This is a genomic window from Pelagibacterium mangrovi (genome assembly GCF_036662815.1).
GTDB classification, from domain to species: Bacteria; Pseudomonadota; Alphaproteobacteria; order Rhizobiales; family Devosiaceae; genus Pelagibacterium; species Pelagibacterium mangrovi.
Genome location: NZ_JBAFXA010000008.1, coordinates 170,515 through 227,421 on the forward strand (window position 1 = coordinate 170,515; position 56,907 = coordinate 227,421).

Here is a 56,907-nt window from a genome sequence, read left to right on the forward strand (position 1 = left end):
TTCGTGGCCTCCAAGAATGGCCTTGCCGCCTCGCCGAATGCCGCCGCCTATTGCACCGCCAAGGCCGCCGAAATCCACCTCGCCCGGTGTCTTGCGCTGGAAGGCGCTGCCGAACAGATCCGCGTCAATGTGGTCAACCCCGACGCCGTGCTGCGGGGCTCGAAAATCTGGACCGGAGAGTGGAAAGAGCAGCGCGCCGCCGCCTACAAGATGAGCACCGACGATCTGGAGGAACACTACCGCCAGCGCTCCATGCTCAAGCGCTCGGTGTTCCCCGAGGATATCGCCGAAGCCATCTATTTCCTCGCGTCCGACATGTCGGCAAAATCCACCGGCAACATCATCAACGTCGACGCCGGCAACGCGCAGAGTTTCACGCGGTAAGGGCGGTGCACTTGGCCAACTCAGCGCACCCCTCATCCCCGACCCTTCGCCCTCAAGGGGAGAAGGGGCTCTTTTCGCAGGGCTTGAGCTCTTGCCCAAGCGCTGCCCAGGCTACCCTTCTCCCTCAAGGGGAGAAGGTGGGCTTTCGCTTGAAAAGCGAAAGGTCGGATGAGGGGTGCGCTGAGCTTGCGACGAACGACAAGCGCGGTAAAAATTGGGAGGAAAACACATGACCGAGACCAAAATCGCATCTGATGTCATCGCGTCGGCAAACGAGACGGCCAGCACCGCCCTCGATGCCGACTATGCCGCCCTCGGCGACCACCTCTCCCGCCGCAACATCGACATCGAAAAAATCACCCAAAAGGTCTCCGCCTATGGCGTCGCAATTCCCTCATGGGGCGTGGGCACCGGCGGCACCCGCTTTGCCCGTTTCCCCGGACGTGGCGAACCGCGCAACATTTTCGACAAGCTCGAAGATTGCGCAATCATCCACCAATTGACCGGCGCCACGCCCACTGTCTCTCTTCATATCCCCTGGGACAAGGCCGACCCCAAGGACCTCAAATCCACAGCCGATGCCCTGGGTCTCGGCTTTGACGCCATCAACTCCAACACCTTCTCGGACGCCCCCGGCCAGCCCCTGAGCTATAAATACGGCTCGCTCTCCCACACCGATACCGGCACCCGCCGCCAGGCGGTCGAGCACAACATCGAGTGCATCGAAATCGGCAAGGCGCTGGGCTCCAAGGCCCTGACTGTCTGGATCGGCGATGGCTCGAACTTCCCCGGCCAGACCAATTTCACCGCCCAGTTCGATCGTTATCTCGATGCCATGAAGGACGTAGTCAAAGCCCTGCCGTCCGATTGGCGCATCTTTTCCGAACACAAGATGTATGAGCCCGCCTTTTATTCGACGGTGGTGCAGGATTGGGGCACCAATTTCCTCATCGCCAGCGAACTCGGCCCACAGGCCTTCTGCCTCGTTGATCTCGGCCACCACGCCCCCAATGCCAATATCGAGATGATCGTCGCCCGGCTTATCCACTTCAAAAAGCTCGGCGGCTTCCACTTCAACGATTCCAAATATGGCGATGACGATCTCGACACCGGCTCGATCGATCCCTACCGCCTGTTTCTGGTTTTCAACGAGCTGGTCGATGCCGAACAGCGCGGCGCCGAAGGCTTTGATCCTGCTCACATGCTCGACCAGAGCCACAACGTCACCGACCCCATCGAGAGCCTGATGCAATCCGCCATGGAGGTGCAGCGCGCCTACGCCCAGGCGCTGTTGGTCGATCGCGACACCCTCGCCGGCTATCAGCAGGAAAACGACGCGCTGATGGCCAGCCAGACCTTGAAGGCCGCCTTCCGCACCGACGTCGAACCCATCCTCGCCATGGCCCGCCGCCGCAAGGGCGCAGCGGTCGACCCCATCGCCGCCTACCGGCAATCGGGCTATCGCGACAAGGTCGCAGCCGAGCGCCCCGCCGCCGCCGGCGGCTCGGGTGGAATCGTCTGACCATGCCCGAACGCATCGCCTTCCGCATGGCGCTTAACCCCGGTCAGGCCGAGGAATACCGCCGCCGTCACGATGACATCTGGCCCGAACTCGCCGCCCTCCTGCGCGAGGCCGGCGTTTCGGACTATTCCATCTGGCTCGACCCCGAAACCCACCACCTTTTCGCCACCCTCGTCCACGCCGATACCCACACCATGGATCGCCTGCCGAACACCGAAATCATGGCCCGCTGGTGGGCCATGATGGGTGACATCATGGAAACCAATCCGGACAATTCCCCGGTGGAGGTGAAACTGGAGAAGGTGTTTCAACTCGATTGAAGCACCGGCAGCCTTGCGGCGCCTCTACCCCTCGGCAATCGCCGTCAAAAACGCCGCTCCATACCGCTCCAGCTTGGCATCGCCCACACCCGGCAGCGCCCGCATGGCGTCCATTGTTGCGGGTTTTTCCACCGCCATGGCCCGCAGCGTCGTATCCTGAAACACCACATAGGGCGGCACGCCCTGCGCGCTGGCGATCTCCCGGCGCTTGCGCCGCAGCCGCTCGAACACCGCTTCGGCCTCCGGCGAAAGCCCCTCGCCACCCCGCAGCGCCTTGTTGGTGTCGCTCTTCTTGCGCTCGGGATCGCGCCGCAGCGTCACGGCCCGCTCGCCTCGAAACACCTCGCGCGCGCCCTGATCGAGATAGAGCGCCCCATGCGCCTCATGGTTCACATGCACCAGCCCCATGGCCGTCAACTGCCGCACCACAGAGCGCCATGTCTTGACCGAAATGTCCTGCCCGACGCCGAACACGGGCAAATGCTGATGGGAGAACTTCTCAGCCTTTTCGGTCGCCTTGCCCATCACCACGTCGATCACATGCGCGGCCCCGAACCGCTGCCCGGTGCGATAGATCGCCGACATCACCTTGTTGGCCGCGTCCGTGCCGTCCCAGGTATCCACCGGGTTGATGCAGGTGTCGCAGTTCCCGCACCCGCCCGCATGCGCCTCGCCGAAATGTTTGAGCACCGCCTGCCGCCGGCACCCCGCCGTCTCGCAAACGCCTAAAAGTGCGTTGAGCTTGGCGTTCTCCAGCCGCTTGATTTCCTCGGGCGCATTGCCCTCGGCGATCATCCGCCGCCTCTGGCTCACATCGGAGAGCCCATAGCTCATCCAGGCTTCCGAAGGCTGCCCGTCGCGTCCCGCGCGCCCGGTCTCCTGATAATAGGCCTCGATCGAGGCCGGCAGATCGAGATGGGCCACATAGCGCACATCGGGCTTATCGATCCCCATCCCGAACGCCACCGTCGCCACCAGACACACGGCGTCATCCTTCAAGAACGCATCCTGGTTGCGCGCCCGCACGCCCGCCTCAAGCCCCGCGTGATAGGGCAGGGCCGGTATCCCCTTTTCGTTCAGAAACTCGGCCACCGCTTCCACCTTGGCGCGCGACAGGCAATAAACGATCCCGCTCGCGCCCTTGTGCCGACCGAGAAAATCGATCAACTGTGCCCGCGCATTGGTGCGCTCGACGATGGTGTAGCCGATATTGGGCCGATCGAAGCTCGATATGAACGTCTGCGCCTCTTCCAGCCCCAGCCGCTCGATCAGGTCGGCCCGCGTCGTGGGGTCCGCCGTCGCCGTCAGCGCTATACGCGGCACATGGGGAAACAGCTCCCGCAGTTTGGCGAGTTCGCGATATTCGGGCCGGAAATCATGGCCCCATTGGCTCACGCAATGGGCCTCGTCTATGGCGAACAGCGCAATGGGAACGCTCGCCAGAAGGTCGAGGAAACCCGGCGCCGAAAACCGTTCGGGCGCCACATAGAGAAGGTCGAGTTCCCCGGCGCGCAACGCGGCCCGCACCTCTCGCGCCTCATCCCCCGAAAGCGAGGAATTGAGCGCCGCCGCCTTCACCCCGGCCTGTTTGAGCGCTTCCACCTGATCGCGCATCAGGGCGATCAGCGGCGAAACCACGACGCCAATACCGTGCCGCGCGATCGATGGGATCTGATAGCAAAGCGATTTTCCCGCCCCGGTCGGAAACAGCACGACGGCGTCTCCACCCCCGATGACGTGTTCGATAACCGCGCTCTGCTGCCCGCGAAACGCGTCCAGCCCGAAGACCGAGCGCAGAATGTTGAGGCCGTCGGCCAGTGACGGGGCAGGGGCCGAAGCGTTGGCGAAAAGCGACATAAGCCAATGAAGGTTGGAAGGCGAAACGATTCGCCGCCCATTTGAGCGTTATCGCCCTCTCCACGCAACCCGCATCCGGCGAAGAGGGTATGGATTCCATCGGGAGTGTTATGGTTTAAAACGCTATGGGACGTCGCGGGGAGAGGCAAGGGAAGCCGGCCCGGCGATGTTCGAATCGTCCTATCCTATGTGTGCATTGTCCATTGGCGAATGGACACGCCATCGGCACTTTCGAAACAAAGCCAGTCCACCGCCATGGCGTGCGGTCGGCAGGGCAGGGGGAGGGAAATTTTGTTCCAGGATCACTCGCTTCTGGGGCGGAGCGTGTACGGTTTGGCCAAGGTTATGGCCTGGCTGGGTGGCGCGATGCTCGTCGCGGTCGTTGCCATGGTGACGATCAGCATCGTCGGTCGCTCGCTGCTCTGGGCCGGCCTGCGCCCCATCACGGGCGATTACGAGCTGGCCTCGGCGGGCGTCGCCTTCGCCGTCTTTGCCTTTTTGCCCTGGGCCCATCTCGAACGCGGCCACGCCATCGTGACGCTTTTGACCGACAGGTTCGGCGCCCGCGTCAACGCCTGGATTCTGGTCATCACCGACACGATGATGCTGGTCGTCGCCGCCTTCATCGCCTGGCGGCTCTGGTTCGGCATGCTCGATAAATTCGCCTATCGAGAAACCACGCTGCTTTTGCGCATGCCGCTCGGCTGGGCCTATGCTGCGGGCTTCGTGGGCACCGCCGCCTTCGTGATCATCGCCGTTTACGTCCTTGGCCGCTCCGTCACCAACGCGCTGACTGGCCGCAGCGAGCCCAAGCATGTCGGAGGCGAAATATGAGCAACGTCGCGCTGGGGCTGCTTTCATTCCCCGTCATGCTGGTGCTCATCTTTCTGCGGGTGCCCATCGGCATTGCCATGCTCGGTGTGGGGGTATTCGGCTCGTTCATAATCACGGGCAGCTTCAATCCCATTCTCGCCCAGTTCAAGAACCTCACCTATTCCACCTTCGCCTCTCATTCCCTTTCGGTCGTGCCCCTGTTCCTGCTCATGGGTGCGTTCGCCGGCCTTTCGGGCATGTCCGCAAAACTTTTCGAGGCCGCCGCCTCCTGGCTGGGACACCGCAAGGGCGGCGTCGCCATGGCTGCCATCGGGGCAAGCGCCGGGTTCGGCGCCATTTGCGGCTCCTCGCTCGCCACCGCCGCCACCATGGGGCAGGTCGCGTTGCCCGAACTCAAAAAGCACGGCTATTCGGGTGGTTTGTCCACGGCCACCATCGCGGCGGGCGGCACGCTGGGCATCCTCATCCCGCCCTCGGTTATCCTCGTCATCTTTGCCGTCCAGACCGAACAGAACATCGCCGATCTGTTCATGGCCGCTTTCGTGCCGGGCCTTCTCGCCGCGCTGGGGTATATGATCGTCATCGCGCTTTACGTGCGCGCAGCGCCCGGCTCGGGCGGCCAGCTCCCCCGCGTGCCTTATAAGGACCGCTTCGTCCAGCTCGCCGGCATCTGGCCGGTCCTCGCCGTCTTTATCGCGGTGATCGGCGGCATCTATACGGGCATCTTCACCCCCACCGAGGCCGCCGCCATCGGCGCCGCCGGCACGGGCATCATCGCGCTGGCCACCCGCTCGCTGAACGGCAAGGGGCTGTCCGAGGTTTTCCTTTCCACGGCCGCATCCACGGCGATGATCTTCTTCATCGTGCTCGGTGCCGCCGCCCTCAATGGTTTTCTGGCGCTGTCCCAGCTTCCCCAGGTCGCCGCCGGCTGGGTGTCCGACCAAGGCTTCAACCCCTTCGTGGTGCTGGCCATCGTGCTGCTGTTCTATCTTGTTCTGGGCTGCTTCATGGATTCGCTTTCCATGATCCTTCTCACCGTCCCCATCATCTACCCCATGATGATGGTTCTCGATTTCGGGCTGTCTCCGGACGAATTCGCCGTCTGGTTCGGCATCCTTGTACTCATCGTGGTCGAAGTCGGCCTCATCACGCCGCCGGTGGGGATGAATTTGTTCATCATCAACGCCATGGCGCGCGATGTTTCCCTGTCGCAGACCTATCGCGCCGTGTTGCCGTTCGTCGCCAGCGACATCGCGCGCACCGTCATTCTCGTGATCTTTCCGCCCATAACCCTGGCCCTTGTCTGGCTGTTCAGTTGATCGGAAAGTCCACGAAAAATCCGGCGCCACGCGCGCCGAACAAAGGGAGAGAAAAATGAAACTGAAATCCAGTCTGCTGGGCGCGGTCGCCGCGCTCTCGGTCGCCGGCGCGGGCGTTGCCCAGGAGGTTACGCTCCGCCTGCACCAGTTCCTGCCGGCCCAGGCCACCATTCCGGCCAATGCCATCGCCCCTTGGGCCGAAAAGGTCGAGGCCGAATCCGATGGCCGCATCGCCATCGAGCTTTACCCCGCCATGCAGTTGGGCGGCGCGCCCGATAGCCTCTTTTCCCAGGCCCAGGACGGCGTGGTCGATATCGTCTGGACCGTTCTGGGTTACACGCCCGGCCGCTTCCCCATGTCCGAAGTGTTCGAGCTGCCGTTCCTCATCACCAATGGCGAGGATTCCTCGGCCGCCTTCTACAATTACGTCATGGAAAATTCGGCCGACGAATTCGCCAGCGTGCACGTCATCGCGCTCCACACCCACGGCCCCGGCCTGTTCCATTCCAAAGAGCCGATCACCTCGCTCGAGGACCTTCAGGGCATGAAGGTGCGCGGCGGTTCGCGCATCATTTCCAACATGCTTGCCCAGCTCGGCGCCGAGCCGATCGGCATGCCTGTCCCTGAAACCACCGAGGCGCTTTCCCGCGGCGTGATCGATGGCACGACCGTTCCCTGGGAGGTTACCCCCTCGCTGCGTCTCTCAGAACTGGTCACCAATCACACCGGCTTTTCCGGCGAACAGGGGCTCTATTCCCAGACCTTCGGTTTCGTCATGAACCGGGGTACCTACGAAAGCCTGCCTGACGACCTTCGGGCTGTGATCGACGCCAACTCCGGTCTCGAAACCTCGATGATGTTCGGCCGCGCCATGGATGATGGCGACCTTGTGGGCCTCCAGATCGCCGAGGAGGCGGGCAACAACATCGTCACCCTCGACGAGGCGGAAACCGCCCGCTGGAAGGAAGCCGCCCAGGCCACCATCGACCAGTGGTTCGCCGACATGGACGCCATCGGCATCGACGGTCAGGCCCTCTACGCCTCCGCTCAGGAACACATGGCGCAAGCGTCTCAATAAGCCGATTTGCGGAAAGGCACCCGACCCGGGTGCCTTTCCGCACGCCTGCCCCTCTTCTATTTCCCCGCCAGCGCCTTCTCCCGTATTCCGCTCAGCGTATCGTTGATCGTCAGCGCCTCCGGATCGACGATCACATGCAGGATCGCCGGCTTTCCCGACGCCCGCGCCCGCTCGAAGGCCGCCGCGAAATCCTCGGTCCTCTCGATCCGCTCCCCATGCCCGCCGAACGCTCTTGCATAGGCGGCGAAATCGGGATTGTTGAGCCCGGTTCCCACCACGCGGCCGGGGTAGTGCCGCTCCTGATGCATGCGGATCGTCCCGTACATGGAATTGTCGATGACGATCACCATAATCGGCAGCGCGTACTGCACGGCGGTTGCAAATTCCTGCCCGTTCATGAGGAAACATCCGTCCCCCGCAAACGCCACCACCGGGCGCTTGGGGTCGATCCGCGCCACCCCCACCGCCGCCGGCACGCCATAGCCCATCGAACCCGATGTCGGCGCCGCCTGCGTGCCATAGCGAGTGAAGCGGTAGAACCGGTGCAGCCATGTCGCGTAATTACCCGCGCCATTGGTCAAAACCGTCTCCGGCGGCAAGGCCTCGCGCAGGAAGGTCATCACCTGCCCCATATCCACGCCCTTGCTCGGACGCGGCCTGGGTGTCGTCCAGGCTTCGAAACTCTCGCGCAACGGCCCAATCACCGCCGCCCGGTCCACCCCGCGCTCCACCCGCTCAGCCAGCGCCGCAACAAAGCTTCTGGGCGATGCCGCAATCCCGATCTCTGCCCTGTAAACCTTCCCGATCTCCTCGGGATCGGGGTGGACATGGATAAGCCGCGTTCCCGGATCGGGAATGCCGAGCAGCGTATAGCTCTGGCTGGCGATTTCCGACAACCGCCCGCCCAGCAGCAGGACCAGATCGGCCGATTTCGCGTAATCAATCAGCGCCGGATTGGGTCCCAGCCCCAGATCGCCGACGAAATGGGGATGGTTGGCGTCAAACAGCATCTGCCGCCGGAACGAGACTGCGACGGGCAGTCCTTGCTTGGCGGCAATCGCCTCGAACCGCCCCACGGCTTCTGCATCCCACCGCGTTCCCCCCAGGATCGCCAGCGGTCGTTCGGCTTCGGCAAGCGCCGCCACCACCGCAGCGATATCCTCCTCGCGCGGCGCCGCTTCGGCCACCCGATAGGGCAGGGCGTCGGCCACCTCTGCCGTTTCGGTCAGCATGTCCTCGGGCAGCGCCACGACCACTGGTCCCGGCCGTCCGCTCGCCGCCACCGTAAAGGCCCGCGCCACGAGCTCGGGTATGCGCCCGGGGTCCTCGATTTCGACCACCCATTTGGCCATCGTCCCGAACACGGCCCGATAATCGAGCTCCTGAAACGCCTCGCGCTCGCGCATCCCGCGTCCCACCTGTCCCACGAACATCACGAGAGGCGTCGAATCCTGGCGCGCGATATGGATGGCGGGCGCCGCATTGGTCGCGCCCGGACCGCGGGTGACGAAACACACTCCCGGCTTGCCCGTGAGCTTACCCACCGCATCGGCCATCATCGCCGCCCCGCCTTCCTGTCGGCAGACGGTCACCGCAATGGGCGAATCGTAAAGCGCGTCCAGCGCCGCAAGAAAGCTCTCCCCCGGCACGCAAAACACGGTCTCGACTCCGTGGATCTGCAATTGGTCGATGAGTATCCGTCCCCCGCTGCGCGATGGCGTCGCCTTCATTCCGTTCCGCCCCTCCAACTCTTCATTGTCCGACCCTGCCAGCGCGCCATCGCCAAGTCCAGCGGGCGCCTATTTCTCTAAAACGGGTGCTCGGCGTATGATGCACATCATTGGGAAGAAAAAGACGAATGGGAGGTGTGCGTTGAAACGATTGCTGATTACCGGTGCTTCGGGCGGTCTGGGCCAGATCGCCCGAAGGCGCCTCATCCACCTCGCCTCGATCCTGCGCCTTGCCGACCTCGCCGATATGGGCCGCGCCGATCTCAACGAGGAGATCGTTGCCTGCGACCTGGCCGACCGCGATGCCGTCATGGATCTGGTCGAGGGCTGCGACGGCATCCTGCATCTGGGCGGGGTCGCGAAAGAACAGAATTTTTCGAGCATTCTGTCGGCCAATATCGTCGGCCTGCAAAATCTCTACGAAGCCGCCCGCGCCCACGGCTCGCCGCGCATCTTTTTTGCCAGTTCCAACCATGTCGTGGGCTTTTACGGCCAGAACGAGCCCGTCGATTTCAATTCCCCGCCACGTCCGGACAGCCTTTACGCCGTTTCCAAATGTTTCGGCGAAGCGTTGGCGCGGTTCTATTACGACAAATTCGGCCAGGAGACGGCCATCGTCCGCATCGGCTCGTGCTTTCCCGAACCCACCGATTATCGCATGCTCGCCACCTGGCTGAGCTATGACGATTTCGTGCGTCTGGTCGAACGCGTTTTCGACGTGCCGGTGCTCGGCTGTCCCACCGTGTGGGGCATTTCGGACAATTCGCGCGCCTGGTGGTCCAACGAGACGGTGAGCTATCTCGGCTGGCACCCCAGGGACAGCGCCGATACCTATGAGCAGCGCGTCAGGGCCGCCGGCAAATGGCCGTCTTCCGATCACCCGACCGCCACTCGCCAGGGCGGCAATCACACCACCGAACCGGTCTATCCCGGTTAGAGCGCTTCCAGCAAAAGTGGATGCCACTTTTGCGGTTCGGAAGCGCGACAAAACAAGGACTTAGAGCATTTCGACGTTTCCGCTGAACGTTGAAATGCTCTAGACTACGACCGCCGGTTCCGCCTTGCCGCGCCCGACGCCCGCGATGGCGAACACCATCCCCGATTCCGGTTGGGCGGCAAGCGCTTGATCGTCCATTCCCTCGCGCGCCGTGGTACAATAGAGGGTGGAAAAATCCGCGCCCCCGAACGCCGGACAGGACGTGTGCGGAGCGTCGATCTCCATGGCCTTGAGAAAATCGCCGCGCGGATCGTAAACCGCTACGCGGCCGGCGCCCCATTGGGCAATCCACAGGTTCCCCGCCGCATCGGTGACCGCTCCGTCCGGGTTGAGGCCGTCCGGGCTCAGGTCGAGATGGATTTCCGCCTCTGCCACGGGCGCGCCGGTTTCGGCGTCCAGCCGCACGCGCTTGACGATGCCCCGATCGGTATCGGAAAAATACCCAACGCTCCGGTCGGGCGAAAAGCAGATGCCATTGGGAATGGTGATGCCCGAAAAGAGCTTTTCGACGGTGCCGCGATAAAAGCGATAGATCGCCCCCGCGTCGGGCTCGGCCTTCTTGCCCATCGCCGAAATCCAGAACCCGCCCCAGGGGTCGGCCCGCCCGTCATTGGTGCGCCGCCCCTCGCCGATATCGAGCGGCGCGACCCCCTCGTGCTCCCCGCTCGCCACGTTAAATTTCAAAAGCGCCGTTTCGCTGGCCACCAGCAGATGGTCGCGGTCGATCCATCCCGCCGCCGAAACGATCTCCCCGAACGTCCAGACCTCTTCGGCCTCTCCACGCCGCGTGAGCAGCTTGCGGTTGAGCACGTCGAACCAAAACAATTGTTCCAGCTCCGGGTGCCAGAGCGGCCCTTCGCCCAGAAAGCAGGGGCGGGCGTCGAAGACTTTCGCGTCCATTCACATCACCTCGTCATAGGCGGCAACGATGCGGCGGGCGCGCTCGCCCACCTCCCGCGCCGTCAACCCCGGCGTATAGAGCGCGGTTCCGATCCCGAACCCGTCAACACCCGCCTGCCTCCAGTCAGCGAAATTGTCGGGGCCTGCGCCGCCCACCGCGTAAACGGGAATGTTCGCCGGCAGCACGGCCTTGAGCGCCGCGATCCCGCCCGGTCCCATCACCGAGGCGGGGAAAATCTTGAGCCCGTCCGCGCCGGTCTTGAGGGCGGCAAAGCATTCGGTTGCGGTAAAAACACCGGGAAACGAAGCGAGCCCCGCCACCTTGGTCGCTTCGATCACCGCCGCATCGCAATTGGGCGAAACGACAAGCTTTCCGCCCGCTTCGGCTACGGCATCAACCTCGTCGGGCGTCAGCACCGTCCCGGCTCCGATCAGCGCCTCGCGCCCGAACGCCTGCGCCATCGCCCCTATGCTTTCAAGCGGCCGGGGCGAATTGAGCGGCACTTCGATCGCCGTGATCCCTTCGGCGATCAGCGCTTCGGTCACCGCCAGCGCCTCGTCCGGCGTGATCCCGCGCAAAATAGCGATCAGCTTGCGTTTCACGATGTTTCCTCCAGCATCCGTCGCGCGGCGCAAAGCCCCGCCAGCGTCATTTCTTCGCCGTCCAGCAATCGCGCCTCTCCCCCGGCAACCTCCAACGCCTCCCTGTAGAGCGCCGCCAGCCTGGGCGCCCCAATCAACGACACCGCGCCCTCTCGCCAGAAATCGGTCGTCCCCGCCAGTTCCGACCCGATCAGCAATCCCGAAAGCCGCGCCCGCGACGCGCCATTGCCGGTCCCTTCGAGCAGCCCGCGCGCCCGGATGGAAAACAATTGCGTCAGGATCGCCGGATCGCCCAGCGCCGTTTCCACGCCCCTCGCAAATTCCACCGCATCCCAATCGGCCCCGGCCACGCTGTGGCGCAGCACCGATTGTTCGGCAAGCAGCGCGAAGATTTCCCCCGTCATCGCGCTGCGAAACCGTACGATCCTGCCGTCATCGACTCGCGCCCATTTGCTGTGCGTCCCCGGCATGCAGACCACGCCGCTACCGCCCTTGAGCGCCACATACCCCGCGATCTGGGTTTCCTCACCCCGCATCACATCCGCCGGCTCGCGCTGGCACACGCCGGGGATGATGAACATTTCGATCCTGGGATCGTTGGCCGGCACCCGCGTCATCGCCGCCGCGACAGGCGTCGTAGGCACCTCGGCATAAGCCGCCTCGCGCCACCCCTGCCGCGCCCCCACCATGCCGCAAGCGATGACAGTGGTACGCCGCCCGCCGTCGAGCCATCCGCCCACCGCCTCGATCAACGAGGCTTCGAACATCTCGGGCTGCAACTGCCCCATGCCCTTGTCGCTCGAAATCCGCGCCAGCAATTCGTCCCCGGCACCCATCGCCCAGGCCCGCATGGTGCTGGTGCCCCAATCCACGGCGATCCAATCGGCGATGATCGTCATCTTCCGGGCTCACCCAATTCAACAAGCATGGATTGATTCTTTCGCGGAAAATGGAGACACATGAAAAGCCAGAGGAGCAAACACGTCCTGCGACAAATTATCTTATTATATTTTTATTTTGACAATCTCCAGCGGTCTTTGTCATGCTCGACCTTCGCCGCCCGCTGGGTGGTCAAGGAAAGCAGACCGGCATGACAAGGACAATAGACGATCGCGATGGCGTGGCGGCATCGGCGGGCACCCCCCGCCGCAAGCCGCACAATTTCCATGCCCATGTCATGTACACGCTGGGCACCGCCATCGTCGGCGGCGTCTATGGCGAAGGCCAGATTCTCCCCGGCGATGCGGAATTGATCGAACAGTTCGGCGTCTCGCGCACGGTATTGCGTGAAGCGCTCAAGACCCTTTCCGCCAAGGGGCTGGTTGAAGCCCGCGCCCGCGTCGGCACCCGCGTTCTGCCGCGCGCCCGCTGGAACATGTTCGATTCCGACGTGCTGCTCTGGCACCTCGATTCCGGTATCGGGGTCGATTTCATCGCCTCGCTTGCCGAAGTGCGCATGGCCGTCGAGCCCGACGCAGCAGCCCTCGCCGCCGCAAGGCGCACCGATGCCCAGGCCACGGAGTTGATGGAATGGCTCGAACGCATGGCCCGCAAGGGCCAGAGTGCCGAGGATTTCGCCCGCGCCGATGTCGGCTTTCACCGCACCGTCGCCCAGGCGTCCGGCAATCCGTTCATGGTCTCGCTCTCCAACGTCGTCGAAATCGCGCTGATGGCATCCTTCACCATTTCCTCGCCGGTCGAGGGCGGTGCCGCCTTCGACAAGGCCGTGCGCCTCCATCGCAACATCGCCGAAGCCGTCGCCGCCGGTGATCCCGAATTGGCCCGCGTTGCCATGCGCCAGGCCATCCAGTCCGGCGTCGACCGCGCCACGACGGCCCTGGGCACCGCCAAGGGCTGATCACACTCCCCATCGATTTGCTCCCGGGCGGCTGTGAAAAAGCCGTTCGGATTTAAAACTGCGCTTTACAAATAATCATACTATATGCAAGCATAAATCGCTGCCGTGCTTTGGCCGGCAGGGGAGGTCGCCGTGGCGAGCGTCATGGCGAAATTGACAGGGAGAGATTCATGAAATCGATTTTGGCAGGGCTGGGCGCCCTGGTCATGACCACTGCGCTCGCTTCCGGCCCGGCAGTCGCGCAGGAGGCGGGGTTCGTCGGCATTTCCATGCCCACCCAGTCCTCGGCCCGCTGGATTTCCGACGGCAATTCCATGGTCGAATTGTTCCAGCAGGCCGGCTACCAGACCGATCTGCAATATGCCGAAGACGACATTCCCAACCAGCTCGCCCAGATCGAAAACATGATCGTGCGCGGCGTCGACGTGCTGGTCATTGCATCCATCGACGGCACGACACTGACCACGGCGCTGGAAAACGCCGCCGCCAACGGCATCCACGTCATCGCCTATGACCGGCTGATCCGTGGTTCGGAAAACGTCGATTATTACGCAACCTTTGACAATTTCACCGTCGGCGTGCAGCAGGCCCAGTCGCTCGTCGATGGCCTGGAAACCTCCGATTGGGAGCCGCCGTACAATGTCGAATTGTTCGGCGGATCGCCCGACGACAATAACGCCTATTTCTTCTATGACGGCGCCATGAGCGTCCTCCAGCCGCTGATCGATGACGGCACGTTTGTCGTCAAATCAGGCCAGATGGGCATGGATACGGTTGGCACGCTCCGCTGGGACGGCTCGGTCGCCCAGGCCCGCATGGATAATCTGCTCTCGGCCCATTACAGCGACGACCGGGTCCATGCCGTCCTCTCGCCCTATGACGGGCTTTCCATCGGCATCATCTCCTCGCTGCGCGGGGTGGGTTACGGTTCGGGCGACCTGCCCATGCCCATCATCTCGGGCCAGGACGCCGAGCTGCCGTCCGTCGCCGCCATCATCGCCGGCGATCAGTATTCGACGATCTTCAAGGACACCCGCGAGCTGGCCCGCGTCACCGTGGGCATGGTCGAAGCGCTGATCAACGGGACGGAACCGGAAATCAACGACACCGAAACCTACGAAAACGGCGTCAAGATCGTCCCTTCCTATCTGCTCGAGCCGGTGCTGGTCACCGCCGACAATTGGGAAGAGGTGCTGGTCGGCTCGGGCTATTACACCGAGGACCAGATCACCCAATAGGCTCCTCCAGCCTGGGACGCGGCGCCTTTCGTGCCGCGTCCAATCCTTTCGGCCACAAAGACGCGTAAGCCATGACCTCCATTCTCGAAATGCGCGGCATCACCAAAAGCTTTCCGGGCGTCAACGCGCTCGAAAACGTCAATCTCGCCGTCGAGCATGGCGAAATCCATGCGCTGGTGGGCGAGAATGGCGCCGGCAAATCCACGCTCATGAAGGTGCTTTCGGGCGTCTATCCCGCCGGCGATTATGAAGGCCAGATCGTTTTCGAGGGCGAGGAAAGACACTTCCATTCCATCGCCGATAGCGAAAAATGCGGCATCGTCATCATCCATCAGGAACTGGCGCTCGTCCCGCTGCTCTCGATCGCCGAAAACATCTTTCTGGGCAATGAGCGCGCCTCTGGCGGCATCATCGATTGGGGCGAAACCTATCGCCGCACCGAGGAACTGCTGCGGCGCGTCTCGCTCAAGGAATCCCCGCGCACCAGAGTCACCCATCTGGGCCTCGGCAAGCAGCAGCTCGTCGAAATCGCCAAGGCGCTGTCCAAGGAGGTCAAGCTCCTCATCCTTGACGAACCCACCTCATCGCTCAACGAAACCGACAGCCAGGCGCTGCTCAAGCTGCTTGTCGAATTGAAGGGCAGGGGGATTTCCTCGATCCTGATTTCCCACAAGCTCAACGAGATTTCCCAGGTCGCGGACCGCATCACCGTGCTGCGCGACGGTCACACCGTTTCCACCCTCGATTGCCACACCAGCGAAATCTCCGAAGCCGATATCGTGCGCGACATGGTCGGTCGCCCCCTCAACGACCGCTTCCCACCGCGCGATCCCGATATCGGCGACGTGCTGTTCGAGGTCAGGAACTGGACCGTCCATCACCCCATCCATTCCCATCGCAAGGTGGTCGATGACGTGAGCTTTTCGGTCCGCGCCGGCGAGGTCGTGGGCATCGCCGGCCTCATGGGCGCTGGGCGCACCGAACTGGCCATGAGCCTTTTCGGTAAATCCTGGGGCGACCGCATCTCCGGCGACGTGCTGCTGCGCGGCCGTCCGGTCGATACCTCGACCGTCGAAAAGGCCATCGCCAACCGCATCTGCTACGCCACCGAGGACCGCAAGACCTTCGGTCTGGTCCTCGACCAGCCCATCCGCGACAACGTCCCCCTCGCCAATCTCAAGGGCATCGCCAACGGCATAATCGTCGACAGCCACAAGGAGCGCGAGGTCGCCGAGCGCTACCGCAAGCTGATGGCCATCAAGAGTTCCGGCATCGGCCAGAAAACCGTCAACCTTTCGGGCGGCAACCAGCAAAAGGTCGTGCTCTCCAAATGGCTCTATGCCGAGCCCGAGGTGCTGATCCTGGATGAACCCACGCGCGGCATCGATGTCGGCGCCAAATACGAAATCTATTCGATCATCAACGATCTGGCGCGCGAGGGCAGGGGTATTGTCCTCATCTCCTCGGAAATGCCCGAGCTGCTCGGCACCTGCGATCGCATCTACGTCATGAACGCCGGTCGCTTCGTGGGCGAATTGCCCATCGCCGAAGCCAGTCAGGAAAAGATCATGTCGATGATCTTGAAAACCGCCAAAGCCGCGTGACCGCCATGAACGGAACCGACCAATGAGTGACGTGACCCAATCCTCGGCCCAGGCGCAAAAGCCTCAATTCGCCTCGCTGGGCTATATCCGCACCCATATGCGCGAATACGGCATCCTCTTCGCGCTGATCGCCATCATGGTGTTCTTCCAGATTTCGACGGGCGGTATCCTGCTCCGCCCCGTCAACATCACCAATCTGGTGCTGCAGAATTCCTACATCATCATCATGGCCGTGGGCATGCTGCTGGTGATTGTTTGCGGCCATATCGACCTTTCGGTCGGCTCTGTCATGGGCTTCATCGGCGCGCTCTCGGCTGTGCTGATGGTGGAATACAATATCCATTTCCTCTCTGCCGCGCTCATCTGCCTTGCCATCGGCGCGGTGATCGGCGCCATCCAGGGCTATTGGGTAGCCTATTGGAAAATCCCCAGCTTCATCGTCACCCTGGCCGGCATGCTGGTCTTCAAGGGCCTGATGATGGTGCTCCTGAAAGGCCGCTCCATCGGCCCGTTCCCCAATGAATTTCGCCTCATCGCCTCGGGCTTCATCCCCGATATCGCCGCCATCGAGGGTTTCCACCTCCTCTCGATGCTCCTGGGCCTCGCCGTTGCGGCCGCTCTCGTCTGGCTCTCGATCCGCGCCCGCGCCAAGGAGGCCAAACATGGCGTCCCCGACGAACCCTTCGCGTTCTTTATCGGCCGCAACATCCTCGTTGCCGGCGCGGTGGTCTGGCTGGTCTATCTGCTCGCCACATCGCGCGGCCTGCCCAACGTCTTCATCATCATGGCGATCCTTGTTGCCGGCTATTCCTTCATCGCCAAACAGACCACCATCGGCCGCCGCATCTATGCGGTGGGTGGCAACCAGAAGGCGGCCAAGCTTTCGGGCATCAATTCCGAACGGCTGACGTTCCTCGTCTTTGCCAATATGGGCATGCTGGCCGCGCTGGCCGGCCTCGTCTTTGCCGCCCGCCTCAACATGGCCACCCCCAAGGCCGGAGAAACCTTCGAACTCGACGTCATCGCCGCGGTCTTCATCGGCGGCGCGTCGATGGCCGGCGGCGTGGGCACCGTGGTGGGCGCGGTCATCGGTGCCTTCATCATGGGGGTGATGAACAACGGCATGTCCATCATGGGCATCGGCATCGATTGGCAGCAGATGATCAAGGGCCTCGTGCTGCTCGCCGCCGTGCTGTTCGACGTCTACAACAAGAACAAGGCCGCCTGATTTTATGAGGCGCGCCGGACCATCCCTAGCCGGAGTGAAATAGAAGTGCTGCTCTCCCAGATTGTCGATGCCAGAGGTTCCCAACACGTCGTGGTGCGCGAGGGCGGGGATGCGAAAATCGTCGCCGGCGCGGAATCCATCCTCGCCATGGCGCGGCGGGCCATCGCCCGGGAAACCTCCCTCGCCGCCCTTGTCGCCGAACAGGGATTGGGCGAAAGCGTCGATCTGGACACAGCCTATGCCGAGGGCAGGGTGCTCGCTCCCATTATCCCCGAAGAACCCTCGCGCCTGCACCTCACCGGCACCGGCCTCACCCATCTCGGCTCCGCCTCAACCCGCAATGCCATGCACCAGAAAACCGGCGCGCAAGAAAACCTCACCGACTCCATGAAAATGTTCTGCCTCGGAGTCGAAGGGGGCAAGCCGGCGGGCGGCAAAACCGGCGTGCAGCCCGAATGGTTCTACAAGGGCAATGGCCATGCCCTCGTCGCGCCGGGCAAACCCATCGTCTCGCCGGGCTTCGCCCTCGATGCCGGCGAAGAGCCCGAAATCGCCGGCATCTACATCGTTTCCTATGAAGGCGTTCCCCACCGGATCGGCTTCGCCCTCGCCAATGAATTTTCCGACCATGTGACCGAGCGCCAGAACTATCTCTACCTCGCCCACTCCAAACTCCGCCCCGCCTCCATCGGCCCGGAAATCCTCGTCGGCGATCTCCCCGTCCATGTCGAGGGCACTTCGCGGGTCATCCGCGATGGGGCCGTGCTCTGGGAAAAGCCCTTCGTTTCAGGCGAGGACAATATGAGCCACACCATCGCCAATCTCGAACACCACCACTTCAAATACGAAATATTCCGCAAGCCCGGCGATATCCACGTCCACATGTTCGGAACCGCGACCCTCTCGTTCGCCGACGATATCCGCACCCGGCAGGGCGATATTTTCGAGATCGAGGCGGCCCCGTTCGGTCTGCCGCTCAGGAACCCCCTGGCCATCGACACGACACGGCCCGCCGACGCGCCGGTCACGATCGCCAAACTCTAGGTAGGGCAGAGCATGACCTTCAAGAAGGCAAAATGGCCGCGCCCGCTGCGGTCCGCCCACTGGTTCGGCGGCACCAGCCGCGACCACATCTATCACCGCTCGTGGATGAAGAATCAGGGCCTGCCCGCCGACCTGTTCGATGGCCGCCCGGTGATCGGCATCTGCAACACATGGTCCGAGATGACCCCCTGCAACGCCCATCTGCGCGATCTCGCCCAGCGGGTTAAGCACGGCATTTACGAGGCCGGCGGCCTGCCGCTCGAATTCCCCGTGTTCTCCACCGGCGAAAGCGCCCTGCGCCCCACCGCCATGATGTACCGCAACCTCGCCGCCATGGATGTCGAGGAGGCGATCCGCGCCAATCCCTGCGACGGCGTCGTGCTGCTCGCCGGCTGCGACAAGACCACACCGGCCCTCCTGATGGGCGCCGCCAGCACAGACGTGCCCTCGATCCTGGTTTCCGGCGGCCCCATGCTCAACGGCTATTGGCGCAATCAGGCCATCGGCTCGGGCACCGCGCTCTGGCAGATGAGCGAGATGGTTAAATCCGGCGAGCTGACCCAGGCCGATTTCCTCGATGCCGAACAGGCCATGTCGCGCTCGCCCGGCTCATGCAATACCATGGGCACCGCCTCCACCATGGCGTCCATGGCCGAGGCGCTGGGCATGGCGCTCTCGGGCAACGCCGCCATCCCCGCCGTCGACAGCCGCCGCCGCGTCATGGCGCAACTGACCGGCCGGCGCATCGTCGATATGGTCAAGGACGATCTCAAACCCTCCGACATCCTCACCAAACAGGCGTTCGAAAACGCCATCATGGCCAATGGCGCCATCGGCGGCTCGACCAACGCGGTGATCCACCTCCTCGCTCTCGCCGGTCGCGTCGGCGTCGATCTGACGCTCGACGATTGGGACCGGTTGGGCCGCGACATCCCCACCATCGTCAACCTCATGCCCTCGGGCAAATATCTGATGGAGGAGTTCTTCTACGCCGGGGGCCTGCCGGTCGTCCTCAAGACCCTCCTCGACGGCGGCAAGCTCCATGGCGATGCGCTCACCGTCTCGGGCAAACCCATCGCCGCCGAAATCGAGCATGTGAAAAACTGGAACCCCGAAGTCATCCGCCCGGTCGAAGAGGCGCTGACCGACCACGGCGGCATCGCGGTATTGAAAGGCAACCTCGCCCCCAACGGCGCGGTGCTGAAACCCTCCGCCGCCAGCGAGCATTTGATGGTCCATCGCGGCCGCGCCGTGGTCTTCGAGGATATCGACGACTACAAGGCCAGGATCAACGACGAAAATCTCGACATCGACGAAACCTGCGTCATGGTCATGAAAAACTGCGGTCCGCGCGGCTATCCCGGCATGGCCGAGGTCGGAAACATGGGCCTGCCCCCCAAGGTGCTGCGCAAGGGCATCAAGGACATGGTGCGCATCTCCGATGCCCGCATGTCCGGCACCGCCTATGGCACCGTGGTCCTCCATACCTCCCCAGAAGCCGCCGTGGGCGGCCCTCTGGCCATCGTCAAAACTGGCGACTACATCGAGATCGACGTCCCCAACCGGCGCCTCCACCTCGACGTCCCCGAAGCCGAAATCGCCGAACGCCTTCTCGCCTGGTCCCCCACGGTCGAAGCGCCGGCGTCGGGCTATGCGCGCCTTTTCCACCAGCACGTGGAGGGCGCCGACACCGGCGCCGATTTCGACTTCCTCAAAGGCTCGCGCGGCCGCGAAGTGGGCAAGGATTCCCACTGATGCCGACAAAGATCGCCATCGTCGGCCTGGGCAAGATCGCCCGCGACCAGCATGTGCCCTCCATCGGAAACAACCCCGATTTCGAGCTCGCCGCCACCGTCAGCCGCAACGCCAGCATCGATGGCGTCGATCACTACGCAACGCTGAGCCAAATGCTCGCCGCCCGCCCCGATATTGGTGCCGTGGCCCTGTGCACACCGCCCCAGATCCGCCGCCGATACGCTGTCGAGGCCATCGAGGCCGGTCGCCACGTCCTGCTTGAAAAGCCCCCCGGCGCCACCGTCGCCGAAGTGGTTTCCCTCAAGGCGTTGGCCGAGCGCCACGGCGTCACCCTCTTTGCCACCTGGCATTCCCGCTACGCCCAGGGCGTCGAACCGGCGCGCCAATGGCTGGCCGGCAAAACCATTGAGAGCGCCCAAATCGTCTGGCGCGAGGACGTCCACCGCTGGCATCCGGGGCAGGACTGGATCTGGTCCCCCGGCGGCATGGGTGTCTTCGATCCCGGCATCAACGCCCTCTCGATCCTCACCCATATCCTCCCCGCCCCGGTCCACGTCACCGCCGCGACGCTGGAAATTCCCTCCAACCGCCAAACCCCCATCGCCGCCAAGATCGACTTCCTCGGCGCCGCCGGTCACCCCGTCACCGCCGATTTCGACTGGCGTCAGGAGGGGCCGCAAACCTGGGATATCACGGTGCATACCACCGCCGGCACGCTTCACCTCTCGTCCGGCGGCGCCGTCCTCACCATCGAGGGCAATCAACACCTCGCCGCCCCCGACACCGAATATGACGGCATCTACGCCCACTTCGCCCGCCTCCTCGCCACCGGCGAAAGCGCCGTCGACCTCTCCCCCCTGCAACTGGTCGCCGACGCCTTCATGCTGGCCGATATCCGGCAGGTCGAACCGTTTCCCGATTAGCCGTCGCGATCGCTCACCCCTCCCCATCCGCAGCAAATAATTTTACCAAAAGGTCAAATTCCCCCTCTGTCACTCTCCCCGCCTTTGTGATTGACTGATCCCCGGACGCAAAGGGGAGTTCGCGGGAATGTCGGTTTTCAAATCCGGACCCGAAGGCCTGATCGGCTATGCGGTGATGCTCGAGCAGTTTCACCCGCGCGATTGCGTCGAGCTCACCGCCTATGCGGAATCCAAGGGCTTCAACGGCGCCATGGCCGCCGACCATTTCCAGCCCTGGGTGCCCCAACAGGGCCAATCCGCCTTCGTCTGGAACGTCCTGACCGCCATCGGCGAGCGCACCCGGGGCGATATGGGCCCCGGCGTCACCACCCCGACCTTCCGCTGGCACCCGGCCATGGTCGCCCAGGCCTCGGCAACGCTGGCCGCCATGTACCCCGACCGCCACTGGCTGGGTGTCGGGGCAGGGGAGGCGCTCAACGAAAGCTTCCTCGCCCAATACTGGCCCGATGCCGGCGAGCGCTCGGCCCGCATGTTCGAGGCGATCGAGCTCATCAAGAAGCTGTTCGAGAACTCCGCCAAGGGCAAGGACACCAAGCACAAGGGCGAATATTACCGGATGGAGGCCACCCGCCTCTGGACCATGCCCGAAACCGCTCCCGAAATCCTCGTCGCCACCGCCGGTCCCATCAACGCCAGGAAAACCGGCAAGCTGGCCGATGGCATCATCACCGTCGGCGCGCCCCTCGAAAAGATCGAAATGTTGTTCGAGAAATTCGCCGAGGGCGCCCGCGAGGCCGGCAAGAATCCCGACGCCATGCCCAAGGTACTGCAACTGCATCTGAGCTGGGCGCCCACTTATGAGCAAGCGCTGGCCAACGCCATGACCGAATGGCCCAATGGCGGCATGAAATTCCCCAAGGCCGATATCCGCTCCCCCTTCGATTTCGAGCAGATGGCCAAGCTCGTCCGCCCCGAGGATTTCAAGGGCCGCATGGTGATCTCCCCCCATCCGGACGAACATCTCGAACACATCGAAAAATTCGCCGCCTTCGGCTTCGATCGCATCTACCTCCACAATGTCGGCCGCAACCAGCGCGAATGGATCGACGTCTTTTCCGAAAAGGTCCTGCCGCGCCTGAGGAAAGCCAAATGACACCACGGCTGACGCTCTGGGGCATCGAAGGCATCCCCGAAGTCGCCCCCGGCGACGATCTCGTCGCGCTCATCGCCGACGCCATCGACACGATGGCGATCACCGATCCCGACGCCGCGCTCGATGATGGCGATATCCTCATCGTCACCTCCAAGATCGTCTCGAAAGCCGAGGGTATGCAAATCCCGCTCGAAGCGCGCGAGCTCGCCATCGAGGAGGATACGGTCAGAATCGTCGCCGAACGCGCCCATCCGGGCGGGGTGACCAAAATCGTCGAAACCCGCCAGGGGCTCGTGATGGCCGCCGCCGGACTCGACACCTCCAACGTCCCCACCGGTCAGGCCCTGCGCCTGCCGCGCGACCCCGATCTTTCGGCTAGAACCCTCTGCGCCGCCCTGCGCGAAAAAACCGGCAAGCGTCTCGGCGTCATCATCACCGACACGCTGGGTCGCCCCTGGCGCGTCGGCCAGACCGACGCCGCCATCGGCGCCGCCGGCGTCCAGCTCGTCGACGATCTGCGCGGCGGTGTCGATGCCAACGGCCGTCCCTTGAGCGTCACCGTCACCGTCCTCGCCGACGAACTCGCCGCCGCCGCCGATCTGGTCAAGGGCAAGGCCTCCTCTATCCCGGTCGCCATCGCCCGCGGCCTCTCCCGTCTCGTCACCGACCTCGACACCCCCGGCGCCCGCACTCTGGCCCGCCCCGCGCAAGACGACATGTTCCGCTTCGGCTCGTCCGAGGCTTATCGGCAAGGCTATGAGGCCGCGATGCGGGAGATGGCCAAGGAGCCGGCGAAATGAGTACCCATACGCCCCTCGGTGCTTGTGGCGCACCCCTCACCCCCATCCCCTCTCCCTCAAGGGGAGAGGGGGGCTTTTCCCGCAGACGCTTGCCCCAATCACCCCTTCTCCCCTTGAGGGAGAAGGTGGGCTTTCGCTTGAAAAGCGAAAGGTCGGATGAGGGGTGCGCAGCACTCGCCAAATGCGTAACACTGGCGATTGCCCTCTCCCTCGCCACCCCGGCCCTCGCCACCGACTACCCCCTCACTATCGAAAACTGCGGCACCACAATCACCTTCCCCGCGCCGCCCGAACGCGTCGTCACCATCAAATCCACCGCCACCGAAATGCTCCTCGCCCTGGGCCTGGGAGACAAAATCGTCGGCGTCGGCTTCCAGGATGGCCCGGCTCCAGCCGAATGGGCCCCACAAACCGAACTCCCCATCCTCGCCGACCGCGTCCCCAGCCAGGAGGTGGTCCTCGAAGCCGAACCCGATTTCGTCTATGGCGGCTGGGAAAGCAGTTTTGCCGCCGACGCCGCCGGAACGCGCGACAGCCTCCATGCCCTTGGCGTCGCCACCTATGTCGCCCCCACCGCCTGCCGCTCGTCCGGCACGCCCGAAAAGCTCACCTTCGAGGATATCTTCGATCAGATTCTCGAAATGGGAATGATCTTCGATGTCGAAAGCCGCGCCGCCGAGCTTGTCTCCCAGCAGCGCGCATTGCTCGGCTCGATCAAACCCGCCGCCGACCTCACCGGCGTCTGGTATTCCTCGGCCACCTCCACTCCCTATGTCGGCGCCGGCCTTGGCGGCCCGCAGATGACCATGGAGGCGCTGGGCATCGCCAACATTTTTTCGGACGTCCCCGACACCTGGACCTCGGCAAGCTGGGAAGCCATCGTCGACGAGGACCCCGATTTGATGATCCTCGTCGATGCCGAATGGAACTCGGTCGACCAGAAAATCCGCCTCCTCAACGACAATCCCGCCACCGTCAACATGAGCGCCGTGCAAAACGCGCGCTACCTCACAATCCCGTTCCCCGCCGCCGAACCCGGCGTCCGCTCCGTCCCGGCCACCGTGGATATGGCCAATCAATTGGCCGATCTCAATCCGAGCACCCGATGATCGTCCGGCGCTCCCCCACCCCCGATTGTCATTCCGGGATTTATTCCCGGAATCCAGTGCCGCGCGTACAAACGTCGGAAATTTCGACGGTCCGGGACCCCCTCTGATGGTCGCCGCCTCGCTCGGCCTTCCCGCGCTCACCCCCGCCGCCCTGCGGCGGCTGCGCGTCCGGGCGTGGATCGCCGGCCTCACCATAATCCTCATTCTCTCGATCACCCTCGCTATCACCATCGGCCCGGCCGATATCGGAGCAGGGGAGGTCTGGTCGGTCATCGCCCACAGATTGGGCCTCCTCCCCGATAGCCCTATCTCCCGCCTGCGCGAAGGCATCGTCTGGGAGTTGCGCCTGCCGCGCATCCTCGCCGCCGCCGCCGTCGGCGCCGGCCTCGCCATCTGCGGCGCGGTAATGCAGGCCCTGACCCGCAATCCCCTGGCCGATCCTTATCTTCTCGGCATTTCCTCGGGCGCTTCGGTCGGCGCCGTCGCCATGCTGCTCATCGGCGCGACTGTCCTCCTCCCCGTCGGCGCCTTCCTCGGCGCCCTGGCGGCCATGGCGCTGACCCTCGGCCTCGCCCGCGCCCTGGGCGCCATCACCGCCGCGCGCGCCATCCTCGCCGGTCTCGCGGTCTCGGCACTGGCTTCCGCCCTCACCTCGTTCCTGATCTTTTCCACCGCCACCGGGGATTCCTACCGCGAAATCCTCTCCTGGCTGATGGGGTCTCTGGCCGGCGCGCGCTGGTCCGATACCGGCCTTGCCGCCCTCGCGCTTGCCGTCGTCAGCATCCCGCTCCTGGCATCGGGCCGCATTCTCGACGGCTTCGTCTTCGGCGACACCGCCGCCCGCGCCCTGGGCATCGATGTCGAACGCATCCGCTGGCTGCTGCTCGGCCTCACCGCGCTGCTCACCGGCGTTCTGGTCGCCATCTCGGGCGCCATCGGCTTTGTCGGCCTCATCCTGCCCCACGCCGTGCGCCTCATCGCCGGCGGACGCCACCGGCACCTGCTGCCGTTAGCCGCCCTCGCGGGCGCCATCTTCATGGTCTGGGCCGATACCGGCGCCCGCACCATCTTCGACCCGCGCGAACTCCCCGTCGGCATCCTCACGGCCTTCATCGGCGCGCCGGCCTTCTTCGTCATCCTCATGGCCAACAGGAGGGCGACATGAGTCTCTCGGTCGCCCATGCCAGCCTCGCCCTCGACGGCAAGCAGATCCTCGATGACGTTTCCTTTTCGCTCCACCCCGGCCGGCTCAACGCCCTGATCGGCCCCAATGGCGCGGGCAAATCCTCACTTCTGCGCGTGATCCTGGGCTTCGAGCCCGCTTCAGCCGCCCGCATCACCTTCGAAGACCGCGATCTCCACGCCCTTCCGCGAAAAACCCGCGCCCGCGCCGCCGCCCTTGTCGAGCAATCCTCGGCCACCGACCAGCCCATCGACGTCCACGATGCCGTGATGCTCGGCCGGCTACCCCATCAAGGTTTCTGGTCCGCCGATACCGAAACCTCGGACGAAGCCATCGTCGCCGATGCGCTCGCCCGCGTCGGCATGGCCGATTTCGCCACCCGCCGCTTTTCCACCCTTTCGGGCGGTGAGCAGCAAAAGGTGCAGATCGCCCGCGCCCTGGCGCAACAGCCCCGCCTGATCCTGCTCGATGAGCCCACCAACCATCTCGACCTGTCCGCCCAGATCGCCGTCATGGAAATCCTGCGCGATCTGGCCGCTGACGGGCTCACCATCCTCGTCACCATGCACGATCTCAACCTCACCGCCGCCTGGTTCGATCATGTGGTGGCGCTCGACCGGGGCAGGGTAGTCGCCCAAGGATCGCCCGATGCGGTGATCGACACGCAATTCCTCGCCACCGTCTATGGCGTCGCCGCCACCATCGTTCCCAACCCCGCTTCCGGGCGCCCGATGATCGCCTACGGCCCGTGAACGATTGCTCTTGCGGGACCATAAAAAGTTTGATCATCTGGTCAAAATAAGCCTTGCGGCAAACAGGGCTTATGGAAAAAGGGGATGGGAATATGGAATTCGGGATCACCTTCAAGGGCTTCGTCGAGCACGATCGGGCGCGCTACCTGATCCAGGCCGCCGAGTTCGCGGGCTTCACCTATTGCTGGTTCTACGATTCCCACATCCTCTGGCGCGATCCCTATCCGGTGATGGCCATGGGCATGGAATGGACCAGTTCCATGCGCTTCGGTCCGCTCGTCACCAACCCCGACGTGCGCGATTGGTCCGTCGCCGCCTCGCTCTTCGGCTCCCTCGCCAAGCAGAGCGGCGGCCGTTTCGATCTTGCCGTGGGCCGGGGCGATTCCTCGCGCCGCGTCATGGGCCACAAACCCGCCACCCTAAAGCGCGTCGCCGAATTCATCGCCAAGACCAAAGCCATGGTGCGCGGCGAGGAGGTGACCTATGGCGAAGTCCCCAACCCAATTCAGTTCCCCTGGGCCGTCGGCCACGAAATCCCGAGCTGGATCGCCGCCTATGGCCCGCTGGCGCTGAAAACCGCCGGAGAAAGCGCCGATGGCGTCGTGCTCCAGATCGCCGAGCCAGGCCTTTGCAAATGGTTCACCGACCAATGCCTTGAAGCGGGCAGGGCCGCCGGCCGCGACATGTCGGGCTACCGCTCAATGGCCGCCGCCCCGGCCTATTTCGGCGACAAACAGCGCGCCATCGCCGCCACTCGCTGGTTTCCGGCCATGGTCGGAAACCACGTCGCCGATATCGTGGAAAAATACGGCACCGATTCCGACAAGGTCCCCGCCAGCCTCACCTCCTACATCGAAGCCCGCCGCGGTTACGATTATTCCAAGCACGGCCAGTCCGATAACCCGTACCTCGATTTCATCACCGACGAGATCGTTGAAAGCTTCTGCGTTTTGGGCGAGCCCGACGATCACATCAAAAAAATCCGCGATCTGGAATCCGCCGGCGTCACCCAGTTCAACATCTACCTCGACAGCGGCGACGAAGAAGAAATCATCGCCCGCTACGGCCGAGAGGTGATCCCGGCGTTCCGGTAAGTGGCCTGAGCGACCGACGCCTTCTACCCTTCTCCACTGGTGGGAGAAGGTGGCCGCGAAGCGGTCGGATGTCAGTACACTCCGCCGACAAACAACTCCCTACCGCCCCTCCAACCCCTCGATCATCTCCAGACACGCGCTCAACTGGTCCAGCCCCACAAACTCATCGGGCTTATGGGCCTGCTCGATCGACCCAGGCCCGCACACCACAGTATCGATCCCCAATTCCTGAAACAGCCCCGCTTCGGTCGAAAACGCCACGCATTCGGCTGGCTCATCATTTCCCGTCAGCGCCCGCACCAGCTCCACGGCTTCCGACCGGCTCATCGGCTCCAACCCCGCAACCTCCCCGATCGTCTCGGTAATCACCGCCGCATCCGGATACACATTCCGCATCCTGGGCAGCAGCACCCCCTCTACGAATCCCCTGATCTGGCTGTGCGTAAACGAAAAATCTGCCCCGGCAACGGGCCTGAACTCCCACTCCACCGAGCATGACCCGGCGATGATGTTGCGCGCGATCCCGCCCGCCATCTTGCCGATCTGGATGGTCGACCACGGCGGATCGAACCGGCTCCCCTCGGGCGCGCGCGTCTTCAGCACCTCCCCGATTTCGAGCAGCTTGCTCACATACTGCACCGCGTATTCGATAGCGTTGACCCCCCGGTCGGGCATCGAGGCATGTCCTTCGAGCCCGGTGAAATGGGTCGTATATTCGCAGCACCCCTTATTGCCCTCGATGATCTTCATCATCGTCGGCTCACCCACGATGCACAGCGACGGCTTGCGCCCCGAGGCTTTAAGCTCGTCGAGCATCACCTGCGCGCCTAGGCACCCCACCTCCTCGTCATAGGTAAACCCCAGATGGATCGGCCGCTTCAGCCCCGCGTCCTGAAAATGGGGAGCAAAAGCCAGCGCGCAGGCGATGAACCCCTTCATGTCGCACGCCCCGCGCCCATAAACGCGCCCATCCCGAAGCGTCGCCACAAACGGGTCCGAACTCCATTCCTGCCCTTCCACCGGCACCACATCCGTGTGCCCCGAAAGCACGATCCCGCCATCTCTATCCGGCGGGCCCAGCGTAGCGAACAGGTTCGCCTTGTTGCCATCGGGATTGAGCGTCAGATGCGTCCGCGCCCCGATCTGGTCGAGCCGCTGGTTGATATAGGCGATCAGTTCGAGATTGCTTTCCGACGAAATCGATTGAAACCCGATGAGATCGGCAAGGATTTCGAGCGTGTCGTCGAGCAGTCTGTGAGCCAAGGTTTTTCTCCAGATCTTTTCTCCCTCTCCCTTGGGGGGAGAGGGCCGGGGTGAGGGGGGAGCCACACGCTCAAGCCTTATGGCTTCACGCACAATTCCCGCGGCACATTGGCCAGGCACTCGGGCCCGCCCTCATCGGTGATCCGCATCGTCTCGGTGATCTCCAGCCCCCATTCGGGCGTCCAGATCGCCGGCATGAAGTGGAACACCATGTTGGACCGCAGCACCGACCGATCCCCCGGCCGGATGCTCATCGTGTGCTCGCCCCAGTCGGGCGGATAGGAAAGCCCCACCGAATACCCCGTGCGCGAGGTCTTCTCGACGCCATATTTGCGCAGCACCGCAAAGAACGCCTCGGCGATCTCCCCACAGGTATAGCCGGGCTTGGCCACTGCCATTCCTGCTTCCATACCTTCGAGCACGGCCTCCTGGGCCTTGAGCATGTCCTTGGGCGGCTCGCCCAGAAACACCGTGCGCGAAATCGGGCAGTGATAGCGCTTGTAGCACCCGGCGATCTCGAAAAACGTGCCTTCGCCCGAAACCAGTTCCCGGTCGTCCCACGTCAAATGCGCCGCCGCCGCGTCGCGTCCCGAGGGCGTCAGCGGCACGATTGCCGAATAATCCCCGCCATAGCCATCAGCGCCCAGAAGCGAAGCGTGGTAGATTTCCGCCACCAATTCGTTCTTGCGCAAGCCCGGCCGCGTCACCTCGCGGATGCGCTGATGGGTGGCCTCCACGATCCGCGCCGCCCGCCGCATATATTCGAGCTCGGCTTCCGATTTGACCGAACGCTGCCAGGTCACCACCGATGTCGCATCGACCACGGTCACCCCGGCAATCTCGGCCCGCAGCGTTTCAAGGCACGCGGCGGTGAAATAGTAATTGTCCATCTCGACGCCAATGCGCCGTTGGTCCCAGCCCTTGTCGCGCAGTATCCCGCACAGATGCACATAGGCGTGCTTTTCCGGGTTCTGCACGAAATCGTCGGGATAGGCGTAGATGGAATCGGTCGAAAGCCATGTGGTCTTTTCAGCCCCCACCGCGTCCATGGGCCGTCCCCACCAGACCGGTTCGTCGGTCAGCGACACGATCACCGCCTGATGGACGTAAAAGCTCCACCCGTCATAGCCGGTGATCCAGTGCATGTTGGACGGGTTGGTGACGATCAGAACATCGATTCCGCCCGTCTGCATGGCGCGGCGCACCGCTTCGAGGCGTTCGTGATATTCGGGCAGGGTAAAGGGCAGGCGGGTGTTCGGCATGTGCCATGCGCTCCAGGAAGGACCCGACTATCGGGTCGAAATGGTCTGTCCCGCGCCGCTGTCTTGCGCGCGGGTTCGGGCCAGGGCGGCGATTGCCGTATCCTGCACGCCTGTGCCGGTCAGGTCGGCATAAGTGATATCGGTCGCCGCCTGCCGCCCCGGCACCGTGCCGGCCACGATCTGCCCAAGCTCGGCAAACCCTTGGTCGGGCGCCACGAATCCGGCGGCGATCGCGTGATGCAACTCCCCCAGCCGCCGTGTCTGGGCAAGGCTGTCGGCCACATAAAGTTCCACGCGCGCCACCAACGCCGGGTCGATCTCGTTCTTGTGCTCGGCATCCGATCCCATGGCGGTGAGGTGCTGCCCCGGTGAAAGCCATTCGGCCAGAATGACCGGTTCTGTCGCCGGCGTCGTGGTTACGACGATGTCGGCTCCATCGACCGCGTCCCGAGCCGTCTCTGCCACGCTCGCATCAAGGCCCAATTGCTGCGCGACATCCCGCGCGAACGCCTCCGCCTTGTCCCGATCCCGCGCCCAGATCCGCGCCGCCTTTATCCTGCGCACCAGCGTCAGCGCTTCAAGCTGCATCCGCGCCTGCATCCCTGCCCCGATGATCGCTGCTGTCCCTGCGTCCTCGCGCGCCAGATGGTTCGCCGCCACCGCCCCCGCCGCCGCAGTCCGCACATCGGTCAGATATCCATTGTCGAGCAGCACCGCCTCGACCAGCCCGGTCTTGGCCGACAGCACCACCATCAACCCGTTTGTCGAAGCCAGCCCGATCTTGGGGTTGTCGAAAAACCCCGGGCTCATTTTGATCGCGAAACTCTCGATCCCCGGCACATAGGCCGTCTTGACGTCCACCTCGCCATTGGCATCGGCGATGTCGAGCCGCAGGATCGGCGGCATCACCACCTTGCCCCCGGCCAACGCACGGAAAGCGGCCTCCACACATTCTATCGCCGCCCTGTCCAGAGGCACGAGTCCGCGCAGATCGGCTTCAGTGAGAATCTGGATTTCAGCCATCACGCAACCTCCAAGTCTGGCGTTGTGGGGCAGGGGGCATGACAAAAACGCCACCTGTCATTCCGGGATTCATTCCCGGAATCCAGCAGCAGCGCTCGCCCAATCCGCAACGCAAACCAGTCCCTCACACCGCCCCCTCAAACACCGGATGCGTTCCGCCCACGATCCGTCCATGCACGCCCATGTCGATGTTCTTCCCCGACAGGACGATCGCCGACGGCCCGGCCGCCCGGAATTTCCCGGCCAGCACCGCCGCAATTCCCACCGCCGCCGCGCCCTCGATCACCTCGCGCTCCTCGCGATACGCATGAGCGATACCCTCGGCGATTTCCCGCTCGCTGAGCAGCACGGTTTCATCCACCAGCTCCCGCACCATGCCAAAGGTGTAGCGGTTGGCAAGTCCGATCCCCCCGCCCAGCGAATCCGCCAGCGTTTCGAGCTCTTCCACCGCCACCGACTTGCCTGCCGCAAGGCACGCCACCATCGCGGCCCCGCGCTCCATGCAAACCCCGATCACCCGCGTTTTCGGCGATAGCGTCTTGATCGCCAGCGCCACACCCGCGATCAGCCCGCCGCCCGAAAGCGGCACCAGAACCGCGTCGAGCTCGGGGGCGTCCTCGATGATCTCCAGCCCCAGCGTGCCCTGTCCGGCGATCACCTCGGCCCGGTCGAAGGGCGGAATATCGACCAGCCCTTCCTCGACCGCCAGCCGGTCGACTTCCACCTGCGCGTCGTCCTGACTCATTCCCACGATCCGCGCCTCGGCCCCCAGCGCCTCGATGGCTTCGACTTTGTTGGAGGGCACCAGCGCGGACATGCAGATCACCGCCCGCGCCCCCGCGACGCGCGCCGCATGCGCCAGCGCCCGCCCGTGATTGCCGGTGGACGCCGCGACCACCCCGCGCTGCCGCTCATCATGGGACAGCGAGAGCACGGCATTGGTCGCCCCGCGCAGCTTGAAGCTGCCGGTCAGTTGCTGATGTTCGTTTTTCAAGAGAACGGTCTGGCCGCAGAGCCCGCTCAGCGCCGCGCTGGCAACCAGCGAGGTGCGGTGGACATGGGGCGCAATGCGCCGGCGGGCTGCCAGAACATCGCTCATCGTCACCGCACCGGCCATGCGCCACCTCTTTCAAACCGGCTCTATGCGCCACCCATGGGCTCGTCCGGCAAATCCAAGCCCTGACTATGCAATTGCCTTCGCGGGGCGGTCCTTCCAATTTGCACCGGGGCGCGCAGATGGTCTTGCTGCCCAGGCGGTTTCAAAAAGATGCATCGCCCCTCGACTTGTGGCCAGAAGTTGGCAACCTTTGACAGTGTTGAAGCATTAATTGCTCTGGACGCTATCGTTCAGCAGTGATCGGATGGTTTTTCGCCCGCAGCCTCTGCGGGTGCGACGCCGTCCGTCTTGAGGTGAACTCAATTCCTATTTCGGCTCATCTGCCGGGCCGTCAATATAGGCAACGATAATTTCAAAGGACAGGAGACGTTATGCGCAAGACAACTACACGGGCGCTCAGGGGCACTCTTCTCGCCGGCGCCGCCGCGCTTGGCCTGGCCGGCGCCGCCCAGGCGGCCACCTTGGCCGAGATTCAGGAAAGCGGCACCATCCGGATCGCCGTCGCCAATGAAATCCCCTATGGCTATGTCGATCCGGTGAGCGGGGAGACGATGGGCGCGGGCCCCGACGTCGCCAAATACATCGTCGAACAGCTCGGCATCGAAAACATCGAGTGGGTCACCACCGATTTCTCGACCCTCATCCCCGGCCTTCAGGCCGACCGGTTCGATATGGTCGCTGCCGAAATGGCGATCATCCCGACCCGCTGCGCCACCGTCATCTATTCGGAGCCCAACACCTCCTATGGCGAAGGCCTGCTGGTTCCGGCCGGCAATCCCGAGGGGCTCACTTCCTATGAGCAGATCGCCGAAAATCCCGACCTGACAGTGGCCATCATGGCCGGCGCCAACCAGCTCGACATGTTCCAGTCCCTCGGCGTCGCCGAAAACCAGCTCGTCACCATCTCGTCCAATGCCGACGCGATCTCGACGGTCTCGACCGGCCGTGCCGACGCCTATGCGGCCACCAGCCTGACCGCCAGTGAGCTGGCCGGCCAGAGCGATGCGGTCGAAGTCGCCGAAGGCTTCACCGATCCCACCATCGATGGGGTCGAGCAGCGCTCCTGGGGCGGTTTCGTCTTCGCCCAGGGCAGCGAAGACCTGCGCGACGCGGTCAATGAAGTCCTCGCCGAATACAAGCAGACCCCCGAATGGGAAGCTGCGGTCACCGGCTATGGGTTCACCGATACCGACGCATCGCGCTCGTTCGACATGAGCGCCGCCGAACTGTGCGGCGAATAACCGGCACGGCGTGCCGATGACCTGATCTGGCCGGCGGGCGTCATCGTCCGCCGGCTCTCCGGTTCAGCCACAAAACACAAAAACAAAGTTCGAGACCGAACCTATGGAATGGACCGCATATCTCAATCCCCTGATGCAGGGGGCTTGGGTCACCATCGAGTTGACGATTTATTCCACCATATTGGGCGGGATTCTTTCGTTCGCCGCCGGCATGGGCAAACTGGCCCATAACCCGCTCATCAAGGCCCTCTCGATCGGCTATATCGAAATCTTCAGGGGCACTTCGCTCCTCGTCCAGCTTTTCTGGCTCTATTTCGCCCTGCCGGTGCTCGGTCAGGCCATCGGCCTCGATCTGCGCCTGCCGCCGGTTCTCGCGGGTGTCCTCGCGCTCTCGCTCAACATCGGCGCATACGGCGCCGAAGTGGTGCGCGGAGCCATCGAGTCGGTGTCCAAGGATCAATACGAGGCCGCCAAGGCGCTCAATTTCACGCCGCGCAAGACGCTCTGGCGCATCGCGCTGCCCCAGGCCATCCCCGAAATGATGCCGCCCTTCGGCAATCTGGCCATCCAGAATTTGAAGGATACCGCGCTCGTTTCCCTGATCAGCCTTTCGGACCTCGCCTTCCGGGCCGAGCAATTGCGCAATTTCACCCAGGACTCGACGACGATCTACACCATGACGCTTCTGATGTATTTCGGCCTCGCCCTCGTCCTCACCGCCATGATGAAGCTGCTCGAGCGGTTCGTGGGCCGCTGGCGCGCAGGAGCGAGGTAAGCCCATGCTGTTCGGAATTGAATGGGACACCACCAACAACTGGACCTTCGCCGTCTCCATCCTGCCCATCCTCCTGCGCGGCTTGTGGGTGACGTTGCAGGCCACCGTGGTAGGCTTCGCCATCGCCCTGGTCCTGGGGCTGGTCTGGGCCGCGCTCAAATCCGCGCCGCTCAAGATCATCGCCTGGCCCGCAACGGTTGTGACCGAATTCTTGCGCGACACCCCGCTGCTGATCCAGTTGTTCTTCCTCTATTACGTGCTGCCCGAATACGGCCTGATCCTGCCCGCCTTCATGACCGGCGCGCTGGCGTTGGGCCTGCAATATTCGGCCTATACCTCCGAGGTTTACCGCGCCGGCATCGAGGCGGTGGCGCGCGGTCAGCACGAGGCGGCCCGCGCGCTCAACCTCAAGGGCACGCGCACTTTCACCCACGTCATCCTGCCCCAGGCACTGCCGCGCATCGTCCCGGCCATGGGCAATTATCTCGTGTCGATCATGAAGGACGTGCCGCTGCTTTCGGTCGTCACCGTCCTTGAATTGCTGGGCGTCGCCCAGATCATCGGCGATCGCACTTTCAACTATCTCATTCCGCTCTCGATGGTGGGCGGGCTTTACCTGATCATGACATTGCTGGCGTCCAGCGCAGTCCGTTTCGTCGACCGCGCTTTGCCCAAGAGAGGAATTCCGCTCAAATGACCGACCCCATCATCAAGTTCGACAAGGTGGTCAAACGCTTCGATACCTTCACGGTCATCAACGAACTCGATTTCCAGGTGCAGCCCGGCGAAAAGGTCACCATCATCGGCCCTTCGGGTTCGGGCAAGTCCACGGTCCTGCGCATCCTCATGACGCTCGAGCCCATTTCGGGCGGCGTCGTCTATGTCGATGGCGACACGCTCTGGCACGAGAAAGGCCCCGACGGGCAACTCAAGCCCGCAAGCGAGGCCCATCTGCGCAAAATGCGCGAGAAGATGGGCATGGTGTTCCAGCAGTTCAATCTCTTCCCGCACATGACAGTGCGCCGCAATCTCACCGAGGCCCCCGTCCAGGTGCTCGGCGTCCCCAAGGCCGAGGCCAGGGAGCGCGCCGACGATCTGCTCGAAATGGTGGGGCTGACCGAACACGCCGACAAATACCCCCACCAGCTTTCCGGTGGCCAGCAGCAGCGCGTCGGCATCGCCCGCGCCCTCGCCATGCGCCCCAAGATCATGCTGTTCGACGAGCCGACTTCGGCCCTCGATCCGGAACTGGTGGGCGAAGTGCTCGGCGTCATCCGCCGACTGGCCGAAGAGCATGATCTGACCATGCTTCTGGTCACCCACGAAATGAATTTCGCGCGCCAGATTTCAGACCGCGTCTGCTTTTTCGATGGCGGCAAGGTTCTCGAGGAAGGCAAGCCCGAGGATCTGTTCACCGCGCCCAAGCAGGAGCGCACGCGCGAATTCCTGAAAGCGGTTCTCGAAGACAACTGACCTTCGAAACCGCAACCGTTTCTCGTCCCGCCCGCCGGTTGTTTCCGGCGGGACTGTGGCTTTGAAATTTTTTCCCCGCGAATCTGGACGTTGTGTCCCTCCCGGTAGTACCCTTCACGCCGGAACACCGGCATTCGGCCAGAAGGGGGGCGTCGTCATTCAAAAGGCTCAACTCAAGCTCGACGACAGGGATTTGAAGATCCTATCGATCCTCCAGCGCGAGGGTCGCATACCCAAGGCTACGCTTGCCGAACGCGTCAATCTCACCCCCACCCCGTGCTGGGAGCGTTTGAAGCGCCTCGAAGACGCCGGCATCATCGAAAGCTACGGCGCCCGCATCTCGCTCCGTGCCTTCGGTCCGCTGACCATCGTCTTCGTCCAGATCGAGCTCGAAAGTCACCAGGCCGAGGATTTCACGCGCTTCGAGGCAGCCATCGGCAAGATCGACCAGATCGTCGAATGCTGGGCCGTGGGCGGGGGCATCGACTACATGGTCAAGGTCATCACCCGCGATCTCGAAGAATACCAGCGCCTGATCGACAACCTCCTCGCCGCCCGCATCGGCGTCCGCCGCTATTATTCCTACGTCGTCACCGCCCCGGTAAAAGACACACCCCTGCCGGTCACCGCGATCGCCGAGGCGGGGTAGGGGCAATGCGCGATTCAGACGATCAGGATCAAAAGCTTGAGCAATGGCTCATCAATGAAGTTGTCCCTGCTTATGACGAACTCAAGGCCCATCCAGAAAGCGGCCTGACCATCGAACAGGTTCGTGCCCACATTGCCGAGCTTCATGGACAGATAGTCGAGGAGAGCTGAGCTTCTAGCGAAGCCAGGATAGAAGAAAGCCGCTTACTTATCCGTCCCATGATCGTTGCGGCGACGACGGAATATTTATCGTTTTAAGCTCGATAAATCAGCAGAACCATCGCCTCCGCGCCCCCAAGTTTGGCGCCAGCCTCTCCCCATTCCCCGATATGGTCGCGTGATCTCCACTGGAGTTGCCGCCATGTCCAGCCTGTCCGCCAAATACGCGCCCGCCGGCCTCGCCGACGAACTGACCGATGCCGGGTTGTTCTGCCAGCTTGCCCATATCGGCGGCGAGCCGACATCGGCCATTTCGGGCGAAACCATCGCCGTCATCGATCCGGCCAGCGGCGACATTATCGGCACCGTTCCTTCCCTCTCCCCCGATCAGTCCCGCGCCGCCATCGATGCCGCCCAGCATGCTTTCCCGGCTTGGTCCTCGCTTCTCCCCCAGGAGCGCTCGGCCATCCTGCGCCGCTGGTACGATCTGATCATGGATGCCCGCGAGGACCTCGCCCGCATCATGGTCGCCGAACAGGGCAAGCCGATTTCCGAAGCGCGTGGCGAAATCGCCTACGCCGCCTCGTTCGTTGAATTCTTCGCCGAAGAGGCCAAGCGCCCCAATATCGAATCCGTCACCTCGCACCTCCCCGATGCCGAGGTCGAAATCTGGCGCGAACCCGCCGGCGTCGCCGCGCTGATCACCCCCTGGAATTTCCCCTCGGCCATGATCACCCGCAAGGCCGCCGCCGCGCTCGCCGCCGGCTGCACCTGCCTTGTCCATCCGTCTTCCGAAACCCCGTTCTCGGCCACAGCGCTCGCCGTCCTCGCCACCCGCGCCGGCATCCCGGCCGGTGCGTTCAACGTCATAACCGGCAAGGCCGCCACCATAGTCGAGCCCTGGACCGCCGACCCCCGCGTGCGTGTCCTTTCCTTCACCGGCTCGACGGAAATCGGCAAGCTGCTCTACCGCCAGTCTGCCGATACGGTGAAACGGCTGGTGATGGAGCTGGGTGGCCACGCTCCCTTCATCGTCTTCGCCGACGCCGATCTCGATCAGGCCGTCGAGGAAGCCATCAAGGCAAAATTCGCCACCTCGGGCCAGGATTGCCTGGGCGCCAACCGCTTCTTCATCGATCGCCGCATCTACGAAACCTTCTGCACCCGCTTCGCCGAAGCCGCCGGCGCTCTTGCCATAGGCCCCGGCATGACCGATTCCGATATCGGCCCCCTGATGAACGAAAAGGCTGTGGCCAAGCAGGTCTCCCACGTCGAAGACGCCCTCGCCAAAGGCGCGCGCTGCCTTGCCGGCGGCAAGGTCGATCCGCAGGGCCCGCTGTTCTTCCAGCCCACGGTGCTCGCCGACGTTCCCGCCGACGCGCTGATCATGAACGAGGAAACCTTCGGCCCCGTTGCCGCGCTCACCCCTTTCGACAGCGAAGAAGAAGCCATCGCCCGCGCCAACGCCACCGAATACGGCTTGATCGCCTACCTCCACACCATGGACCCACGCCGCATCTACCGCGCCTCCCGTCAGCTCCAGTTCGGCATGGTCGCCGTCAACCGCACCAAGGTCACCGGCGCCCCCATCCCCTTCGGCGGCTTCAAGCAATCGGGCCTCGGCCGCGAGGGCGCCCGGCTCGGCATGGAGGAGTTCACCGAGGTCAAATATGTCTGCCGCGACTGGGCATAGTGCTGTGTATCTGCCGAAACGTTTGCGACAATCACCCCTTCTCCCCTTGAGGGATTGAGGAATGTCCCGCAGGGCAAATCTCTCCGGTGGAGAGATTTGAATGACGAAAGTGGCCGCGAAGCGGTCGGATGAGGGGTGCGCTGAGCCGGCACCAAGCACAAGAATTCGAAATTAGAACTAGGACAAAACCAATGCTTTCAAACGATCAACTCGACCGCTGGGACCGGGAAAATTTCTTCCACCCTTCCACCCATCTCGCCCAGCACGCCCGGGGCGAAAGCCCCAACCGGATCGTCACCGGCGGCAAGGGCGTCTATATCGAGGATCGTGACGGCAACCGCTTGCTCGACGCCTTCGCGGGCCTCTATTGCGTCAATGTCGGCTATGGCCGCACCGAGATCGCCGAGGCCATCGCCGAACAGGCCCGCGAGCTCGCGTACTACCACGCCTATGTCGGCCACGGCACCGAAGCCTCGATCACGCTCGCCAAGATGATCCTCGACCGCGCGCCGGCCGGCATGAGCAAGGTCTATTTCGGCCTGGGCGGGTCCGACGCCAACGAAACCAACATCAAGCTCGTCTGGTACTACAACAACATCCTGGGCCGTCCGGCAAAAAAGAAGATCATCTCCCGCTGGCGCGGCTATCACGGCTCGGGCCTGATGACCGGCTCTCTCACCGGCCTTGCGAGCTTCCACAACAAGTTCGACCTGCCGCTCCCCCAGGTGGTCCACACCGAAGCTCCCTACTATCTGCGCCGCCCGCGCCCCGAGATGAGCGAAGCCGATTTCACCGCCCATTGCGTGGCCGAGCTCGAAGCCCTGATCGCGCGCGAAGGCGCCGATACCATCGCCGCCTTCATCGGCGAACCCGTGCTGGGCACCGGCGGCATCGTCCCGCCCCCGGCCGGATATTGGCAAGCCATCCAGCAGGTCCTCGACAAGCACGATATCCTGCTCATCGTCGATGAAGTCGTCACCGGTTTCGGCCGTCTGGGCTCGATGATGGGTTCGGACCATTACGGCCTCAAACCCGATATCATCACCATCGCCAAGGGCCTGACCTCGGCCTACGCCCCGCTCTCGGGCTCGATCATCGGCGACCGGCTCTGGAAAATCCTTGAACAGGGCACAGACGAAAACGGCCCCATCGGCCATGGCTGGACCTATTCGGCTCATCCCATCGGCGCCGCCGCCGGCATCGCCAACCTCAAGCTCATCGACAGTCTCGGGCTTGTGGAAAACGCGGGGAAAACCGGTGGATATCTCAACGCGCAGATGACGGCGGCCCTGGGCGATCACCCCCACATCGCCGAAGTGCGCGGCGAAGGCATGCTCTGCGCCGTTGAACTGGCCAAGGACCGCGACAACCTCACCTTCTTCGATGCGTCCGAAAAAATCGCGATCCGCATCGTCGCCGAAATGGTCAAGCTCGGGGTCATCGCCCGCGCCATGCCGCAGGGCGATATCATCGGCTTCGCGCCGCCGCTCTGCCTCACGCGCGAAGAGGCCGACATCGTGGTGGAAAAGACCGTTGCAGCGATAAAGACAGTATTGGGGTAGGGTGTTTTCAGCAAAAGTGACTTGAAAGACTGGCATCGGCGCAGTCTTGCGTCTCGACGGCTGGTGCTGTAAGCTGCTCAAATACGCTTGATGCTCTTGGCTACCTGAAATCCGGCTTAGCCGGCACGTTGGATATCCTGATCTGCAAGACGTTTAGGTTCGGCCGTCTCGCGACCGGACTGGCTTGCGCGCATGTCGCCCGCAGGCAAATCGCCACGAAAAGGATCCGATGATGATCTCCGGCAAAGTCAAATTCTTCAACACCACCAAAGGCTTCGGCTTCATTCAGCCTGACCAGGGCGGCCAGGACGCTTTCGTCCACATTTCCGCCGTCGAGCGCTCGGGCATGTCCACCCTGGTCGAAGGCCAGGCTGTGACCTATGAGCTGGAAAAGGGCCGCGACGGTCGCGCTTCGGCCGTCAATATCCAGCCTGCCGAATAAGGTTTGAGAACCAGGGGCCGCCGCAAGGCGGCCTCATTGTTTTTGGAGGTCGCAATGGCCGACGCGCCGCGCCCGAACGCCAAGACACGCTTCGCTGAAATGGAAGCGCGCCAAAAAGAGGCGCTCCGGCTCGAAGAGGTCGCCCTTGAGGCCACCCGTGCCAAGACCGAGCGCCTGCGCGCCCTGCGGCTGGAAAAAGAGCGCCAGGACCAGGTCGAAAAAGACCGCCTCGCCGCCGAACGCCGCCCCACCAAACGCACCGCCCGCCGCTGACAGGGCACGAACGCCCGGAATGACGGTCTGAGTTTTAGGCAATATCCTGCCTACACCTAACCCCCTGTCACCCCGGGATTTATTCCCGGGGTCCAGCAGCAGCCTATCCACGGCCAGCGAGGCGATTGACGTCGTTTTCGAATGCCGATTGACCCCAAATCTCGATCACCCTTCCACCGCCGCCGCCATCTCCGCCAGCTTGGCTATGGTGTTGATATTGCGCGCCGTCCCTTCCTTGGCCGCCGGTATCTTGAGCTTGGATCGCCCCATCCCCGAACCATAGGCGACATAGATCTCCCGCTCCCCCAGCGCGACCTCCTCATCGGTTCGGTCGCGCACCGTCCCCAATGCATCGGCGGGTGGCGGCGCGTTGAGAAATATCGCCACTGTCCAGTTCGGCTTGGCGTCGGGAAAGGGGTTGCCGGCCAGAACCCGCGCCATTTCCGCCCCTGTACGCACCACAACGCCAACCGGCTTGCCCGCATAGGCCGCGAGGCGCTTTTCCAGCCCGGCACGCACCTCGTCCTCGCCGCGGTCCGACGAAAACACCACATTTCCGCTCGCGATATAGGTCGAAACGGTCCCGAACCCCTCGGCCTCGCACATGGCCTTGAGTTCGCTCATCGGCAGCTTGCCCGTGCCCCCGACATTGACGGCCCTCAGCAGCGCGACATAGGCGGTCATTTGCCCCGTCCGGCCTCGTCGAGCTGGGCAAAATCCTCGTCGGACAATTCGATCCCCGCCGCCGCGACGTTCTCTTCGAGGTGCTTGACCTTGGATGTCCCCGGAATTGGCAACATCACCGGGCTGCGCTTTAAAACCCACGCCAGCGCGATCTGGCTCGGCGTCGCCCCATGTTTTTTGGCCACATCGTCGAGCACCGATCCGGGCTTGGCGAGATTGCCTGCCGCCAGCGGAAACCACGGGATGAACCCGATCCCTTCCTTCTCGCAATAGTCCAGCACGTCCTCGCTCTGCCGGTCGACAAGATTGTAGCGGTTCTGCACCGTCGCCACCGGAAACACCTTGCGCGCTGCCTCGATCTCCTCGACCGAAACCTCGCTCAGCCCCGCATTGGCGATGATCCCCTGGTCGAGCAGATAGCGAACGGCGGTGAACTGGTCGTCGCGCGGCACGCGCGGATCGATCCGGTGCAATTGCCAAAGCCCGATCTGCTCAACCCCGAGCCGCTTGAGACTGCCCAGCGCCTGGCCCACCAGATATTCGGGCATCCCATTGGGTGCCCAGCGGTCCGGCCCGGGCCGCGTCAGCCCCGCCTTGGTGGCAATCAGCATCCCCTCATAGGGATGCAGCGCTTCGTTGATCAGCTCCTCGGAAACGTCCGGCCCATAGGAATCGGCGGTGTCGATGAAGTTCACCCCGAGTTCGGGCAGCCGCTTGAGCGTCTCCAGACACCCCTCGCGATCGCTCGGTGGGCCGAAAATCCCCCGCCCGGTGATCCGCATCGCCCCGAAACCGAGCCGGTTTATGGTGAAGCTGCCAAGCGTGAACGTGCCCGATTGCGCGGCGGTCGATTGGGTGCTCATGGGGTGATTCCTTTTTCCTCAGTCATCTAGCCTAGCCAATGCGACGGGGAGATGGCCACCCATCCCGCAAAAGCAGAAAAGCCGACACGCCCCGCGCATCGGCTTTCCTTTATTCAGCTAAGGGCAGGGGCCTCAGCCCATGCCGATCTTGCCGCCATCGGCCTTGGTGATCGCCACAACCGCCGGGCGAACCGGCATGTCGTCGCGGAAATCGGGCCAGCGGGTGGAAAGATCCTCATAGTAGGACGGGCGGCCATGGCCTTCCCAATCGTCCCCGCCATCGCCCGGATGCTGCACGGCGACAAAGAACGTCGTGAGATCGGGGGTGGGCAGGGGGCCGCACATCTCGCCGCCCACCGGCACGCGGTAGAACAGTTTCGAGGTGCCGCGGGCATCGCCCTCGGTGTCGACGGCCCAAAGCCCGTCGGTACGGCCGGTGACCGCGTTGTTGTTGCCGTCGGTCGAAACCCACAGCCGGCCTTCGCTGTCCACTGCGGCGTTGTCGGGCATGCCGAACCAGCCGTTTTCGGTCGTCGCCGTCGAGAAGGTCGCGCCCACTTCGGCAATCGAGGGATCGCCGCACTGGAGCAGCACTTCCCATGTGCCGGTCGTCGCCGCGAAATCACCGCCATCCTCGTGGATTTCGATGATGTGGCCGAAGGCGTTCTCGGCGCGCGGATTGGCGGCGTCGATCTGGTCTTCGGTGCGGTTTGTGTTGTTGGTCAGCATCACATAGACGCGGCCGTTCGAACCATTGGGCTCGATATCCTCGGGGCGGTCCATGGGGGTCGCGCCCAGAAGATCGCCGGCCCGGCGGGCTTCGATCAGCACGTCGGCCTGGCTCTCAAAGCCGTTTTCGGTCGTCAGCGGGCCTTCGCCGAACACCAGCGGCAGCCATTCCATCGAACCGTCTTCGTCGAACCGCGCCACATAGAGCGTGCCGTCATCGAGCAGATCCATATTGGCTTGCCGATTGTCCGGATCGAAAGTGCCGTTGGTCACGAACTTATAGACATAGTCGAAGCGCTCGTCGTCGCCCGAATAGAACACCACGCGCCCGTCCGGAGCCACGATGGATTCGGCACCCTCGTGCTTGAAGCGGCCCAGCGCGGTGCGCTTCTTGGGGGTGGAGTTCGCATCCATCGGATCGACTTCGACCACCCAGCCGAAACGGTTCATTTCGTTGGGCTCTTTGGAAAGGTCGAACCGGTCGTGGAAATTGAACCAGTCATAGCCATTGCCCGGCGCGCCGAGACGTTCGTAATTGGCGGCTTCGCGGTGGCCTTCGGGCAGTTCGCCCGAGAAATAGCTGTGGAAGTTTTCTTCAGCCATCAGATAGGTGCCCCAGGGCGTCGTGCCGCCGGCGCAATTGTTCAGCGTGCCGCTGACGCGCGTGCCGGTATCGTCCTGGCTGGTCTTCAACCGATCGTGGCCTGCGACGGGCCCGGTGATTTCCATTTCGGTCTCGCCGGTGATGCGGCGGTTATAGGGGCTGCCCTCGACCCGGCGCCACTTGCCGTCCACCTTTTCGATTTCGACGACCGACCCGCCATGGGCCATGATCTCGATATTGACCTGCTCTTCGGTCAGCGCCCCCTGCTGGGGTTCGCCATCGACGATGGTGACCAGGCCAGGGAACATCAGGTGCGCGTTGGTGTATTCATGGTTGACCAGCAGCAGCCCGTGCTCGGAAGAACCCTCGAGCGGCACATAGCCCACATAGTCGTTATTGTAGCCGAACTGCTGGGCCTGCGCCTCGGCGGTCTGGGCCGTGGGATCGAATTCGGGCGCCCCATTGGTCACCGCATCGCCCCAGCGCAGCAGCACGTCGGCGTTGTAGCCCTCGGCCACGTGATGGTCGGCGTCAACGCCGGCGGTCACTTCGGTGAACGAAAAGGCCGAGCCTTCTTGCGCGCGGGCCTTTTCGGCCGTCAGCAGTGCCAGCGGGCTCACAGTGGCGGCAATGGCCGTGGTTGCCAGCGAACCCTTCAAGAACCCGCGGCGCGAGAAGCGGCGCGAAATCAGCTCGCCCATGGTGGGCGTGCTGGTGGGGTTGGTCGGCTCGAATTCGGCGTTTTCGAGTCCCTGTGTAGGGAAAGTGGGATTATGCTCGTTCATTGAAAAAGCCCTGAATGGTTGAGGGCTCATGGGCAGGTGTGAGGCCAATTTCCATGAGCGTTCGGAGAGCGCGGGCGTCCAATCCGCCCCGCTCGCCGGGAACGCTATTGATGGCTCATAACACTGTTATGACATTACATTATGCCCATTCCCGCTTTTTCGATGTCTTCCCGATTCCGGGGTTGAACGTGTTGGTCGGGTCGAGTTCGCGGTAGAACTCCGCAAGCGCCGGCTTGGCGGCATAAAGGTGCCCCACATTGTGCTCGGCGGGATATTCCGCCCCGCGCGTATCGAGCAATTCGAGCAGCCGCTGTTTGATCGCGCCCACGTCGCCACCCTTTATGACCATGTAGTCCTGGTGCAGCACATGGCAGAAAAAATGCCCGCACACCGATTTATAGGCCAGTTGCGCGTCGAGCTCGGGCGGCAATTCGGGCAGCCAGTCGATCTCGTTGCGCGGCAGCGCCACGTCGAGCGCCAATATGTCCTCGACGGCGTCGGGATGCACGGCGCGATACCGCCCGCCCGCGCCGCCAAACGCGAACCGATGCAGAAACGCATCCGCTCCCTCCTGCGGCGTGCATTCGAAATATTCGCCTGTCGCGGATGGGAAAATCTCCTCGAAATAGGCCCGCGCCTCCGCCACGCCGTCCCCGCCCATCCGGATCATCAGATGATGCTCGAACCGCTCGCGATAATCGTTCATCCGCCGGGGCAGGTGCTCGGGCCAAAGCCCGGTCACAAACTGCACGATCCGGTCCGAGATCGCGCCGCCCAACCCCAGCTTTTCGGTAATCCCATCCATCCAGCTCTTGGCCGCGAACGCCGCAGGCACCCTGTCGGTGCCCAGCAGCTTGATAATCAGGAAAACGTCCTTGCCGTATTTTTGCGTCAGCCTGTAGCCGTCCCGGTGCAGATATTCCCCGGCAATCGGCAGCGTCTCGAACCGGCTCAGCATATGCCGCCTGATCCGCGCCAATTCCCCCGCATCATTGCTGCCGATATAGAAAACCTGCGTATCGGTATCGGCCGGAAACGTATCGAGCCTGAGCGCAAACACCGCGAGTTTGCCCGCGCTCCCCGAGGCCTCGAACAGCTTTCGCGGATCGGCGTTGAACCGGGCAGGGGTCTCCGCTTCGATATCGCGCACATGGTGGTGATAATCATGGTCCGACGCCCGCCGATTGCCCTCCGGCGCGATATCGGCCTGGGTATATTGCCCCGCATCGAGCCGCGACAGCATGGTCTCGGTCTCGGCCTCGTCCCCCAACTCCACCCCCAGATGGTTGACCAGCTTGAGCTCTCCTGCCGCATCCACCTGGGCATAAAGCGCCATCTCGGTATAGGCCGGCCCGCGCTGGATCAGCGACCCGCCCGAATTGTTGCACACCCCGCCGATCACCGACGCCCCGATGCAGCTCGACCCGATCACCGAATGGGGTTCGCGCCCGAGCGGCCTCAGCGTCTTCTCCAGCCTGTCGAGCGTTGCCCCGGGCAGTGCGATTACCTGGCTCCCGCCCCCGATCGGATCGACCCGGGCAATCCGCATGACGTTGATGATGACGATGGGCCGGTCATACCCATCCCCGAACGGCGTCGATCCACCGGTCAGCCCCGTATTGGCCGCTTGGACGATAATCGCTACCCCCGCCTCGACGCACGCCTTGAGCGCCCGCCACTGCTCGACCAGCGTCCCCGGCCGCACCACCGCCAGCACCTCCCCATCCCCATACCGATACCCCTTCCGATACCGCCGCGTCGTCCGGTCCCCCACCAGCACATGCCGCGCCCCGGCAATCGAACGAAGAGTGGAAATCAGAGCATCGGTCATACTGGAAAAGCCTGTGGTTGAATCGAACCGACCTTACGCATTCTTGCCCCATGCCGCACCGGCTTGCCGAAATAAATCCCCCAGCTTCGGCACTCCCCATTACACCCACCCTCCAGCGCTAGAACACGCCTCTTCCTTTTCCTTCCCCCTCGTCGTCCTCGGGCTTGACCCGAGGACCCATGCAGCGCTCCCACCCCCCAGCAGAAGTGCTTCCCCCCTTACTCACTCACCCTGATCACAATCGGATCGCCATAAAGATCGATCTGCTCGGTCCCCGCCGCTGTCGCCGTGAAAAGGATCGCACGCGCCGGCACTCGCCCACCGCATTGGCGGCTGAACCGCGTACCCACGCCGCCATCCGAAAGCCGTCCCGTCACGAGTTCGGGCAACAGCGGCATGGCCTCTTCCCAAGTTGGCGCCGGCCCGCACTCATTGCCGCGCGCGCCATGGATAATCGTGGCATCGCCCACCCTGATGGAAACATTGCGCACATATTCAGCGATCACCCCGTCATAACTGCCCACCGGATCGTCCACCTCGCGCGGCCAGAACAGCAACAATCCGACGAGCGCAATACCGATGCATACAACCCCCGCAGCCACCGGCCACAACGCCCGCGTCGAAGCCCCGTCCTCCGCCCCCTCGCTCACGGCCTCCGGCTCGACCGTCACCGGCTTGATCCGGCTCGCGCGATAAAGCGCGTTCCAGTGCTGCCGCACCCCCTCGTGCCGGTCGATCTCGAGAATCCGGCCCAGCAGGGCGAAGTTCTTGCGTTGCGGCAGATGCACCCCGGCGCGCCAGTTGCGCAGGTTCTTGACCGCGGTTTCGAACGCGCTGTGGGTGGGATTGCCATTGGCCGCGCACAGCTTCTCGGCCAGCGCCAGATTGTCGAGATAACCCCGTTCAATGCAGAGCGCGTCGAACAGCTCATGCCAGTCGCCAAAGCGATGCCAATCATGCGTCTCGATCATAGTTCCCCCAAACCATCGAGAAGGTCAGCACGCCGACCTTAATGCCAGCAAATTGATATTCCTAGCAAATCGAGCCCGTTTTTTCCGCCCGCTTCCCATTCTTCCCCGTTTTGCCGCTGACCGGCAACCCGATGCTGGCTAGGACTTCGGATGGCGCGGTGGGGGACGCGATGGTTCCGCGCGGGCGCCAAGGGAAACAGGAGTTCAATCGCAATGATCAACAAGATCGCCGGTCTGGCCGTCTCTTCGCTGGCCGTGCTGGCCCTCGCTGCGTGCTCGGCCACGACGCGCGGTGACGCGGCGCCCGATGCCGCGCCCGCCCAGCCTTTCGACATCGCAGGCGTTACCATCAGTCCCATGACCCAGGCCAATCTCTGCCGCGACCTTGGCGGGCAGGGCCAGGCCCCCACCGTCACCGTGCGCCACAGGCCCGTCGCCGGCGTCCCGATCCGCCTCCATCTTCAGGACCGCCTGAGCGATGGCAGCACCTTCAATCACCGCAGCACGCGCGTTGCGTCCGACGCGTCGGGCACCACTACCGTCAATTATGGTTTCCTGCCGCCGTGCAACACGACCGCCGGCCGCCTCGATTCCCACTATCAGCTCACCGTTGAGGCGGGTGGCGAATCCGAAACCATCACCTGGGCACGCTTCGCATCCGGTTCACGCGCCATCCGGTAGCGAAGCACGCAGCAAAGGCGGCGAGGCCCTGGGCCCAGCCGCCTTTGTCCGGTCTTTCGGCCTATGAGCCGGTGTTCGATGCCGCCATTTGGGCAATGAACAGACGCAACGCTCCCGCCGCCGCCTCTCGCGGGTCCTCATGGGGATGCCATTCGGGAAAGTGTCCATCGATCGCCATGCGCGCCAGGCCATAGACAAGGGCGCGCGATGCGAGAACGAGCCGGTCGAAATCCAACCCATCCGCGATCCGGCCTTCGCTGCTTGCCTGTTCGAGCAGCGCGATCATCCTCTGGCGTAGGGCCTCATTGCTCTCCCGGAGCCTGGGCGATGCATCGAAATCGATCAGCGTCCGCGAGCTGATGATCTGGAAATGGGTGGGGTTTGAAATGGCCCAGTCGAGATAACCCCGCCCGATGGCTTCAATGCCGCCGAGAGGGTCGTCGGCCCCGATATGGGCCTGCGCGGCGTCCACAGCCGCCACCAGTTTCTCCATCGCCTGTTCGGCCACGGCGGTCAGCAGGGCGGCTTTGGAGCTGAAATGGCGAAACGGCGCGCCGGGCGAAACGCCCGCCCGCTTGGCCACCTCCCGCACCGACAACCGCTCGACGCCGCTGTCTTCTATGATGTCGATGGCCGCCGCAATCAGCGCCTCGACAAGATTGCCATGATGGTAGGGGCGCGGCTTTTCGGTTGGCTTCATAGGCTCACGCCTAACATGGTTGTGATATGTAAGCACTGATTATTTTCTTGCCGGATCGCGCATCCAATGTAATCAATGATTACATTGTCAATGGAGGTTCCCTCATGCTTCGCGCTCTCGTCCCGGCCACGCTCGCGGCCGCTATAGTGTCTGTCACCCCGGCCCTGTCCCAGGAGCATCCCACGCTCGATATCGTCTGGCCCCAGCCCGGATCGACAATCGAGCTCGGCGATGATCCCGAGCAGGCCATCGGCATCGTCGTCGAAAGCAATTTCGCCCTGCTGCCGGCCGGCCAGTGTGGCGATAACGCCCAATGCGGCCATATCCATATGAAGATCGATCCCGACGGGGATAGCTGCAACATCCCCGGCCGCGCCTATAACAGCATGAACAGCGATTTCGGCGGCGATCTCGTCAAGGCGCGTTTCGGCCATTGCCCAAGCCCCGAGGGCGAACACGTCATCGGCGTGCTCCTTGCCGACGACCATCACCAGCCCATTCTGATCGATGGCCAGCCCATCACCGCACTGGTAACGGTCACCACCCGATAGGGGAAACGCAAAAAACCCCGCCTTTGCACGAAAGGCGGGGTCTGGATTGACCGGGCCGGCGATCAGACGGCTTCGAGCGCCGCCGCAATCCCCTGGCCAACCCCGATGCACATGGTCACCAGCGCGCGCTTGTGCCCCTTGAGGCTCATCTCCAGCGCCGCCGTGCCCGCGATGCGCGCTCCGCTCATCCCCAAGGGATGCCCCAGCGCAATCGCCCCGCCATTGGGGTTCACGTGCTCGGCGTCCTCGGCGATCCCCAGCCCCCGCAGCACCGCGATGCCCTGGCTGGCAAACGCCTCGTTGAGCTCGACCAGGTCGAAATCATTGGCCGAAATGCCCAGCCGGCCGATAAGTTTTTCCGAGGCGGGCAGGGGCCCGATCCCCATCACCCTCGGCGGCACGCCTGCCGTCGCCCCGCCCACGATCCGCGCCAGCGGCGTCAGCCCGTATTTCCTGACCGCCGCCTCGCTGGCGATGATCAGCGCCGCCGCCCCGTCATTGACGCCCGAGGCATTGCCCGCCGTCACGCTCCCACCCTCGCGGAAGGGCGTCGGCAGCTTGGCGAGGGTTTCCAGCGTCGTGGCGCGCGGATGCTCGTCGCGGTCCACCACCACCGGATCGCCCTTGCGCTGGGGTATGCTGACGGCAACTATTTCCTTGGCCAGCCGCCCGTTCTCCTGCGCCGCCGCCGCCTTGTTCTGGCTGCGCACCGCGAAGGCGTCCTGGTCCGCGCGGCTGACCTTATAGTCCTCGGCGACGTTTTCGCCCGTCTCGGGCATGGAATCGACGCCGTGGAGCTTTTTCATCACCGGATTGACGAAGCGCCAGCCGATGGTGGTGTCGTAAATCTCCGCATTGCGCGAAAACGCCGTCTCGGCCTTGGGCATCACGAACGGCGCGCGGCTCATCGATTCAGTGCCCCCCGCGATCATCAATTCGGCCTCGCCCGTCTTGATGGCCCGCGCCGCGGTCAGCACCGCATCCAGCCCCGACCCGCACAGCCGGTTGATCGTCGTCCCGGTCACCGTTTCGGGCAATCCCGCCAGCAACAGGCTCATCCGCGCCACGTTGCGGTTGTCCTCGCCCGCCTGATTGGCATTGCCGAAAATCACGTCCTCGACAGCTTCGAAATCCACCGATGGATTGCGTTCCACCAGCGCCTTGAGCACGATTGCCCCCAGATCGTCGGGCCGCACCTTGCTCAGCGCTCCACCAAACCGCCCGATGGGCGTGCGGATATAGTCGCAGATATACGCCTCAGCCATCACGCTGCCTTTCCGCCCTCATGGGCGCGCTTGGTACGCTCCTGCAGATCGCGCAGGGTTTTCAGTTCCAGTTCTGTCGGGGCAGGGGTCTCTTCGAGATTGTCGGCGAATTTCACCGTCCACCCGCACGTTTCCTGCACCATCTCCCGCGTCACGCCCGGATGGAGCGAAACCACCGTAAATTCCTTGGTCTCGGGGTCGGGCTTCCAGATCGCCAGGTCTGTGATCAGCAGCGTCGGCCCCTTGGTCTTGATCCCCAGCCGCTCGCGATGGTCGCCACCCTCGCCATGCCCGAACGAGGTGAAGAAATCGATCTTTTCCACCATCGAGCGCGTCGCCTGCTTGAGGGTAATGTAAATCTCCCCGCACGATGAAGCGATCTCCGGCGCCCCGCCACCGCCCGGCAACCGCACCCTGGGCTTGTCGTAATCCCCGATCACCGTGGTGTTGATATTGCCGAACCGGTCGATCTGCGCCGCGCCCAGGAACCCGATGGAAATCCGTCCGCCCTGCAGCCAATAGCGGAACATCTCGGGCACCGAAACGGTGGTCACCGCCGTCTCGCACAACTCCCCGTCGCCGATCGAGAGCGGCAGCACCTCCGGCGCCGTCCCGATGGTGCCGCTCTCATAGATCAGCGTAATATCGGGCGCATGCGTCAGCCGCGCCACATTGCACGCCGCCGACGGCGCCCCGATCCCCACAAAGCACACATCCTTGCTCGTCAGCGCCCGCGAGGCGGCAATGGTCATCATTTCATTGGGTGTAAAATCAGCCATCTCTCAAACCTCCTGCGCATTCATCGAGGGAAGGACGAGGCGCCAGCCAGCCCCACCATTGTCATTCCGGGACTTGTTCCCGGAATCCAGGGCCGCGGGATCGAACATCAATGTACGAGCACCCATCCTCAAAGCCCCTTGATCCGCTCTGCGAACACCTCGGGTGTCGCGCCCAGCACGTTCTCGTCCATCCACTTGGCAAACAGCTCGCGATCGGCCGAAACCTTGTCCCATTCGAGATAGGCGGCGTTGTCGCGGTCGTAATATCCATGCGTATAGGAGGGATGCGCCCCGCCCTTCACCACGGCGATAGCCGTCACCGTCCAGTGCGGCAAAACCGTCAAATTCGGATGCATCCCGGCAAAGTCCGGCACGATCTCCTCGACCGTCACCACCACTTTCTTTGCCGCCAGCGCCGCTTCCTTCTGCACGCCGACAATGCCCTCGATCAGCACGTCGCCCTTCTCATTGGCCTTCTGTGCATGAATGAAGGTCACGTCCGGCCGATGCGCGGGGATCGCCGCCAACTCTTCCCCTGTAAACGGGCAGGTGACCGATTTGATGTCGGGATTGACCTTGGGCAGGTCGGCGCCCTTGTAGCCGCGAAACACCGCGCAAGGCAGCCCCGCAGCGCCCGCCTCATAGGCATTGGCCATCGCCGCATGCGAGTGCTCGACGGTTTCGATGGTGCGCGGATATCCGTTCTCGATGGCATCGCGCATCCGCCTGAGCAGCCCCACGCCCGGATTGCCGGCGTAGGAAAAGATGACCTTCTTGGCCATCCCCATGCCGACCATCTGGTCGTAGATCACATCCGGCGTCATGCGCACCAGGGTCAGATCCTTGAACCCCTGCCGGATCACCTCATGGCCCGCCGCATGCGGAATCAAATGGGTAAACCCCTCGAAGGCAACGGTATCCCCGTCCCTGAGATTGTCCCGCACCGCCTGATCGAGCGGCATCACCTTGCTCATTGCTCTCCACCCGGAAATATAACCGATACCTCAATAAACACTGGCGGAACGGCGTCGTAAAATGATAAATATCGGTCAATACATAACGAAAGAGAATGTTATCTCGAAGATAGCGCTTCTGGCCGCCTCAGCGCACCCCTCACCCCCATCCCCTCTCCCTCAAGGGGAGAGGGGGGCACTTGTTGCAAAGCTTGAGTTCTTGCCGCAACGCCGCCACGGGCTACCCTTCTCCCCTTGAGGGAGAAGGTGGATCGGACCAAAGGTCCGAGACGGATGAGGGGTGCGCAGCGCCGGCACCGATCACCTGAAGAAGAATTGACCCATGCCCACCCTCGACCCCCGCATAAAACTCCGCCACCTCACCGCCTTCATCGAAACCGACCGCCAGGGCGGCGTCCTCCCGGCAGCCGAAGCCCTCGGCCTTACCCAGCCCGCCATTTCCAAATCCCTCGCCGAACTCGAGGATATCCTCGGCGTCGCCCTCTTCGACCGTTCCCGCCGCAAGCTTGCTCTCACCGAATTCGGCGCCCTGTTCCTGCGCTACGCCAACGCCGCGATCTCCGCCCTGCGCCAGGGCATCGAAACCGTCTCCCACGCCCAGGGCGCCGATACGGTCGTCCGCCTCGGCGCGCTGCCCACCGCCGAAGTCGATGTCGTCCCCCGCGCCGTCGCCCGGTTCGCCGCCGGCCCGCTCGCCAGCCGCGTGCATGTGGAAAGCGGCCCCAGCCCGCATCTTCTCTCCATGCTGCGCGCTGGGTCGATCGATTTCGTCGTCGGCCGCATGCCCGCTCCCGAGGTCATGGCCGGCCTCTCCTTCGAGCACCTTTATTCCGAACCTCTCGTCCTCGCCGTGCGCCCGTCCCACCCGCTGCTCGGTGAGCCCGATCCCACCCTGCGCGCTGTCGAACCCTTCCCCGCTCTCGTCCCCCCGCGCGGCGCCATCATCCGCAACACAGTGGAATCGGTTCTCCTTGCCGCCGGCATCACCCGGCTGCCGCGCGAAATCGAAACGGTTTCGAACTCCTTTGCCCGCGCCTACGCGCTTTTGACCGATGCCGTCTGGTTCATCTCCCGCTCGGTCGTCGCCGCCGATCTGGAGCTGGGCGCGCTCCTCGCCCTTCCCATCGACATGTCCGCCAGCGTCGGCGCCATCGGCATCACCACCCGCGCCGGCTCCCAGCTCGATCTCCCCGCCGCCGCGCTCATCGCCCAATTGCGCGACCTCGCCGGCCGATAAACGGAACCTCCCGACCGAGAATCTTCCCGCCACCTTCTCATCAACATGGGTGTGGTCATTTGGCCTCCGCTCCGCTATGCCCCATGTCTCACAAACCAAGCGCGAAAGCATAAGGATTTGGAGCATTTCCGCGTTTCCGCTAAACACTGAAATGCTCTAGCACCAGGCCATGCCCAAACCCGCCATCGACAAGGACCTCGAACGCGTCGGCCAGCTCTCCCGGGCCACCGACGATGTTGCGCGCGCCATGGCCGCGCCGGGCCTTGCGCTGGTCTTCATTCTTGCCACGCTGATCTGGGCCGCCTTCGCGGTCACGTCGGGGCCCCTCAGTTCCCTTGTCGTCGTCGCGACGGTTCTGGCCGCCTATATGGCGCTCAACATCGGCGCCAACGATGTCGCCAACAATATGGGCCCCGCCGTGGGCGCCAACGCGCTCACCATGGGGGTGGCGCTGGCCATCGCCGCCGTTTTCGAAGCGGCGGGCGCGTTCCTGGCCGGTGGCGATGTCGTCGAAACCATCTCGCGCGATATCGTCGCCCCCGGCACCCATCTGGGCACCATGCCCTTCATCATGGTCATGATGTCGGGCCTCCTGGCCTCCGCGCTCTGGATCAACCTCGCCACCTATGTGCGTGCGCCGGTGTCCACCACCCATTCGGTGGTCGGCGGCATCGTGGGGGCGGGCATCGCAGCCGCCGGCTTTTCAGCCATCGTCTGGCCGACCATGGCCGCCATCACTGTCAGTTGGGTCATTTCCCCGGTCATGGGCGGCCTCATCGCGTCCGCCTTCCTGCTCGTCATCAAGCAGACGATCCTGTCCGCCCCCGACCGGCTCGATGCGGCAAGGCTCTGGGTCCCCATTTTCGTTTCGGCCATGGCGGGCATCTTCACCGCCTATATGGCCGTCAAGGGCCTCGAACGGGTCTGGACGCCGCCGGTCCCCATGGTGGTTCTGGTCTCCGCCGCCCTGGCTCTCCTCGCCTGGCTCCTGGCCCGTCCCTGGGTCGCGGCGCGCACCCAAGAGGTCGAGGAGTCCAAAAAGCAAATCGGCACGCTGTTCCGCCTGCCGCTGATCGTTGCCGCGGCTCTCCTGTCCTTCGCCCACGGCGCCAACGATGTCTCCAACGCCATCGGCCCGCTCGCCGCCATCGCCCGCGCGGCGGCCGGCGATGCAGGGGCGCTCGCCCCGGTCCCACACTGGGTCATGGCCATCGGCGCCCTGGGCATCGCCTTCGGGCTCATGCTGTTCGGCCCTCGCCTCATCCGCACTGTGGGCGGGGAAATCACAAGGCTCAATGAAATCCGCGCCTTTTGCGTGGCACTATCGACGGCCACCACAGTTCTGGTCGCCGCCGCGCTGGGCATTCCGGTGTCCTCGACCCATATCGCCATCGGCTCGATCTTCGGTGTCGGCTTTTTCCGCGAACGCATGTCCAACGGTTCGCTTTATCGCCCGGTTGTCAGCCCCGAAGGGGTGTTCCTGCGCACCAGCCACCTCAACCCCACGCCCGAGGCCGCCGTCGCCAATTTCAAAAAGCGCCGCCGCCGCCATCTCGTCCGCCGCAGCCATCTGGCGACCATCCTCGCCGCCTGGGTTGTCACCGTCCCCGTCTCAGCCCTCCTCGCCGCCCTCATCTACGCCGCCATGCGCCTCGTCTTCCGCTTCTAGGGCAGGGGGGCGGGGCGATAGGCACGCCGCGCGCCACCCCCTGTCATTCCGGGGCTTGTTCCCGGAATCCAGCGCAGCGCCCACCAAAGGCACCGAAGCATCACTTCCGCGCTTCGGCAAATCGCGGCAAAGCCCGCCCGCCCAGCGTCGCCTCGTCCACCCTTCCGGCCTTGGCCTCACGCTGTCCCAGCGCCACGGCCACATCGGCCAGCCCCTCATGGGTGATCAACCGCTTGGCTTCTTTCAGCACCGCCCAATGCCGATGGCGCTGGCCGCTCTCCTTCCAGTCCTCCCGCTGCTCGGTCACCAGCAGGGGAAAGATGTGGACCTCAATCGGCCGCGGCCGCTCCGGCGTCACCGGCAGAAAATAATGCCCGATCGGCGTAGTCTCGATTTCGCCTTCCACCCCGGCCTCTTCCCAGGCTTCGATGGCGGCGGTTTCCCAACCCGTCTTGCCTTCCATCAGCCGCCCCTTGGGGAAAATCCATTTCCCGCGCCCGCGCGAGGTCACCAGCAGCACCACCAGATGCCCGTCCACAATGGCATAGGGCAGGGCGCCAAATTGCGGCCCGTCGCGTTCGACGGGTTTTCGGTTGAACAGGGAAAAGAGGCGCTTGAACATCGGGAGCCTCCAGTAAGGGCGGGTCAGAGTAGTCTCTTCGCCTGAGTCGGCATAGTTCCCAAGCTCTTGGTGAATATTTCGCATACGGGCTTGTTTCGTGGCCGGTGCCCGATGCTATGATGCCCAGGCGCGCTTTACGCGCGAATCCCTCTTTCGCACCCGGGCAGGCACAGGCGATGACCGTCGAAATCGACATGGGCACGACAAATACCGGCACGTCCGCCCGGCTCGATCTCGAGGAACTCCTCGCCACCCGCCTGCTCGTCCAGGGCAATTCGGGCTCGGGCAAGTCGCACCTTCTGCGGCGCCTCCTCGAACAGAGCGCCCCATGGGTGCAGCAATGCGTCATCGATCCCGAGGGCGATTTCGTGACGCTCGCCGACAAATTCGGCCATGTGGTGGTCGAAGCCGACCGCTCCGAGCATGAATTGACCCGCATCGCCGGCCGCATCCGCCAGCACCGCGTCTCGGTGGTCCTCTCGCTCGAAGGGCTGGAGGCCGAAAACCAGATGCGCGCCGCCGCCGCGTTCCTGGGCGGGCTTTTCGATGCGGATCGCGATTTCTGGTATCCCATGCTGGTCGTCGTCGACGAAGCCCAGCTCTTCGCCCCCGCCGCCGGCGGCGAGGTTTCCGACGACGCGCGAAAACTCTCGCTCGGCGCCATGACGAACCTCATGTGCCGTGGCCGCAAGCGCGGCCTTGCCGGCGTCATCGCCACCCAGCGCCTCGCCAAGCTCGCCAAGAACGTCGCCGCCGAAGCGTCGAACTTCCTCATGGGTCGCACCTTCCTCGATATCGACATGGCCCGCGCCGGCGATCTGCTGGGCATGGACCGGCGCGGCACCGAAATGTTCCGCGATCTGCAAAAGGGCAATTTCGTCGCGCTGGGCCCCGCGCTCTCGCGCCGCCCGCTCCCCATCCGGATCGGCACCGTCGAAACCAGCGCCCGCTCGACTTCGCCCAAATTGATGCCGCTCCCCGAAACCGGCGCCGACGCGGCGGACCTGATCTTCACCCCCAGCCCGGAAGAAGAACTGCGCCCCCTCCCGCGCCGCGCCGTTTCGCCCGCCCCGCGCCCCACCGCCGATATCCTCGCCCAATTGAGTCAGCCCGCGCCCCGCGCCGAGCCCGAGCCCACCTCGCTTTTCCCCGAGATCGACGAGGCCGAACGCGCCGTGCTGATCGATGCCGTCCTCGCCGAAATCCTCGAAGACCCGGACGCCAGCTTCCGCTCTGTCGCCGTGCTCTATCAGGATTTCCTCGTCCGCTGCCGCATCCGCCGCGTCCCCGGCACTCCGCCCGACCTCAACGAATTCAAGCGCCGCTTCGCCGTCGCCCGCGCCGGCGTCGATACCGACGCCGCCCAATCGGATGGCTGGCAGGCCGCCCTCGACCTCGCCAAGACGCTCCCCGAGGATGTGCAGGGTGTCTTCCTGATCGTCGCCCGCGCCGCTGTCGAAAAACTCCCCTGTCCTTCGGACGCGACGCTCGCCCGCGCCTACGGCTCCCACTCCGCCTCCCGCGCCCGGCGTCTCCTGACCTATTTCGAGGATCGGGGGCTGATCGTCCTGCGCGAGGATTTCTCCGGCCGCCGCATCGCCGCCTTTCCCGACCTCGCAGCTGAGACCGCCCCCGGCGACCCCACCGCCCCCGCCGAAACCCCCGATGGAAGGGCAGCGGCGGAGTAGGGGGTAGGGGCACAGCGCTCGCGCCCGCACCGTATTTGGCGTCGCCACCTCGGCGCAC

Annotated in this window: 54 protein-coding genes (1 of these 54 only partly in view); 35 read left to right on the forward strand and 19 right to left on the reverse strand. The window is 63.8% G+C overall.

Annotation, left to right across the window (positions count from 1 at the left end; all coding sequences use genetic code 11):
* The 3 genes from V4T21_RS15150 to rhaM form a co-directional block, all read left to right on the forward strand.
* Positions 1-384 carry the end of a bifunctional rhamnulose-1-phosphate aldolase/short-chain dehydrogenase gene (locus tag V4T21_RS15150; RefSeq protein ID WP_332718313.1) on the forward strand. Its footprint begins 1,719 nt before the window's first position, so only the last 384 of its 2,103 coding nucleotides appear in the window; its start codon lies off the left edge, out of view; it ends in the stop codon at positions 382-384.
* A 229-nt stretch (positions 385-613) separates the two neighbouring features.
* Positions 614-1,906: an L-rhamnose catabolism isomerase gene (gene rhaI / locus V4T21_RS15155; protein WP_332718314.1), complete on the forward strand. Its 1,293-nt coding sequence runs from the start codon at positions 614-616 to the stop codon at positions 1,904-1,906.
* 2 nt (positions 1,907-1,908) lie between these two features.
* On the forward strand, positions 1,909-2,226 hold the full coding sequence (rhaM, locus tag V4T21_RS15160) for an L-rhamnose mutarotase (RefSeq protein WP_332718315.1): 318 nt from the start codon (positions 1,909-1,911) through the stop codon (positions 2,224-2,226).
* Between the two features lie 24 nt (positions 2,227-2,250).
* Here the strand turns inward: rhaM and recQ are convergent, their stop codons facing one another.
* Positions 2,251-4,083, reverse strand: coding sequence for a DNA helicase RecQ (gene recQ / locus V4T21_RS15165; RefSeq protein ID WP_332718317.1), 1,833 nt, complete (start codon positions 4,081-4,083; stop codon positions 2,251-2,253).
* 291 nt (positions 4,084-4,374) lie between these two features.
* Between recQ and V4T21_RS15170 the strand changes: the two genes are divergently transcribed.
* The 3 genes from V4T21_RS15170 to V4T21_RS15180 are packed head-to-tail and all read left to right on the forward strand — an operon-like array spanning position 4,375 to position 7,314.
* Complete coding sequence (locus tag V4T21_RS15170; protein ID WP_332718319.1) at positions 4,375-4,917, forward strand: TRAP transporter small permease; 543 nt, start codon at positions 4,375-4,377, stop codon at positions 4,915-4,917.
* Complete coding sequence (locus tag V4T21_RS15175; protein WP_332718321.1) at positions 4,914-6,236, forward strand: TRAP transporter large permease; 1,323 nt, start codon at positions 4,914-4,916, stop codon at positions 6,234-6,236. Before V4T21_RS15170 ends, V4T21_RS15175 begins: the two co-directional genes overlap by 4 nt.
* Positions 6,237-6,291: 55 nt before the next feature.
* The gene (locus V4T21_RS15180) at positions 6,292-7,314 is read left to right on the forward strand and encodes a TRAP transporter substrate-binding protein (protein WP_332718323.1); all 1,023 of its coding nucleotides are present in this window, start codon (positions 6,292-6,294) and stop codon (positions 7,312-7,314) included.
* Between the two features lie 56 nt (positions 7,315-7,370).
* Here the strand turns inward: V4T21_RS15180 and V4T21_RS15185 are convergent, their stop codons facing one another.
* Complete coding sequence (locus V4T21_RS15185; protein WP_332718325.1) at positions 7,371-9,044, reverse strand: thiamine pyrophosphate-binding protein; 1,674 nt, start codon at positions 9,042-9,044, stop codon at positions 7,371-7,373.
* A gap of 142 nt (positions 9,045-9,186) precedes the next feature.
* Between V4T21_RS15185 and V4T21_RS15190 the strand changes: the two genes are divergently transcribed.
* Complete coding sequence (locus tag V4T21_RS15190) at positions 9,187-9,981, forward strand: NAD-dependent epimerase/dehydratase family protein (RefSeq protein WP_332718327.1); 795 nt, start codon at positions 9,187-9,189, stop codon at positions 9,979-9,981.
* A 99-nt stretch (positions 9,982-10,080) separates the two neighbouring features.
* On the opposite strand, the gene V4T21_RS15195 is transcribed toward V4T21_RS15190, so the two are convergent.
* From V4T21_RS15195 to V4T21_RS15205, 3 genes are read right to left on the reverse strand one after another with little or no spacing between them, the layout of a single operon-like run.
* The gene (locus V4T21_RS15195; protein WP_332718329.1) at positions 10,081-10,941 is read right to left on the reverse strand and encodes an SMP-30/gluconolactonase/LRE family protein; all 861 of its coding nucleotides are present in this window, start codon (positions 10,939-10,941) and stop codon (positions 10,081-10,083) included.
* Positions 10,942-11,544, reverse strand: a complete 603-nt coding sequence (locus tag V4T21_RS15200; protein ID WP_332718331.1) for a 2-dehydro-3-deoxy-6-phosphogalactonate aldolase — start codon at positions 11,542-11,544, stop codon at positions 10,942-10,944.
* Entirely contained in the window at positions 11,541-12,443 is a 903-nt protein-coding gene (locus V4T21_RS15205) for a 2-dehydro-3-deoxygalactonokinase (RefSeq protein WP_332718333.1), read from the reverse strand. The genes V4T21_RS15200 and V4T21_RS15205 overlap by 4 nt, the downstream gene beginning before the upstream one ends.
* A 191-nt stretch (positions 12,444-12,634) precedes the next feature.
* On the opposite strand from V4T21_RS15205, the gene V4T21_RS15210 reads away from it, so the two are divergent.
* From V4T21_RS15210 to V4T21_RS15270, 13 genes are all read left to right on the forward strand, one after another.
* Positions 12,635-13,402, forward strand: a complete 768-nt coding sequence (locus V4T21_RS15210; RefSeq protein ID WP_332718335.1) for a FadR/GntR family transcriptional regulator — start codon at positions 12,635-12,637, stop codon at positions 13,400-13,402.
* Between the two features lie 170 nt (positions 13,403-13,572).
* A complete protein-coding gene (gene chvE, locus V4T21_RS15215; RefSeq protein WP_332718337.1) occupies positions 13,573-14,640 on the forward strand; it encodes a multiple monosaccharide ABC transporter substrate-binding protein in 1,068 nt (355 codons plus the stop codon).
* A gap of 71 nt (positions 14,641-14,711) precedes the next feature.
* Positions 14,712-16,244 (forward strand): multiple monosaccharide ABC transporter ATP-binding protein, encoded by a 1,533-nt coding sequence (gene mmsA / locus V4T21_RS15220; protein WP_332718339.1) that lies wholly within the window; start codon positions 14,712-14,714, stop codon positions 16,242-16,244.
* Positions 16,245-16,266: 22 nt separating this feature from the next.
* Positions 16,267-17,472: a multiple monosaccharide ABC transporter permease gene (mmsB, locus tag V4T21_RS15225; RefSeq protein WP_332718341.1), complete on the forward strand. Its 1,206-nt coding sequence runs from the start codon at positions 16,267-16,269 to the stop codon at positions 17,470-17,472.
* A 45-nt stretch (positions 17,473-17,517) separates the two neighbouring features.
* Positions 17,518-18,516, forward strand: coding sequence for an AraD1 family protein (gene araD1 / locus V4T21_RS15230; RefSeq protein WP_332718343.1), 999 nt, complete (start codon positions 17,518-17,520; stop codon positions 18,514-18,516).
* A gap of 12 nt (positions 18,517-18,528) precedes the next feature.
* Entirely contained in the window at positions 18,529-20,271 is a 1,743-nt protein-coding gene (gene araD / locus V4T21_RS15235) for an L-arabinonate dehydratase (RefSeq protein ID WP_332718345.1), read from the forward strand.
* Entirely contained in the window at positions 20,268-21,194 is a 927-nt protein-coding gene (locus V4T21_RS15240) for a Gfo/Idh/MocA family protein (RefSeq protein WP_332718482.1), read from the forward strand. Before araD ends, V4T21_RS15240 begins: the two co-directional genes overlap by 4 nt.
* Before the next feature lie 127 nt (positions 21,195-21,321).
* On the forward strand, positions 21,322-22,347 hold the full coding sequence (locus tag V4T21_RS15245) for a TIGR03557 family F420-dependent LLM class oxidoreductase (protein ID WP_332718347.1): 1,026 nt from the start codon (positions 21,322-21,324) through the stop codon (positions 22,345-22,347).
* Positions 22,344-23,147 (forward strand): coenzyme F420-0:L-glutamate ligase, encoded by an 804-nt coding sequence (gene cofE / locus V4T21_RS15250; RefSeq protein ID WP_332718349.1) that lies wholly within the window; start codon positions 22,344-22,346, stop codon positions 23,145-23,147. Before V4T21_RS15245 ends, cofE begins: the two co-directional genes overlap by 4 nt.
* 137 nt (positions 23,148-23,284) lie before the next feature.
* Positions 23,285-24,256: a putative F420-0 ABC transporter substrate-binding protein gene (locus V4T21_RS15255; protein WP_332718351.1), complete on the forward strand. Its 972-nt coding sequence runs from the start codon at positions 23,285-23,287 to the stop codon at positions 24,254-24,256.
* A 106-nt stretch (positions 24,257-24,362) separates the two neighbouring features.
* The gene (locus V4T21_RS15260; protein WP_332718354.1) at positions 24,363-25,421 is read left to right on the forward strand and encodes a putative F420-0 ABC transporter permease subunit; all 1,059 of its coding nucleotides are present in this window, start codon (positions 24,363-24,365) and stop codon (positions 25,419-25,421) included.
* On the forward strand, positions 25,418-26,191 hold the full coding sequence (locus V4T21_RS15265; RefSeq protein WP_332718356.1) for an ABC transporter ATP-binding protein: 774 nt from the start codon (positions 25,418-25,420) through the stop codon (positions 26,189-26,191). Before V4T21_RS15260 ends, V4T21_RS15265 begins: the two co-directional genes overlap by 4 nt.
* A 92-nt stretch (positions 26,192-26,283) precedes the next feature.
* Positions 26,284-27,285, forward strand: coding sequence for a TIGR03842 family LLM class F420-dependent oxidoreductase (locus V4T21_RS15270; RefSeq protein ID WP_332718358.1), 1,002 nt, complete (start codon positions 26,284-26,286; stop codon positions 27,283-27,285).
* A gap of 99 nt (positions 27,286-27,384) precedes the next feature.
* Here the strand turns inward: V4T21_RS15270 and argE are convergent, their stop codons facing one another.
* The 4 genes from argE to eutB form a co-directional block, all read right to left on the reverse strand.
* A complete protein-coding gene (gene argE / locus V4T21_RS15275; protein ID WP_332718360.1) occupies positions 27,385-28,548 on the reverse strand; it encodes an acetylornithine deacetylase in 1,164 nt (387 codons plus the stop codon).
* Positions 28,549-28,625: 77 nt separating this feature from the next.
* Positions 28,626-29,810, reverse strand: a complete 1,185-nt coding sequence (locus V4T21_RS15280; protein WP_332718362.1) for a M24 family metallopeptidase — start codon at positions 29,808-29,810, stop codon at positions 28,626-28,628.
* A gap of 27 nt (positions 29,811-29,837) precedes the next feature.
* Entirely contained in the window at positions 29,838-30,833 is a 996-nt protein-coding gene (gene eutC / locus V4T21_RS15285) for an ectoine utilization protein EutC (protein ID WP_332718364.1), read from the reverse strand.
* 124 nt (positions 30,834-30,957) lie between these two features.
* Positions 30,958-31,950 (reverse strand): hydroxyectoine utilization dehydratase EutB, encoded by a 993-nt coding sequence (gene eutB / locus V4T21_RS15290; RefSeq protein WP_332718366.1) that lies wholly within the window; start codon positions 31,948-31,950, stop codon positions 30,958-30,960.
* Positions 31,951-32,321: 371 nt separating this feature from the next.
* Between eutB and ehuB the strand changes: the two genes are divergently transcribed.
* The 10 genes from ehuB (at position 32,322) to V4T21_RS15340 (ending at position 40,216) form a co-directional block, all read left to right on the forward strand.
* Positions 32,322-33,191 carry an ectoine/hydroxyectoine ABC transporter substrate-binding protein EhuB gene (gene ehuB, locus V4T21_RS15295; RefSeq protein WP_332718368.1) on the forward strand — a complete coding sequence of 290 codons (870 nt, stop codon included), beginning with the start codon at positions 32,322-32,324 and terminating at the stop codon, positions 33,189-33,191.
* A 103-nt stretch (positions 33,192-33,294) separates the two neighbouring features.
* Complete coding sequence (gene ehuC / locus V4T21_RS15300; protein WP_332718371.1) at positions 33,295-33,966, forward strand: ectoine/hydroxyectoine ABC transporter permease subunit EhuC; 672 nt, start codon at positions 33,295-33,297, stop codon at positions 33,964-33,966.
* Positions 33,967-33,970: 4 nt separating this feature from the next.
* Positions 33,971-34,663, forward strand: coding sequence for an ectoine/hydroxyectoine ABC transporter permease subunit EhuD (gene ehuD, locus V4T21_RS15305; RefSeq protein ID WP_332718373.1), 693 nt, complete (start codon positions 33,971-33,973; stop codon positions 34,661-34,663).
* Positions 34,660-35,439, forward strand: a complete 780-nt coding sequence (gene ehuA / locus V4T21_RS15310; protein WP_332718375.1) for an ectoine/hydroxyectoine ABC transporter ATP-binding protein EhuA — start codon at positions 34,660-34,662, stop codon at positions 35,437-35,439. The genes ehuD and ehuA overlap by 4 nt, the downstream gene beginning before the upstream one ends.
* A 193-nt stretch (positions 35,440-35,632) precedes the next feature.
* The gene (locus tag V4T21_RS15315; RefSeq protein WP_440589662.1) at positions 35,633-36,088 is read left to right on the forward strand and encodes an Lrp/AsnC family transcriptional regulator; all 456 of its coding nucleotides are present in this window, start codon (positions 35,633-35,635) and stop codon (positions 36,086-36,088) included.
* Positions 36,089-36,093: 5 nt separating this feature from the next.
* The gene (locus V4T21_RS15320; protein ID WP_332718377.1) at positions 36,094-36,258 is read left to right on the forward strand and encodes a hypothetical protein; all 165 of its coding nucleotides are present in this window, start codon (positions 36,094-36,096) and stop codon (positions 36,256-36,258) included.
* Between the two features lie 190 nt (positions 36,259-36,448).
* On the forward strand, positions 36,449-37,939 hold the full coding sequence (locus tag V4T21_RS15325) for an NAD-dependent succinate-semialdehyde dehydrogenase (RefSeq protein ID WP_332718379.1): 1,491 nt from the start codon (positions 36,449-36,451) through the stop codon (positions 37,937-37,939).
* Between the two features lie 191 nt (positions 37,940-38,130).
* A complete protein-coding gene (locus V4T21_RS15330) occupies positions 38,131-39,501 on the forward strand; it encodes an aspartate aminotransferase family protein (RefSeq protein WP_332718381.1) in 1,371 nt (456 codons plus the stop codon).
* 232 nt (positions 39,502-39,733) lie between these two features.
* Complete coding sequence (locus V4T21_RS15335) at positions 39,734-39,943, forward strand: cold-shock protein (RefSeq protein ID WP_332718384.1); 210 nt, start codon at positions 39,734-39,736, stop codon at positions 39,941-39,943.
* Between the two features lie 54 nt (positions 39,944-39,997).
* Positions 39,998-40,216, forward strand: a complete 219-nt coding sequence (locus tag V4T21_RS15340; RefSeq protein ID WP_332718386.1) for a hypothetical protein — start codon at positions 39,998-40,000, stop codon at positions 40,214-40,216.
* 165 nt (positions 40,217-40,381) lie between these two features.
* On the opposite strand, the gene V4T21_RS15345 is transcribed toward V4T21_RS15340, so the two are convergent.
* The 5 genes from V4T21_RS15345 to V4T21_RS15365 form a co-directional block, all read right to left on the reverse strand.
* Positions 40,382-40,900, reverse strand: a complete 519-nt coding sequence (locus V4T21_RS15345) for a DUF1697 domain-containing protein (protein ID WP_332718388.1) — start codon at positions 40,898-40,900, stop codon at positions 40,382-40,384.
* The gene (locus tag V4T21_RS15350; protein WP_332718391.1) at positions 40,897-41,763 is read right to left on the reverse strand and encodes an aldo/keto reductase; all 867 of its coding nucleotides are present in this window, start codon (positions 41,761-41,763) and stop codon (positions 40,897-40,899) included. Before V4T21_RS15350 ends, V4T21_RS15345 begins: the two co-directional genes overlap by 4 nt.
* Before the next feature lie 132 nt (positions 41,764-41,895).
* Positions 41,896-43,881: a PhoX family protein gene (locus V4T21_RS15355; RefSeq protein WP_332718394.1), complete on the reverse strand. Its 1,986-nt coding sequence runs from the start codon at positions 43,879-43,881 to the stop codon at positions 41,896-41,898.
* A 139-nt stretch (positions 43,882-44,020) separates the two neighbouring features.
* Complete coding sequence (gene dld, locus V4T21_RS15360) at positions 44,021-45,712, reverse strand: D-lactate dehydrogenase (RefSeq protein ID WP_332718396.1); 1,692 nt, start codon at positions 45,710-45,712, stop codon at positions 44,021-44,023.
* A gap of 218 nt (positions 45,713-45,930) precedes the next feature.
* Positions 45,931-46,683, reverse strand: coding sequence for a hypothetical protein (locus tag V4T21_RS15365; protein ID WP_332718399.1), 753 nt, complete (start codon positions 46,681-46,683; stop codon positions 45,931-45,933).
* Positions 46,684-46,896: 213 nt separating this feature from the next.
* Here V4T21_RS15365 and V4T21_RS15370 point away from each other — a divergent pair, with 213 nt between their 5' ends.
* Positions 46,897-47,364, forward strand: coding sequence for a hypothetical protein (locus tag V4T21_RS15370; protein WP_332718401.1), 468 nt, complete (start codon positions 46,897-46,899; stop codon positions 47,362-47,364).
* Between the two features lie 61 nt (positions 47,365-47,425).
* On the opposite strand, the gene V4T21_RS15375 is transcribed toward V4T21_RS15370, so the two are convergent.
* On the reverse strand, positions 47,426-48,064 hold the full coding sequence (locus V4T21_RS15375; RefSeq protein ID WP_332718404.1) for a TetR/AcrR family transcriptional regulator: 639 nt from the start codon (positions 48,062-48,064) through the stop codon (positions 47,426-47,428).
* A 104-nt stretch (positions 48,065-48,168) separates the two neighbouring features.
* Here V4T21_RS15375 and V4T21_RS15380 point away from each other — a divergent pair, with 104 nt between their 5' ends.
* Positions 48,169-48,615 (forward strand): hypothetical protein, encoded by a 447-nt coding sequence (locus V4T21_RS15380; protein WP_332718406.1) that lies wholly within the window; start codon positions 48,169-48,171, stop codon positions 48,613-48,615.
* A 62-nt stretch (positions 48,616-48,677) separates the two neighbouring features.
* Here V4T21_RS15380 and pcaF read toward each other — a convergent pair whose 3' ends face one another.
* From pcaF to V4T21_RS15395, 3 genes are all read right to left on the reverse strand, one after another.
* On the reverse strand, positions 48,678-49,880 hold the full coding sequence (pcaF, locus tag V4T21_RS15385; protein WP_332718409.1) for a 3-oxoadipyl-CoA thiolase: 1,203 nt from the start codon (positions 49,878-49,880) through the stop codon (positions 48,678-48,680).
* Positions 49,880-50,659, reverse strand: coding sequence for a CoA-transferase subunit beta (locus V4T21_RS15390; RefSeq protein WP_332718411.1), 780 nt, complete (start codon positions 50,657-50,659; stop codon positions 49,880-49,882). Before V4T21_RS15390 ends, pcaF begins: the two co-directional genes overlap by 1 nt.
* 128 nt (positions 50,660-50,787) lie before the next feature.
* The gene (locus V4T21_RS15395) at positions 50,788-51,633 is read right to left on the reverse strand and encodes a CoA transferase subunit A (protein WP_332718413.1); all 846 of its coding nucleotides are present in this window, start codon (positions 51,631-51,633) and stop codon (positions 50,788-50,790) included.
* Between the two features lie 322 nt (positions 51,634-51,955).
* On the opposite strand from V4T21_RS15395, the gene pcaQ reads away from it, so the two are divergent.
* Positions 51,956-52,870 (forward strand): pca operon transcription factor PcaQ, encoded by a 915-nt coding sequence (gene pcaQ, locus V4T21_RS15400; RefSeq protein WP_332718415.1) that lies wholly within the window; start codon positions 51,956-51,958, stop codon positions 52,868-52,870.
* A 169-nt stretch (positions 52,871-53,039) separates the two neighbouring features.
* Complete coding sequence (locus tag V4T21_RS15405; RefSeq protein WP_332718417.1) at positions 53,040-54,539, forward strand: inorganic phosphate transporter; 1,500 nt, start codon at positions 53,040-53,042, stop codon at positions 54,537-54,539.
* Between the two features lie 100 nt (positions 54,540-54,639).
* Here the strand turns inward: V4T21_RS15405 and V4T21_RS15410 are convergent, their stop codons facing one another.
* A complete protein-coding gene (locus tag V4T21_RS15410) occupies positions 54,640-55,161 on the reverse strand; it encodes an NUDIX hydrolase (protein ID WP_332718419.1) in 522 nt (173 codons plus the stop codon).
* A 176-nt stretch (positions 55,162-55,337) separates the two neighbouring features.
* Between V4T21_RS15410 and V4T21_RS15415 the strand changes: the two genes are divergently transcribed.
* Entirely contained in the window at positions 55,338-56,849 is a 1,512-nt protein-coding gene (locus V4T21_RS15415) for a helicase HerA domain-containing protein (RefSeq protein ID WP_332718421.1), read from the forward strand.
* Positions 56,850-56,907 lie beyond the last annotated feature (58 nt).

Bases quoted from the DNA above. Each gene is read 5' to 3' on its own strand.
- rhaI (WP_332718314.1), top strand. From the start codon at position 614: ATGACCGAGACCAAAATCGCATCTGATGTCATCGCGTCGGCAAACGAG.
- rhaM (WP_332718315.1), top strand. From the start codon at position 1,909: ATGCCCGAACGCATCGCCTTCCGCATGGCGCTTAACCCCGGTCAGGCC.
- recQ (WP_332718317.1), bottom strand. From the start codon at position 4,083: ATGTCGCTTTTCGCCAACGCTTCGGCCCCTGCCCCGTCACTGGCCGAC.
- V4T21_RS15175 (WP_332718321.1), top strand. From the start codon at position 4,914: ATGAGCAACGTCGCGCTGGGGCTGCTTTCATTCCCCGTCATGCTGGTG.
- V4T21_RS15180 (WP_332718323.1), top strand. From the start codon at position 6,292: ATGAAACTGAAATCCAGTCTGCTGGGCGCGGTCGCCGCGCTCTCGGTC.
- V4T21_RS15185 (WP_332718325.1), bottom strand. From the start codon at position 9,044: ATGAAGGCGACGCCATCGCGCAGCGGGGGACGGATACTCATCGACCAA.
- V4T21_RS15195 (WP_332718329.1), bottom strand. From the start codon at position 10,941: ATGGACGCGAAAGTCTTCGACGCCCGCCCCTGCTTTCTGGGCGAAGGG.
- V4T21_RS15205 (WP_332718333.1), bottom strand. From the start codon at position 12,443: ATGACGATCATCGCCGATTGGATCGCCGTGGATTGGGGCACCAGCACC.
- V4T21_RS15210 (WP_332718335.1), top strand. From the start codon at position 12,635: ATGACAAGGACAATAGACGATCGCGATGGCGTGGCGGCATCGGCGGGC.
- chvE (WP_332718337.1), top strand. From the start codon at position 13,573: ATGAAATCGATTTTGGCAGGGCTGGGCGCCCTGGTCATGACCACTGCG.
- mmsA (WP_332718339.1), top strand. From the start codon at position 14,712: ATGACCTCCATTCTCGAAATGCGCGGCATCACCAAAAGCTTTCCGGGC.
- mmsB (WP_332718341.1), top strand. From the start codon at position 16,267: ATGAGTGACGTGACCCAATCCTCGGCCCAGGCGCAAAAGCCTCAATTC.
- araD (WP_332718345.1), top strand. From the start codon at position 18,529: ATGACCTTCAAGAAGGCAAAATGGCCGCGCCCGCTGCGGTCCGCCCAC.
- V4T21_RS15245 (WP_332718347.1), top strand. From the start codon at position 21,322: ATGTCGGTTTTCAAATCCGGACCCGAAGGCCTGATCGGCTATGCGGTG.
- cofE (WP_332718349.1), top strand. From the start codon at position 22,344: ATGACACCACGGCTGACGCTCTGGGGCATCGAAGGCATCCCCGAAGTC.
- V4T21_RS15260 (WP_332718354.1), top strand. From the start codon at position 24,363: ATGGTCGCCGCCTCGCTCGGCCTTCCCGCGCTCACCCCCGCCGCCCTG.
- V4T21_RS15265 (WP_332718356.1), top strand. From the start codon at position 25,418: ATGAGTCTCTCGGTCGCCCATGCCAGCCTCGCCCTCGACGGCAAGCAG.
- V4T21_RS15270 (WP_332718358.1), top strand. From the start codon at position 26,284: ATGGAATTCGGGATCACCTTCAAGGGCTTCGTCGAGCACGATCGGGCG.
- V4T21_RS15280 (WP_332718362.1), bottom strand. From the start codon at position 29,810: ATGCCGAACACCCGCCTGCCCTTTACCCTGCCCGAATATCACGAACGC.
- eutC (WP_332718364.1), bottom strand. From the start codon at position 30,833: ATGGCTGAAATCCAGATTCTCACTGAAGCCGATCTGCGCGGACTCGTG.
- eutB (WP_332718366.1), bottom strand. From the start codon at position 31,950: ATGGCCGGTGCGGTGACGATGAGCGATGTTCTGGCAGCCCGCCGGCGC.
- ehuB (WP_332718368.1), top strand. From the start codon at position 32,322: ATGCGCAAGACAACTACACGGGCGCTCAGGGGCACTCTTCTCGCCGGC.
- ehuC (WP_332718371.1), top strand. From the start codon at position 33,295: ATGGAATGGACCGCATATCTCAATCCCCTGATGCAGGGGGCTTGGGTC.
- ehuD (WP_332718373.1), top strand. From the start codon at position 33,971: ATGCTGTTCGGAATTGAATGGGACACCACCAACAACTGGACCTTCGCC.
- ehuA (WP_332718375.1), top strand. From the start codon at position 34,660: ATGACCGACCCCATCATCAAGTTCGACAAGGTGGTCAAACGCTTCGAT.
- V4T21_RS15320 (WP_332718377.1), top strand. From the start codon at position 36,094: ATGCGCGATTCAGACGATCAGGATCAAAAGCTTGAGCAATGGCTCATC.
- V4T21_RS15325 (WP_332718379.1), top strand. From the start codon at position 36,449: ATGTCCAGCCTGTCCGCCAAATACGCGCCCGCCGGCCTCGCCGACGAA.
- V4T21_RS15330 (WP_332718381.1), top strand. From the start codon at position 38,131: ATGCTTTCAAACGATCAACTCGACCGCTGGGACCGGGAAAATTTCTTC.
- V4T21_RS15335 (WP_332718384.1), top strand. From the start codon at position 39,734: ATGATCTCCGGCAAAGTCAAATTCTTCAACACCACCAAAGGCTTCGGC.
- V4T21_RS15340 (WP_332718386.1), top strand. From the start codon at position 39,998: ATGGCCGACGCGCCGCGCCCGAACGCCAAGACACGCTTCGCTGAAATG.
- V4T21_RS15345 (WP_332718388.1), bottom strand. From the start codon at position 40,900: ATGACCGCCTATGTCGCGCTGCTGAGGGCCGTCAATGTCGGGGGCACG.
- V4T21_RS15350 (WP_332718391.1), bottom strand. From the start codon at position 41,763: ATGAGCACCCAATCGACCGCCGCGCAATCGGGCACGTTCACGCTTGGC.
- V4T21_RS15355 (WP_332718394.1), bottom strand. From the start codon at position 43,881: ATGAACGAGCATAATCCCACTTTCCCTACACAGGGACTCGAAAACGCC.
- dld (WP_332718396.1), bottom strand. From the start codon at position 45,712: ATGACCGATGCTCTGATTTCCACTCTTCGTTCGATTGCCGGGGCGCGG.
- V4T21_RS15365 (WP_332718399.1), bottom strand. From the start codon at position 46,683: ATGATCGAGACGCATGATTGGCATCGCTTTGGCGACTGGCATGAGCTG.
- V4T21_RS15370 (WP_332718401.1), top strand. From the start codon at position 46,897: ATGATCAACAAGATCGCCGGTCTGGCCGTCTCTTCGCTGGCCGTGCTG.
- V4T21_RS15375 (WP_332718404.1), bottom strand. From the start codon at position 48,064: ATGAAGCCAACCGAAAAGCCGCGCCCCTACCATCATGGCAATCTTGTC.
- V4T21_RS15380 (WP_332718406.1), top strand. From the start codon at position 48,169: ATGCTTCGCGCTCTCGTCCCGGCCACGCTCGCGGCCGCTATAGTGTCT.
- pcaF (WP_332718409.1), bottom strand. From the start codon at position 49,880: ATGGCTGAGGCGTATATCTGCGACTATATCCGCACGCCCATCGGGCGG.
- V4T21_RS15390 (WP_332718411.1), bottom strand. From the start codon at position 50,659: ATGGCTGATTTTACACCCAATGAAATGATGACCATTGCCGCCTCGCGG.
- V4T21_RS15395 (WP_332718413.1), bottom strand. From the start codon at position 51,633: ATGAGCAAGGTGATGCCGCTCGATCAGGCGGTGCGGGACAATCTCAGG.
- pcaQ (WP_332718415.1), top strand. From the start codon at position 51,956: ATGCCCACCCTCGACCCCCGCATAAAACTCCGCCACCTCACCGCCTTC.
- V4T21_RS15405 (WP_332718417.1), top strand. From the start codon at position 53,040: ATGCCCAAACCCGCCATCGACAAGGACCTCGAACGCGTCGGCCAGCTC.
- V4T21_RS15410 (WP_332718419.1), bottom strand. From the start codon at position 55,161: ATGTTCAAGCGCCTCTTTTCCCTGTTCAACCGAAAACCCGTCGAACGC.
- V4T21_RS15415 (WP_332718421.1), top strand. From the start codon at position 55,338: ATGACCGTCGAAATCGACATGGGCACGACAAATACCGGCACGTCCGCC.